38 protein-coding genes (1 of these 38 running past the window's edge) are annotated in these 57,671 nt (G+C 56.0%); 15 read left to right on the top strand and 23 right to left on the bottom strand.

Translation table 11 applies throughout. The features are described from left to right. The 6 genes from Pla100_RS22430 to Pla100_RS22405 all read right to left on the bottom strand — a co-directional run. On the bottom strand, nt 1-808 hold the 5' portion of the coding sequence (locus tag Pla100_RS22430) for a WD40 repeat domain-containing protein (RefSeq protein WP_146580342.1). Its footprint begins 161 nt before the window's first position; only the first 808 of its 969 coding nucleotides appear in the window; its start codon is at nt 806-808; its stop codon lies beyond the left edge, outside the window. Next, nucleotides 805-2,142, bottom strand: a complete 1,338-nt coding sequence (locus tag Pla100_RS22425; RefSeq protein WP_146580341.1) for a DUF1501 domain-containing protein — start codon at nt 2,140-2,142, stop codon at nt 805-807. Before Pla100_RS22425 ends, Pla100_RS22430 begins: the two co-directional genes overlap by 4 nt. Before the next feature lie 801 nt (nt 2,143-2,943). Continuing rightward, the gene (lpxK, locus tag Pla100_RS22420; protein WP_146580339.1) at nt 2,944-4,014 is read right to left on the bottom strand and encodes a tetraacyldisaccharide 4'-kinase; all 1,071 of its coding nucleotides are present in this window, start codon (nt 4,012-4,014) and stop codon (nt 2,944-2,946) included. 394 nt (nt 4,015-4,408) lie between these two features. Beyond that, nucleotides 4,409-5,911 carry a glutamate synthase subunit beta gene (locus Pla100_RS22415; RefSeq protein WP_146580337.1) on the bottom strand — a complete coding sequence of 501 codons (1,503 nt, stop codon included), beginning with the start codon at nt 5,909-5,911 and terminating at the stop codon, nt 4,409-4,411. Between the two features lie 175 nt (nt 5,912-6,086). Further along, nucleotides 6,087-10,664 (bottom strand): glutamate synthase large subunit, encoded by a 4,578-nt coding sequence (gene gltB, locus Pla100_RS22410; RefSeq protein WP_146580335.1) that lies wholly within the window; start codon nt 10,662-10,664, stop codon nt 6,087-6,089. Nucleotides 10,665-10,700: 36 nt separating this feature from the next. Further along, nucleotides 10,701-11,672 carry a LysR family transcriptional regulator gene (locus tag Pla100_RS22405; protein WP_146580333.1) on the bottom strand — a complete coding sequence of 324 codons (972 nt, stop codon included), beginning with the start codon at nt 11,670-11,672 and terminating at the stop codon, nt 10,701-10,703. A gap of 816 nt (nt 11,673-12,488) precedes the next feature. On the opposite strand from Pla100_RS22405, the gene Pla100_RS22400 reads away from it, so the two are divergent. The 4 genes from Pla100_RS22400 to Pla100_RS22385 all read left to right on the top strand — a co-directional run bounded on the left by Pla100_RS22400 (nt 12,489) and on the right by Pla100_RS22385 (nt 17,691). Further along, nucleotides 12,489-13,079, top strand: a complete 591-nt coding sequence (locus Pla100_RS22400) for a class I SAM-dependent methyltransferase (RefSeq protein ID WP_146580331.1) — start codon at nt 12,489-12,491, stop codon at nt 13,077-13,079. Continuing rightward, nucleotides 13,076-16,471, top strand: a complete 3,396-nt coding sequence (locus Pla100_RS22395; RefSeq protein ID WP_146580329.1) for a caspase family protein — start codon at nt 13,076-13,078, stop codon at nt 16,469-16,471. Before Pla100_RS22400 ends, Pla100_RS22395 begins: the two co-directional genes overlap by 4 nt. Beyond that, a complete protein-coding gene (locus Pla100_RS22390) occupies nt 16,471-17,106 on the top strand; it encodes a hypothetical protein (protein ID WP_146580327.1) in 636 nt (211 codons plus the stop codon). Before Pla100_RS22395 ends, Pla100_RS22390 begins: the two co-directional genes overlap by 1 nt. A gap of 354 nt (nt 17,107-17,460) precedes the next feature. Beyond that, nucleotides 17,461-17,691 (top strand): tripartite tricarboxylate transporter permease, encoded by a 231-nt coding sequence (locus Pla100_RS22385; protein WP_146580325.1) that lies wholly within the window; start codon nt 17,461-17,463, stop codon nt 17,689-17,691. A gap of 949 nt (nt 17,692-18,640) precedes the next feature. On the opposite strand, the gene Pla100_RS22375 is transcribed toward Pla100_RS22385, so the two are convergent. Both Pla100_RS22375 and Pla100_RS22370 read right to left on the bottom strand, forming a co-directional pair. Continuing rightward, nucleotides 18,641-20,344, bottom strand: coding sequence for a sulfatase family protein (locus Pla100_RS22375; protein WP_231603374.1), 1,704 nt, complete (start codon nt 20,342-20,344; stop codon nt 18,641-18,643). A 10-nt stretch (nt 20,345-20,354) separates the two neighbouring features. Beyond that, on the bottom strand, nt 20,355-21,254 hold the full coding sequence (locus tag Pla100_RS22370; RefSeq protein ID WP_231603372.1) for a helix-turn-helix transcriptional regulator: 900 nt from the start codon (nt 21,252-21,254) through the stop codon (nt 20,355-20,357). 129 nt (nt 21,255-21,383) lie between these two features. On the opposite strand from Pla100_RS22370, the gene Pla100_RS22365 reads away from it, so the two are divergent. From Pla100_RS22365 to moeB, 5 genes are all read left to right on the top strand, one after another. After that, the gene (locus Pla100_RS22365; RefSeq protein WP_146580321.1) at nt 21,384-22,700 is read left to right on the top strand and encodes a tagaturonate epimerase family protein; all 1,317 of its coding nucleotides are present in this window, start codon (nt 21,384-21,386) and stop codon (nt 22,698-22,700) included. Then, a complete protein-coding gene (locus Pla100_RS22360) occupies nt 22,697-23,725 on the top strand; it encodes a zinc-binding alcohol dehydrogenase family protein (protein WP_146580319.1) in 1,029 nt (342 codons plus the stop codon). The genes Pla100_RS22365 and Pla100_RS22360 overlap by 4 nt, the downstream gene beginning before the upstream one ends. A 169-nt stretch (nt 23,726-23,894) precedes the next feature. Then, a complete protein-coding gene (locus Pla100_RS22355; RefSeq protein WP_146580317.1) occupies nt 23,895-24,683 on the top strand; it encodes a HesA/MoeB/ThiF family protein in 789 nt (262 codons plus the stop codon). Nucleotide 24,684: 1 nt separating this feature from the next. Continuing rightward, nucleotides 24,685-24,954 (top strand): MoaD/ThiS family protein, encoded by a 270-nt coding sequence (locus Pla100_RS22350; protein WP_146580315.1) that lies wholly within the window; start codon nt 24,685-24,687, stop codon nt 24,952-24,954. A gap of 4 nt (nt 24,955-24,958) precedes the next feature. After that, a complete protein-coding gene (gene moeB / locus Pla100_RS22345; protein WP_146580313.1) occupies nt 24,959-26,104 on the top strand; it encodes a molybdopterin-synthase adenylyltransferase MoeB in 1,146 nt (381 codons plus the stop codon). Here the strand turns inward: moeB and Pla100_RS22340 are convergent. The 11 genes from Pla100_RS22340 to nusA form a co-directional block, all read right to left on the bottom strand. Beyond that, the gene (locus Pla100_RS22340) at nt 26,098-26,757 is read right to left on the bottom strand and encodes an ABC transporter ATP-binding protein (RefSeq protein WP_146580311.1); all 660 of its coding nucleotides are present in this window, start codon (nt 26,755-26,757) and stop codon (nt 26,098-26,100) included. The genes moeB and Pla100_RS22340 overlap by 7 nt on opposite strands. Next, a complete protein-coding gene (locus tag Pla100_RS22335; protein WP_197168151.1) occupies nt 26,754-27,599 on the bottom strand; it encodes an ABC transporter permease in 846 nt (281 codons plus the stop codon). The genes Pla100_RS22340 and Pla100_RS22335 overlap by 4 nt, the downstream gene beginning before the upstream one ends. Beyond that, nucleotides 27,596-29,122, bottom strand: coding sequence for a molybdate ABC transporter substrate-binding protein (gene modA / locus Pla100_RS22330; RefSeq protein ID WP_146580309.1), 1,527 nt, complete (start codon nt 29,120-29,122; stop codon nt 27,596-27,598). The genes Pla100_RS22335 and modA overlap by 4 nt, the downstream gene beginning before the upstream one ends. A 12-nt stretch (nt 29,123-29,134) precedes the next feature. Further along, on the bottom strand, nt 29,135-30,103 hold the full coding sequence (locus Pla100_RS22325; RefSeq protein ID WP_146580307.1) for a hypothetical protein: 969 nt from the start codon (nt 30,101-30,103) through the stop codon (nt 29,135-29,137). A gap of 460 nt (nt 30,104-30,563) precedes the next feature. Then, on the bottom strand, nt 30,564-31,511 hold the full coding sequence (gene mdh / locus Pla100_RS22320) for a malate dehydrogenase (RefSeq protein ID WP_146580305.1): 948 nt from the start codon (nt 31,509-31,511) through the stop codon (nt 30,564-30,566). Nucleotides 31,512-31,598: 87 nt separating this feature from the next. Beyond that, on the bottom strand, nt 31,599-32,465 hold the full coding sequence (locus Pla100_RS22315) for a hypothetical protein (protein ID WP_146580304.1): 867 nt from the start codon (nt 32,463-32,465) through the stop codon (nt 31,599-31,601). Nucleotides 32,466-32,521: 56 nt separating this feature from the next. Beyond that, nucleotides 32,522-33,259: a YebC/PmpR family DNA-binding transcriptional regulator gene (locus Pla100_RS22310; RefSeq protein ID WP_146580302.1), complete on the bottom strand. Its 738-nt coding sequence runs from the start codon at nt 33,257-33,259 to the stop codon at nt 32,522-32,524. Nucleotides 33,260-33,276: 17 nt separating this feature from the next. Next, entirely contained in the window at nt 33,277-34,536 is a 1,260-nt protein-coding gene (locus Pla100_RS22305; protein ID WP_146580300.1) for a hypothetical protein, read from the bottom strand. Nucleotides 34,537-34,612: 76 nt separating this feature from the next. Beyond that, nucleotides 34,613-35,038, bottom strand: coding sequence for a 30S ribosome-binding factor RbfA (gene rbfA / locus Pla100_RS22300; RefSeq protein ID WP_146580298.1), 426 nt, complete (start codon nt 35,036-35,038; stop codon nt 34,613-34,615). Nucleotides 35,039-35,115: 77 nt separating this feature from the next. Then, on the bottom strand, nt 35,116-38,112 hold the full coding sequence (infB, locus tag Pla100_RS22295) for a translation initiation factor IF-2 (protein ID WP_146580296.1): 2,997 nt from the start codon (nt 38,110-38,112) through the stop codon (nt 35,116-35,118). A gap of 269 nt (nt 38,113-38,381) precedes the next feature. Then, on the bottom strand, nt 38,382-39,890 hold the full coding sequence (nusA, locus tag Pla100_RS22290; protein ID WP_146580294.1) for a transcription termination factor NusA: 1,509 nt from the start codon (nt 39,888-39,890) through the stop codon (nt 38,382-38,384). A gap of 295 nt (nt 39,891-40,185) precedes the next feature. Here nusA and Pla100_RS22285 point away from each other — a divergent pair, with 295 nt between their 5' ends. Together Pla100_RS22285 and Pla100_RS22280 are read left to right on the top strand one after the other, a co-directional pair. Further along, nucleotides 40,186-42,330, top strand: coding sequence for a cytochrome c3 family protein (locus tag Pla100_RS22285; RefSeq protein ID WP_231603369.1), 2,145 nt, complete (start codon nt 40,186-40,188; stop codon nt 42,328-42,330). After that, on the top strand, nt 42,327-42,737 hold the full coding sequence (locus Pla100_RS22280; protein ID WP_146580293.1) for a hypothetical protein: 411 nt from the start codon (nt 42,327-42,329) through the stop codon (nt 42,735-42,737). The genes Pla100_RS22285 and Pla100_RS22280 overlap by 4 nt, the downstream gene beginning before the upstream one ends. Before the next feature lie 119 nt (nt 42,738-42,856). Here the strand turns inward: Pla100_RS22280 and Pla100_RS22275 are convergent, their stop codons facing one another. Beyond that, on the bottom strand, nt 42,857-43,723 hold the full coding sequence (locus Pla100_RS22275) for a sirohydrochlorin chelatase (protein ID WP_146580291.1): 867 nt from the start codon (nt 43,721-43,723) through the stop codon (nt 42,857-42,859). 2 nt (nt 43,724-43,725) lie between these two features. Beyond that, a complete protein-coding gene (locus Pla100_RS22270) occupies nt 43,726-44,121 on the bottom strand; it encodes a heavy-metal-associated domain-containing protein (protein WP_146580289.1) in 396 nt (131 codons plus the stop codon). A 291-nt stretch (nt 44,122-44,412) separates the two neighbouring features. Between Pla100_RS22270 and Pla100_RS22265 the strand changes: the two genes are divergently transcribed. Beyond that, nucleotides 44,413-45,705 (top strand): beta-ketoacyl-[acyl-carrier-protein] synthase family protein, encoded by a 1,293-nt coding sequence (locus Pla100_RS22265; protein WP_261344816.1) that lies wholly within the window; start codon nt 44,413-44,415, stop codon nt 45,703-45,705. A 367-nt stretch (nt 45,706-46,072) separates the two neighbouring features. Here the strand turns inward: Pla100_RS22265 and Pla100_RS22260 are convergent, their stop codons facing one another. Next, nucleotides 46,073-49,654 carry a PVC-type heme-binding CxxCH protein gene (locus Pla100_RS22260; RefSeq protein WP_146580285.1) on the bottom strand — a complete coding sequence of 1,194 codons (3,582 nt, stop codon included), beginning with the start codon at nt 49,652-49,654 and terminating at the stop codon, nt 46,073-46,075. 266 nt (nt 49,655-49,920) lie between these two features. On the opposite strand from Pla100_RS22260, the gene Pla100_RS22255 reads away from it, so the two are divergent. Then, nucleotides 49,921-51,444, top strand: coding sequence for a glycoside hydrolase family 5 protein (locus Pla100_RS22255; protein ID WP_197168150.1), 1,524 nt, complete (start codon nt 49,921-49,923; stop codon nt 51,442-51,444). A gap of 240 nt (nt 51,445-51,684) precedes the next feature. Here the strand turns inward: Pla100_RS22255 and Pla100_RS22250 are convergent, their stop codons facing one another. After that, a complete protein-coding gene (locus Pla100_RS22250) occupies nt 51,685-54,681 on the bottom strand; it encodes a dockerin type I domain-containing protein (RefSeq protein ID WP_231603365.1) in 2,997 nt (998 codons plus the stop codon). Between the two features lie 427 nt (nt 54,682-55,108). Between Pla100_RS22250 and Pla100_RS22245 the strand changes: the two genes are divergently transcribed. After that, the gene (locus tag Pla100_RS22245; protein WP_146580281.1) at nt 55,109-56,563 is read left to right on the top strand and encodes a hypothetical protein; all 1,455 of its coding nucleotides are present in this window, start codon (nt 55,109-55,111) and stop codon (nt 56,561-56,563) included. Next, nucleotides 56,556-57,056 carry a hypothetical protein gene (locus Pla100_RS22240; protein ID WP_231603364.1) on the top strand — a complete coding sequence of 167 codons (501 nt, stop codon included), beginning with the start codon at nt 56,556-56,558 and terminating at the stop codon, nt 57,054-57,056. Before Pla100_RS22245 ends, Pla100_RS22240 begins: the two co-directional genes overlap by 8 nt. Nucleotides 57,057-57,671 lie beyond the last annotated feature (615 nt).

Genomic DNA, 57,671 nt, shown 5'->3' with positions numbered 1-57,671 from the left:
AAACGCCATCGCGACACACCGCCCAAACATGACTGCCATCGTGGCTCCACTGGATTCCTAACGGTTCGCTATCGAGCCGAATGAAGCGGACCATTCGGCCGATCGTTGGCTGCCAAAAACGGACCGTCTGATCTGCGGCGGCTGAAGCGATCATCGGAAGCGAGTCTTGCGTTCCAGGGCGCAATGCCAACGCGTTTACCTCAGCAGAATGATTGTGAAGGGTGCGGAGTGTGTTCCCTGATGTCGATTCCCAAACTCGCAGTGTCTCATCTCGCGAAGCACTGACGATCGTGCGGTCGTCCGGCAAGAATCGAACACTTCGTACGCCCTTGCTGTGCTTGGTATAACGAATCAAAGGTTTCGTTTGTGACGTCGCAAACACATTGCAAACTTCGTCGGCCGACGCGGTGACGAGCTGTTTTCCGTCACTCGAGAAGTCAACGCTGTCGACGATGTCATCATGTCCCTCGAATCGCCGTTTAAGTTCTCTGGTGGGCCAATCGACCAACTCAACGATGCCCGATTGACCTGGATTTCCACCCGCTACGGCCAGTGATTTCTTATCAGGATGGAAACACAAGTCATGGACGTTGTCCATCGCCGGTTTCCAACGGTCGAGCATTTCCAATGAGTTGGCATCATGAATGGTTACCCCCGCTTGCGAACCGGCGAGGATAATCGCACCGTCGGGGCAGGGCACCAGCGTCGTCAAGGCGGCATCAACCGAACTCGCGGCATCGCAGCGATCGACCATTGCCGCCGATCCGGCGAGCCATGCGAAAGCGACACGACGTGTGATTCGAGTCAAGAGATTAGCTCATGGATCAATCGGCCGTCGCGATTGATTTGCACCGGTCGTCCGTCGGAGGTTCGCAGTTCATGATCGCCGTCGATGCCGATCTGGTTGTAAATCGTCCGAACCAAATCCGCTGGCGTGACCGGGCGATCGGCAGGTTGTTCGCCGTGCGAATCGGATCGACCAATGACCTGGCCCCCTTGGATGCCTCCCCCAGCCAGTGCGACGCTGAACGCGCGCGGCCAGTGATCACGTCCACCACTTGGATTGAGTTTCGGCGTTCGCCCGAACTCGCCCATCAGGATCACGAGTGTCGTGTCGAGTAAACCACGTTCCGCTAAATCGGCAACGAGTGCCGAATACGCGGTATCGAGTTTGGGAATCTTACCGACACTTCCGCCCGTATAGCCTTCCTTGAGCCGCGTGAAAAGCTGTTCGTGCGTGTCCCAACCGCGATCAGTGACGGTCACAAACTTGGTACCTGCCTCGACTAATCGCCTTGCCATCAAGCAACTCTGCCCGAGCGTATAAGCACCGTAGCGGGCGCGGATCGTTGCCGGTTCTTGGTCCAGGTCGAAGGCTTGGCGGGCTTCTGCCGAAGCGATTAAGTCGTAAGCCTGATCGAACGCCGAAGCGTTTTGGTTCGAGGGACGAGCCTGGTCTTGCCCCCGAACGAAATCGTCCACGGCATCGCGGAGACGTCGGCGACGGGCTTGACGGTGCTGGGCAAGGTCCGCCGCGGGCGATAGGTCTTGCACGCGAAAGTCGCTCCTCGACGGATCGCCGCTGACCACAAACGGCGCACCGGAACTGCCTAAGTAACCGGAACCAGCCATTGCATTGGGGCGATCAAGGGCCACATTTGACGGCATCGCCGTCGAGCCATCATCCAAGTGAGATACCACCGCCGGCATGCCGGGATACACCAACGCGGGAGTCGGCTTGTATCCCGTGAGTAAGTAATGACTGGCGAAATTGTGCTCGCCGAGCGTGGAAGTCATCGAACGAATGATCGCGATTTTATCCATAACCTTGGCGGTTTCGGGCAAGTACTCGCTAATCAAGATCCCGGGCACATTGGTACGAATCGGTTGAAAGGGACCGCGCACTTCCGCCGGAGCGTCTGGTTTGAGATCGAACGTTTCGAGATGACTGGGGCCACCGTCAAGCCAAATTAGGATACAGGATCGTGCTCGAACCGGTTCGATCGAACCGGCACCTGTCGACCGGCACCCCAACCAATCTTGCAGGCCCATCCCCAGGGCAGTTAGACCGCCGACATGAAGAAGATCTCGACGTCGAACACCGTCACATCGTTGATGCCAGGTTCGTTTAAGTTTTATCATTCTTGCGGTGTCTCTTGAACGAACGGTATTTCCAAGCGTCGAACGGCCCAGGTTCGTTTCGCTGGACAACGGACCGTCCTAGGAGTCTTTTAAGCCTATCCGAAGAGGGGTCTGACCCTTTGGAGGCGAGTCAGTTTTCGTTGCTTTTCTGGTTTCGCTGGAGAGGGTCAGACCCCTTTTCGGATAGGCTCTTAATGATACCAGCCTCATCGGACTGAAGGGGACGTTCTCAAACGCACTTCGGATGAAGAATCGATCGGCACTCGTGCTTCGTCAGTACCAAAAACGAGGGTTTGTGACGTGAGCCGACGGCGCTAGCGGGCTGTTGATTTAGTCCTCATCAAAACCCGAAGCGTGAGCGAGGGATGCATACAAAGGACTTAATGGCGCTGAATCCCTCGCTCACGCTTCGGGTTACGATCAAATCAACACGGCGCTAGCGGGCTGTTGATTTAGTTTGCATCGTAACCCGAAGCGTGAGCGAGGGATGAGTCAATATCAATTATCCCTCGCTTACGCAGCTCTTTATACCCCACATCTTTTTTGACCCCCACGAGCTCGTCTCGTGGGTGAATAAGGTTCGCGAGCTAGACACCGACGCCCTCCCAGTCCACCGAGTTTCACTTGTGCTCGCCGCTTGAAGCGGCGAGCACAAGTGAAACTCGGTGGACTGGGAAAATTGCCGCTTGTGTCTAGCTTGCTAACCTCGGCTTCCTGCCAGACAAGCTGGCAGGGGAGCAATCCATGAGGACTTGTGGGGTATAAAGAGCTTACGCAGCGGGTTACGATAAAAGTGCGACTTCAAAACTGACGGCTTGTCGTCTCGGTAAGACGTCGACCCAAGAGTTCCGCACCTCCGTCGCTGACGATTTGCAAGTCAATCATCAAAAAACCGAGCTCGACTCCGGCGATCTGATCGGTGGCGAGCTTGACGTGATCCTTGTGCGTGCAAAGGATCGTCCGCAGTTCACCTTTACTCTTGAGTGCGTCCACCCACGCACGCAAATCTTTTCGAGTGTCACGATCGTAGCCGTCATGATCGGGCAAACGAAAATGATCCCGCACAATCCCACCACATGCACGGACGGTTCGCTCAAACGCATCCGGATTGCCGATCGCTGAGATCAATCCGATCGGACGATTTTTGAGCGTCTCGATGGATCGTTTGGCAGTATGCTCGAAACCGATCGAAACCGGCCGATGAACCGTCTCAATCATCTCGATCTCCGGTGCATGGCGATGCACTTGTGATCGGATGCTTTGGATTTGTTGGGCGGCTACCTGGTCGGTTCGCGTGAGAACCACGAGTCCTGCTCGAGACAAACTACTCGCCGGCTCGCGAAGATAGCCTCGCGGTAAAAGATGACCGAACCCGAACGGGCAGGTCGCGTCGATGACGACGATATCCAGATCCCGGTGCAAACGTCGATGTTGAAAACCGTCATCCATCACGATCACTTCGGCTTCGAGTTCGTCGACGGCAATCCGTGCCGCTTCGACTCGGTCGGGATGCTGGACGTGGGGCACGTCAGGTAACCTCGCGGCGATCTCCATGGCTTCGTCGTTGACGCCCGACTCGCCCGCACCGTAGCCACGACTGACGATGGAAACACGGAGCCCCATTTCGCGCAAACTCGAACAGATTTCGCAAACGATCGGTGTTTTGCCCGTGCCGCCGGTCGTGAGATTGCCGACGCTGATCACGGGCACATCGGCTCGGAGGATCGGCTTGCGACCTTGATCGTATTGGAAACGACGATATCGGGCTGCAGCTCCGTAGAGCCAACTCGCCACATGCAGGCCCGACCGTGTTGCCCATGCTCGGGGCCCTTTCGACTCACCGCTGAGTAGGGAACGATGATCGAAATTCATGGTGATGGACTTGTCGGTGATTGGCTCGTGTCGTGTGCGAACTCGATTGTATTCCCCGGACGAGTTCGGGGACTTGGGGTTCGGGAGGCGGAGCCTCAGTGGCAGTCCGTTCCCAGGCGGGAGCCCTCCTTATCCTACACATCTTTTTGACCCCCACGAGCTCGTCTCGTGGGTGAATAAGGTTTGCAAGCTAGACACCGACGCCCTCCCAACCTTCCGAGTTTCACTTGTGCTCGCCGCTTCAAGCGGCGAGCACAAGTGAAACTCGGAAGGTTGGGAAAACTGCGGCTCGTGTCTAGCTTGCCAACCTCGGCTTCCTGCCAGACGAGCTGGCAGGGGAGCGATACAAGCACGAGCCGTTCGGCCGTTATGCGTTACGCTCGATCATGAATCCCTAAACGCCGGCCAGAGCCGTTCCCATCGTAATCCCGGGAGCGGCCAGCGTGCTGGTGCCTTCGAGATAGATGTCGATCGATCGCGCGGCACCACGGCCTTCGTTGATCGCCCAGACGACGAGGCTTTGGCCACGGCGGCAATCGCCGGCGGCAAAGACGCCTTCGAGGTTGGTCGCGAACTTGCCGTGTTCGGCTTGGAAGTTACTGCGTGCATCGGTTTCCAGTCCGAGCTTCTCGGCGACGTACTGCTCGGGACCGAGGAAACCCATCGCGAGCAGAATCAACTGCGCCGGCCAGTCCTTCTCGCTGCCTTCGACTTCGGACATCTGCCATCCGCCTTCTGCGGTTTTGGTCCATTGAACTTGGACGGTCTTGATGCCTTTGAGTTTGCCATCCCCATCGACTAAGAACTCTTTGCTGAGGAGCTGATACTCACGCGGGTCTTTGCCGAACTTGGCTTCGGCTTCCTCGTGACCATAATCGACGCGGAAGATACGCGGCCATTCCGGCCATGGGTTATCCGACGCGCGACCTTCAGGCGGTTTGGGAAGAAGTTCAAAGTTAACGAGCGAACGGCAACCATGTCGGATACTCGTGCCGATGCAATCGGTCCCCGTGTCACCGCCACCGATGACGATCACGTCTTTGCCTTCGGCGCTGATGAAGCGGCCGTTGAGGTTGTCACCGTGAACGCGTTGTTGCGTGTTGGCGGTCAAGAACTCCATCGCGAAATAAACGCCCTTGGCATCTCGATTGGCGATCGGCAAATCGCGAGGTTTTGTCGCACCACACGCCAACAGAACGGCGTCGTATTGTTCACGCAACTCGTTGGGCGAGATGTCTTTGCCGACGTTCACGCTGGTTCGAAATTCGATGCCTTCGGCAGTCATCTTGTCGACGCGTCGCTGGACGGCGTCTTTGGACAGTTTCATGTTCGGGATGCCGTACTGCAACAAACCGCCGATTCGGTCTTCCCGTTCGAACACGGTGACCAAATGACCGGCCTTGTTGAGCTGGTCGGCGGCGGTGAGTCCGGCCGGACCGCTGCCGACGATCGCGACTTTCTTGCCGGTTCGTGACTGCGGTGGTTCTGGCTTAATCCAACCTTCCGCCCAAGCCCGATCGACGATCGCGTTTTCGATGTTCTTGATCGTCACGGGAGGGTTGGTGATGCCGAGCACACAGGCACCCTCACACGGAGCGGGGCATACCCGACCGGTGAATTCAGGGAAGTTGTTGGTCTTGTGCAATCGCTCGATCGCTTCTTTCCAGCGATTGTTATAGACCAAGTCATTCCACTCGGGAATCAAGTTGTCGATCGGGCAACCACTGGCCGACTGGCAAAACGGAACGCCGCAATCCATGCATCGAGCGCCTTGGGTCTTGAGCTGTTCGGTTTTGTGTTCGGTGTAGATTTCGTCGTAGTCATTGATGCGAACGACCGGCAAACGCCATGGCACTTTTTCGCGATCAAACTCTTTGAATCCGGTCGGCTTTCCCATCGTCAGGTCCCTTTCAGTCAGGTGAGGCCGGTTCGGACCGGCCGAGTGTGTCAGTTTTCGTTTAAGTATTCGTATTAAGCATCGCGTGAACAATCAGTGGTGGCGACTTTCAGTCGCCAAGCTTTCAAACGGCGACTGAAAGTCGCCGCCACACGCGGAATGCGTTACCTGTAGATCACGCGGTCACGGGAACCGGCTGGGCTTTCTTCTTGGCTTCGAGTTCCAACAGCACGCGTTTGTAGTCGGTCGGCATGACTTTGACGCACTGCTTCAAGAACGTCGGCCAATCGGCCAACGCTTTCGCGGCGATATTGCTGGAGGTGTACTCGTGATGTCGTGAAATCATCGACTTGACGAACTCTTCGTCTTCACCCGGTTGGATCGTTTCCAATTCCACGGTGGCCAAATTGCAATTCAAATTGAAATCGCCCTTGCGATCCCAAATGTAGGCGATCCCGCCGGACATACCGGCGGCGAAGTTGCGACCTGTTTCACCTAAGACGACGACGCGTCCGCCGGTCATGTACTCGCATCCGTGGTCGCCGACGCCTTCGACGACTGCGTGAGCCCCGCTGTTGCGAACGCAGAAACGCTCGGCAGCTCGGCCGCTGAAGAACGCTTCACCGCTGGTCGCACCGTACAAACAAACGTTGCCGACGATGATGTTGTCTTCGGGAACAAAGGTTCGTTCACGAGGCGGGTAGACCAATATGCGTCCGCCCGATAAACCCTTGCCGACGTAATCATTGGCGTCGCCTTCGAGTTCGATCGTCACGCCGTGAGCGAGAAACGCGCCAAGACTTTGTCCAGCCGATCCGGTTAATTCGATGTGAATCGTGTCATCTGGCAAACCCTTTTGACCATGAACCTTGGCGATTTCGTGCGACACGATTGTGCCCACGGTTCGGTTGATGTTGATGATCGGCGAAATGATCCGAATCGGCTCGCCGGTATCGATCGCGTTGCGTGCTTCGCCGAGCAGTTTGGTCATGTCGAGCGACTTTTCGAGTCCGTGATCTTGAGCCCGTGAGCAAATCACACCGACCTCATCGTGAGCACGATTGGCCGGTTGCAATACCGGCGTCAGATCGAGTCCGTCGCTCTTCCAGTGACGAATCGCGTCGTCGGTCATCAACACGTCGCTGCGGCCGACCATTTCATCGATCGTCCGGAATCCCAATTTCGCCATCAAGCGTCGGGCTTCTTCGGCAACCATGAACAGGTAATTCACCACGTGCTCGGGCTTGCCCGTGAACATCTTACGTAGTTCAGGATCCTGGGTCGCGATGCCGACCGGACATGTATTAAGGTGACACTTTCGCATCATGATGCAACCGAGCGTGATCAGCGGCGCGGTCGAGAAGCCGAACTCTTCGGCTCCCAGTAATGCGGCAATCACGACGTCGCGTCCCGTTTTCAAACCACCGTCGGTTTGCAACACCACGCGGCTGCGCAAGTCATTGAGAACGAGCACTTGATGCGTTTCGGCGATCCCGAGTTCCCACGGCAAGCCGGCGTGCTTGATGCTCGTCAACGGCGAGGCACCGGTACCACCGGTATCACCGGAGATCAGGATGTGATCGGCATGCGCCTTGGCGACACCCGATGCGATCACACCGACGCCGACCTCGCTGACCAACTTCACGCTGACTCGAGCAGCCGGGTTGCTGTTCTTGAGATCATGGATCAGTTGAGCCAAATCCTCGATCGAATAGATGTCGTGGTGCGGTGGCGGGCTGATCAACCCGACGCCCGGTGTGCTGTATCGAATTCCGGCGATGTAATTGTCGACCTTCTTGCCGGGCAATTCGCCACCTTCACCGGGTTTGGCACCTTGCGAAACCTTGATTTGCAACTCATCGGCGTTGGTCAAGTATTCGATCGTGACGCCGAAACGTCCCGAAGCGACTTGCTTGATCGACGAGCGTTTGGAGTCACCGTTCGAAAGAGGTTGGAAACGAACGGGATCTTCCCCGCCCTCACCGGTGTTACTTTTGCCGCCTAATCGGTTCATCGCGATCGCGAGCGTCTCGTGCGACTCGGCGCTGATGCTGCCCAAGCTCATCGCGCCGGTGCAGAATCGCTTGACGATGTCTTGGGCACTTTGAACTTCGTCGAGCGGGATCGACGGGCCGGCAACGCCTTCCTTGAAACCGAGCAATCCACGCAGCGTGCAACGATTGCGATTGTCGGCATTGACCGTTTGAGCGAACTGCCAATACGCGTCTTCGTTGTTATTCCGAGCCGCCAACTGCAAACTCGTAATCGACTGAGGGCTCCAGGCGTGTTTCTCGCCTTCGGCTCGCCAGTGATACTCACCCAAGTTTGGCAGCGACGGCAATCCATCGTCCTTGCGATCTGGGAAGCCCAGTCGATGTCGACGCATTGTCTCTTCGGCGATGATGTCGAATGACACGCCTTGAATGCGACTCGCCGTGCCGACGAAGCATCGATTGATGATCTCGTCTTTCAGACCGAGTGCTTCGAAGATCTGTGCGCCTTTATAACTTTGCAACGTGCTGATGCCCATCTTGGCCATCACCTTGAGCATTCCCTTGGCGACACCCTTTCGGTAGGCATAAACGATCTTGTCGTCATCAAGTGACGGGCTCATCAGGCCATCACGGTGGGCTTGCCACAATGCTTCGAACGCGAGATAAGGGTTGATCGCATCAGCACCGTAACCGATCAGCAAACAATGGTGATGGACTTCGCGAGCTTCGCCGGTTTCGACGATCAAACCGACGCGGGTTCGTTTCGCCTGCGCAACCAGGTGGTGGTGAACCGCGCCGGTCGCCAACAACATGCTGACCGGGACGCGGTCATGCGAGACTTCGCGATCCGACAAGACAACCAATTCGATCCCCGCATCGCAGGCCGCTTCGGCCTCGGCACAGATTCGGTCGAGCGTCTTTTGAATTCCGTCTTTGCCCTCCGCTCGATCGAAAGTGATGTCGATCACGCAGCTGTCCCATCCCTGGTGATGGATGTGTTTTAGCGCGGCGATTTCTTCGTTCGTCAGAATCGGATGATCAACGAGCAAACGATGGCAATGCTGCTCGGTCGCCGCGAGCAGGTTTTGCTCCGGACCGATGTAGCATTCCAACGACATGATCACCTCTTCGCGAATCGAATCGATCGCCGGGTTGGTAACCTGAGCGAAGAGTTGTTTGAAATAGTCATAGATCATCCGAGGCTTGTCCGACAAACAAGCCAGTGCCGAGTCGTTACCCATCGAACCGACCGGGTCGCGAAGTTGCTCGACGAGCGGGCGCAACATAAAATTCATCGTTTCGGCGGTGTAGCCGAACGCTTGCATGCGGTTGAGCAGCGTCTCACCGTCGAACCCGTGGCCTTCCATTTCCGGATGCAGGTCGGCGAGTCGGATGCGTTGTTTCTTCAGCCAATCGCCGTAAGGTTTGCGGCGGGCGAACTCGCTCTTGAGTTCTTCGTCGGGGATCAAGCGACCTTGTTCGAAGTCGATCAGGAACATTTTGCCTGGTTGCAGTCGACCTTTCTCGCGAACGATCGACGGATCGACCGGCAACACGCCAACTTCGCTCGCCATGATCACCCGATCATCGTGGGTGATGTAATAACGACTCGGACGTAAACCGTTTCGGTCGAGGGTCGCGCCGATGTAATGCCCGTCGGTGAAAACGATGGACGCCGGGCCGTCCCAAGGCTCCATCAAGCAACTGAAGTACTCGTAGAATGCACGTTTTTCCTCGGGCATCGTTTGGTGTTTTTGCCACGCTTCGGGCACCATCATCATGATGGCTTCCTGCAACGTTCGGCCGTTCATCAGTAGAAACTCGAGCACGTTGTCGAACGTTCCCGAATCGCTCAAATGCGGTTCGATGACCGGGAACAACTTTTGCAATTCTTCGCCGTAAATTTCCGACTCGGCCATGCCTTCGCGAGCCCGCATCCAGTTACGGTTACCGCGGAGTGTGTTGATCTCACCGTTGTGACTCATGAAACGCAGCGGCTGAGCCCGGTCCCAGCTCGGGAACGTGTTCGTCGAGAAACGACTGTGAACCATCGCCAAGTGCGTTTCGAAATCTTCGTCGCGCAAATCAGGGAAGTACGGCATCACCTGTGCCGGCGTTAACATGCCTTTGTAAATGATGACCTTCGTCGACAGCGAGCAAACGTAAAACACGAGTGCTTGTTCGAGCGTATCGCTGCCGCGGAGCTGGTGGCTGGCTTGCTTGCGAATCAAGTAAAGCTGTCGCTCGAACTCCTCTTCGGTTAAACCATCCGCTGCACCGACGAACAGCTGTTCGATCACCGGCTCACTGTTACGAGCGGTCGGTCCGACGTCGGCGGCATCGGTTTCCTGCGGCACGTCACGCCAACCGATCAAGGTTTGGCCGGTTTCGGCGATCAAACGTTCCATCGTGTCCTTGCAGATCTTCCGCTCCGCATCATCAGGCGGCAAAAAGATCAAACCGGCGGCAAACTTACCCGCTTCGGGCAAATCCACGCCCAAGTCGGCCTTGGCCACCTTGCGAAGGAACTTATGCGGCAGACCGCACATGATGCCCGATCCGTCGCCCGTGTTGGGTTCGCAACCACAGGCGCCACGGTGGTCCATGTTCTGCAGAATCGTATCGGCGTCGATGACGATCTGGTGGCTCGGGGCACCTTTGATGTGAGCGACGAATCCGACACCGCAAGCGTCTTTCTCCATCGTCGGATCGTACAGACCTTGAGCCGGCGGTAGGTGGTAAAGGGGTTTCTTTGTCATCGTTTTGGGACGCTTGAGTGAAGAGTTATGAGTCGTTCAAATGACAACCGAGACCGCTCGGCTGTTCGATTCGCTGCGTTGGCGGTCCGCCCTGGCCGCCTCGGATTTGGTTCGGAGTTCAACCTCCATTTCTCGACCCAACAGCAGTGAGCCGAACTCGACCGCCGCGCGGCTGAGTTTTCCACGCTTCCGAAAGATGATGCCCAAGGGCCGCACCATCTGTATGTCTCGACACGAGACGACTTTCAGCGTTCCGGTCGCTGTTTCGCGACGAACCGCCGATTCGGGAACCATCCCGATTCCACGATGGGCTTGGATCGCGCGGACCATCGAGTCCGCGTTGTCAAACTCCATCGAAGTCACAACCGAAATTCCGGCTGCCTTTAAACACTGGTCGATCGCTTGTCGCAAAACCAACCCGCGTTCGAACCCGACCATTTCGATGCCTTGCAACCGAGACGCTGGGATTTCTGTCTCGCCGGCAAGCGGATGGTCCGACGAACAAACCAATCGCATCGGTTCGGTTAACCAAGGAATCGCTCCGAGCGACTTCGTCGCCCGGGGAAAGCTTACCAGACCGAAGTCGACCGCGTTGTCGAGAACCAACTCGACGACACGCTGACTCGATCCGAACTCCGTCCGGACGCGGACTTCCGGATGGCTTTTTTCAAATGCCGCCGTCGCCTCAGGCATGTAACTCAGCCCGACCGAGTAGACCGCTCCGATCGTGACGGTTCCCGAGAGCTGTTGCCCATGATGGTGAACTTGTTCTTCTAGTTCCCGGTATTGTCGGACGATCTCTCGGGCACCGCGAAGGTAGATCTGCCCGGCTTTGGTCAACGCGAGCGGCCGCTTGGAGCGGTCAATCAGGATGGTTTCGAGAGTTTCTTCCAGATGCCCGATCGATTGACTGACCGCACTTTGAGTCACGCCCGCAGCCGCGGCGGCTTTGGAAAAGCTCCGCTGGTCGGCGACATGACAGAAAAATTCGAGGGTGCGGAACTGCAAACAAACACCTGGAGAACGCAGTATTACAGAAATTGATAATCTGATTAGCCATCCTTAGCGTCTCTAATGGCGGAAAGGTTAGCTGGTGGACCAGCGTGGGTCAAGGCAGACCGGGGTAAAAGCATCAACGGACACCGGAGGGATTCCACCGGCACCGAGTTGGCTGATCTAGGGCGACCAATCTTCCTTATCGTCGAGTGAGCACTAACGGGCTGTTGATTTAGTTTGCTTCGTAACCCGAAGTGTGGCGGCGTGTTAATTGAGTGCACGTTTGGGCGATTTCGTTTAACGGCAAGCCGCAGGCGGCTGCGTTTTCAAACTCTGTCGCCTACGGCTTGCCGTTAAACGATTCAATCAACAGACCGGCTAGCCCGGGGCTCCGAAATGGTGGCTTATCTGCTGATAAGCCCGCGGTGAGCGCCGTCGGCTCACTCAATCAACAGCCCCCTATTGGTCTGGGGCAACTAAAAGTTAGGGGTATGGATCTTGTTAAAGATCCTGTAGCGGTAGGATCTTTAACTACAGCCAACCCTAATCATTAGCTGTTACACATCACTGGTCTTGTGGACGCGAAACTCGCCGAGTGTCTCGGCCCGGACCACCAAATGCCGAAGGTTTTGGCGACTTTCGCTACGGCCCAGCCCAGAGATGGAACCTTGACGGCGCGTGAAAGGCCCGCCGCGATGATTATGGTCTGGATCAGCGAGCCGAGTTTCATCCCCCGTGACGCCGGGTTAGAATTTTGGAATCGAACGGGTGAGTCGCCCGCCACCCCCGCTTCTTGAACCTCTCTGACATGGTCGTCGGCCCGAACGTATGAAAGTCCGTGACAGTGGGATGCCTGAGGAAGCGTACTGGGAAACGTTGTTTGACCCCGTCCAAGCGATCTCGGGATTTCCTTTCATTGCGAATTCCACGGCCTCCGATCGCCTGCTTGAATTGGGGTGCGGCTATGGGACCTTCACCGTTGAGCTCGCCAAACGGTTTCGAGGCCGTCTCGATACCTTTGACATTGATCCAAGTATGGTCCAACGAACGACGGATCGATTGTCCGATGCGGGGCTGAAAAACGCATTCGTCTATCAGGGAAACTTTGTCGCCGCCGATTTGCCCGACCACTGCCGCGATTATGGCGTCGTTGTCCTCTTTCACATCATGCATCTGGAAAACCCCGAAGACTTGCTCCGGCGAGTCCTATCTCGTGTTCGCCCCGGAGGCATGCTGGCGTTCTTGCATTGGCGACCCGATCAAATCACGCCGCGTGGACCTGATATGGAAATACGCCCAACCCTTGCGGACTACCAAAGGTGGAGCGAGCAGTTTCACCTGACACCACCGATCGAAGCGGAGTTGCTCGATTGCCCTCATCATTTTGCCGTGTACTGCCAAACGTCGGAGCCGACATGAACCTTCCCGTTCGACCGCTTGTTTCGAGTCTCTCATTGACTGCTGCGTTGACGCTTCTGACGTGTTTGGCGGATGCGAACGTTTCAGCGGAAGAATTTATTGACGCGAACTACTCTTCGCCACCAAACCAACGGCCTCACCTGGTGCTGGACGCGAAGGGGTTTTCCGGTGTGATCGACCGCGTCGCTCTGAGTGACGACGGTCAGTGGCTCGCCGGAGTCGCCGATAAAACGGTTCGCATATGGAATCTCGAAACCGGCCAGATGCACGCCGCCCTACGTGGTTACCAAGAACCCGACGGTTTCCACATCGGGTACATCGACTCACTCACGTTCGCCCCCGATAACCAACACCTGATCGTGGGCGTCTCAGACAACAGCCAATTCGGATCGACGCGTGTTTATGACCTCAAACAACCGGACAAGATCAAGCAACTGATCGCCGGGCATACCGGTTGCACCCGTGGCGTCACGTTTTCGAAATCAGGGCAATGGTTGGCCACGTGGGGATGCGACGGGAACATCGTGTTCTACCGGCGAAGAGGCAGCAACGGCGACTGGCAGATCGAATTCAAAGTCGGTTGGGGCCGAACATTTCGGGGTAAAGAACTGCGAGTTCCAAAAGACCTATTTGCGTTCACGCCCGATGAACAGCATCTCGTGTTCAACTTCGTGGACAGTTCACTGGACGTTGTCTCGATCAGCCAGCGCCGAGCCATTCCGACGCTAAGCCAGATCCCCCAGTCGATTCGATCGCTAGATAATCGTCACAAAGACAATCGCGGACCGTTCGGGGATTGGTCCTCGTATCGGCACGTCCTCACGCTCGATCCACCGGCGAGCGAACTGGATCCGCATCTGGTATTGATCGGCAGCGGCGTCAAGAAAAAATTCTTTGCCGCTTCGTTCGATCGCAACGGTGATGACATCGCGATTCATGAGCACCCCTATGATACGACCGCGATCGCTTGGAATCAAAAATGCAACAAGGTCGCCAGTGCCGACTCGCTCGGCGAGATCCACGTTTGGGACCCCAAGACCGGACGTCTATTGCATCCGATCGTCCGCCCGGTGACGCAGTCGTTGTGGAACGTTCGCTGGTCGTCCGATGGTCAAAAGCTGCTCTTCAGTGACAACAACTATCCCGAGGGACGTTGGAACTTCAATCGATACGCGGGTGTCGAGCAACAGTTGGACTTGACCAATTTTCAAGTCACCAAGTTATCCGATCGTGAGATGGCGGCGGTGGAAGACCATCCGATTCGCCCGACCGGTCAACACGATCGTTTGGGCGAGATCGAGCTGATGATTTTGAAGATGCCTGAGAAATTCGAGTCGCAAACGTCCAACGAGTGGTTGCTCTACGCCCGCGAGTTGGCTGATGAGTCCCGGTTTTATATTCTCGATCCTTGGCTAGACCCTCAGGTTTCGTCTCAGTTCCGAAACTTGCGGGTACGAGTTCCGAAACGGAAGTTTGGCAATCCGACCTGCATGAGGTTTTTCGATCCGGCCGGTGAAGTCGGTGGTAACGTGTGTTTGCTTGGTACCGATACGGGCAAGCTCATCGAAGCGACGATCGAGATCCTTCCGAATCGTCGTGTTGCGCTGCGTATCACGAAAGAGTTCATGGGGCATACGGCAAAGATCACCAGTTTGGATATTTCACCGGATCGCCAAAAATTGGTCAGCAGTTCGCTCGATGGCACACTGCGGATTTGGCCATTGCGACAAGCTCGCGTTCTGGGGGACATTGATTTCGCCACCGACGGGACGCGCGTCAGCGAGGTTCCTCCGGCTAGTCTGGGGTACGCGTCGGGTATCCGGCAAGATGACACACTCTTGCGGTTCGACGATGGATCGTTTTACGAACGCATCCGCAAAATCCAGTCGGGTCAGTACAAGCCGGGGCAATCCGTACGTGTCGAGTTGCTGCGAGGTGCCGACTTGCTTCCTTCGCAACGCTCGAGGTTTACCGTCAACGTCCGATTGGCCGAAGCGCCCGACATGGTTCTGCCCCTGGCCAGTTCTTTGTTAACGCGAGACGGTGAGCGTGTCTTCTGGACGCCTGACGGGTATTACGAATCTTCGAGTCAAGGCGGACAATTCGTCGGCTGGCACATCAACAACGCCCGGCACGAAACGGCGCAGTTCTACCCCATCGAACAATTCCAAGAACAGTACTACCAACCCAAGGCGGTGCGATATGCGATTCGAAACAGTGACACGGCATCGGGTCTCGAGCAAGTTGCCGATGAAGTCGTTGGTTTCGAGGCTCCTGATCCTTTAGCCGAAGCCACCCGAAGCGAATTGACTCAGCGTTTACCGCCCAAGATCGACATTCTGTCTCCGGTGCCGAATTTCGTCAGCGACGACCCTAAGCTGACCGTTGTTTCACGCGTGCGTGGGTCGGCCGAATCGACGTTCAGCCAAGTGCGATACCGAGTCGACGGGCATGCGGTTCCCGGTCGCCCACGTCAAACATCTCGCCGTGTGACTACCGAAGGTGTTGAGGTTTGGTACGAACAATCGATCGACTTGCCCGCAGGTGATCATCAGATCGAGTTGTCATTGAACAGTTCCAACCAAACCCGCGGAAGCCAAACGGTTCGCTGCACGATTCGTGGAGGGGCCCCGACGGAAGTTCAGCGAGGTCGCTTGTTCTTGCTCGCGATCGGTATATCGGAATACGCGAACCAGGACTTCCGACTCGGTTTCGCGCAATCGGATGCCGAAGCGTTCGCGGACGGATGGAAGAACCTCAATGGGTCGGTCTATTCTGAAACGATTCAAAAGGTCTTGACCAATGAGACCGCGACCAGTCAGGCGATCCGAGAAGAAGGCTTTGCTTGGCTGCTTTCGCAATCGATTCAACCGAGTGATACGGTGATCGTGTATTTGGCAGGACATGGTTTGTTTGACGATTACGATGAATGGTATTTTGCCGGTCACGAACTCGATCTGGATCGCTTGATCTCGACGGCCATTTCCGACGCCGAGCTGGATTCGTTCTTAAGCAAGATCCCGACCAACACGATTCTGTTCACCGACACGTGTCATGCCGGCGGTTTTGTCAGTGACACGCGGGTTCGGTCGCATCCACAAAGCGGCACGGACATTTGGCGCGGTCGGGGACATGTGGTGTTCGCATCGTGTTTAGCCGAGGAAAGCAGTTTTGAATCTCCGAGTTGGAACCACGGTGCGTTCACGATGGCGATTCTTGAGTTTCTCACGTCGCCGCAAGCCGACTACAACGACGACGGCGAATTGACGTTCAACGAGATGGTTCTTTTCGTGCAAACGCATGTACGTAAGATTACGGGGAAAGCCCAAAACCCGACCATCGAAATGCCTTCGAGCGTCAGCAACATCCGTTTCACCGGATCGGCTCCCTGATGTCTGACTCGCCCACTTCCGACACGCCTTCAATCAGATCGCCTGAAGCCTCCGTCAATCCGTATCAAGTCGGCGAGTCATCCACGTCCGTTGATTTGAACACGGGAACACTTGACGACGCCGCCAGCCGCGTCAGTTTTCGCTTGTCCAAGGGCGTCCTCCGCCACGCGATCGATCATCTGTTGTTGCACCAACATCCGCTGCGGCTGTCGATCGGGTCTTTGCTAATGATCTTCGCCAGCGGAGCGGCGATCTTTTGGGCGGCCTCCCAGAACGTGGTGGTGTTCGTCGTCACGCTTGTCTTCACGATGGTGCTATCGTCACTGATCTATACCTCGCTGATTTATCGATCCAAATCCATCATGAGGAATCGTGTGCGAGAGCTCGGTTTGGTTCAAGACTCGGTCTGCGTCGTCGAGATCGAAGACGAACGATTCGTCATGACGACGTCCAACGGGCAGCATCGCTGGAATGCCGCCGACGTGAAGGTCTACCGAACACCATTCGGGATCGTCCTTTGTCCTGAACCGATGACGCCCATTTATGTGCCCCGCCGGAACAACTCACCGGCCCAAGCGATGAAGACCCTACGCCGAAAGTTTTCCGAAGCTCAAACCGACCGCGATTCGATTTGATATCGAAAGTTTGCCAAAACATCTGAAACTGCCCGAGTGCTTCGTCAAAATATAAAATTAAGGTTACTAAAGTGAGCCGACGGCGCTACCGGCGTGTTGATTTAATCGTAACCCGAAGCGTGAGCGAGGGATTCATCACCATTAAGTCCTTTGTATGTATCCCTCGCTCACGCTTCGGGTTTCGATGAGGACTAAATCAACAGCCCGCTAGCCGCGGGCATTGCTCGACGCCCGACGCCAGCGCGTTCGGCTCACACTAAAATTAAATTTTGACGAAGCACTTGCTTCTGAATTCAATCTCGGAGTATCAACAGGCAATTCGGCAGCCTATCGATGATCCGCAGGAGGCAATTCATGTCCAAGGCTTACGAAGGATCGGACGAAGTCGACGAATTCAAACCGAACAGGAGAGGGATCAAACGCCCGCCCGTTGCCATGGTTGCGGGCGCCGTGTTTGCGATCCTCAGCGTCGCGATCTTGACTTCAGGAGCGATCCTTGAAGGAACCGGCGTGCTCATTGTCGGTATCGGGTGCGCGTGCATCGGAATCGATCCGACACGACGTGAACGTCGCTCAGGGCGATGATCAATTCCCCCCAGCATTGTCTAGTGTTCCGTGAAAATTTAGCATCGCGTGTCAAGCAATACCTGCGGCTTGCGGGCTGTTGATTTAGTCGTATACCGAATGACAGGAATTAGCCGATGGGTGTTTGCCTGGGCCGCTAAAAGGTTGGTATTGACACGAACTTTCCAAGATTTGTTTTTGTTCCGCATGCCAGCTTGGCTCCGACCTCAAACGAATGTCGGGGCAGTCTTTCACGGCCAAAGGCCCGGCAGTTTACCTAGCCCAGCCCGCAGGGCTGGGTTGAATGTGCGAGCGATCCATGTAGGGCCGAAGGTCCGGTCGTTTGCTAGTGACGTGAACAAACGGCCGGACCGTTGGTCCTACCCAGTAACGTGCCATCGATCACCCAGCCCTTCGGACTGGGCTAGGCAAACGGATGGGCCGTTGGCCCGAAAACCGCAATGACTTCCGCTCGATTCGCCGAACGGCGTGGTACCAAACTTGCGCAACCCGAAGTCGCCGCAACTCCAACTTTTTAGCAGGCCAGCGTTAGCCTGGGGCTGTTCAAAATTCGGTGTTGACTCGTTGTCTTTCCTTTTTCTCCCAGCAGTTTCTTGTCCACCTGTCACCTCTCCCGAACGCAGTTTGGGGGAGGTCGAGCGACGACGTTCAGGAGTCCGCGAGGGAGGGGGCACCAGCGTTGTTTGGTTGGATCGGCTTGGTTTGCCCTGGGGATGCCCCCTCCCGGATCTTGCTTCGCTCGATCCGACCTCCCCCAGCTTCGCTGGGAGAGGTGACAGGAAGTTGCGGAGAACGAAAATATCGCAATACCAAATTTTGAACAGGCCAGCGTTAGCCCCGGTTAACGGCCGCGGAAACCGCCGCTAACGCGGTACGGCTAATTAAATCAACAGCCCGCTTGCGCTGTCGGCTCACTTCACTAACGCTGGTTTTTTATTTTGACAAAACACTAAGGTCCACGTACCGTGCGGATGTTGACCTTGCCGGCTTCGAGTTCCTGCAGCCTGCGTTGTCGATACTTATGCGAGATTTTGATCGCCTCAGCTCGGTCGCTTTCATCGTAATTCCAAAACGCTTGGATCACCTCTTCGCATTTTTGGAAATGCGAACCGTCGTCGCCGACTCGCTCACGGGCTTTGATCAAACGCTCTTTGAGTTCAGCGACCAAGACTTGAGATGCCGGATCATCGTAGAGGTTGATGGTCTCGGACGGGTCGTTGATCAAGTCGTAAAGTTCCCAACCTGGTGGAGTTCGATAGCCACCGTCGTAGTTGCATCCGTAGTAATAGATCAGTTTGTGTGTCTTGGTACGGATTCCTAAGTGCGCGGGATTGTCGTGATGGGCCATGTGCATCCAATATCGGTAATAGGCCTCCTGCTTCCAGTCTTTCGGTTCGACTCCGGTTTCGAGAAGGGTTTGGAAAGAGCGACCTTGGACCGACGCTGGGATTTTCGCTCCGGCGAATGTCAACATCGTCGGACCGTAGTCGACGTTCTCGACGATCGTGTTGAAACGTTGTCCCGCGGGTACCGACGGCGGATAACGAACCAACAGCGGCATCCGCTGAGATTCCTCGTACATCCAACGTTTGTCTTGGTAATCGTGCTCGCCGAGCATGAAACCTTGGTCGCCGGTGTAAACGATCACGGTGTTATCGAGTTGACCGGTTGTTTCGAGGTGATCGAACAAACGCCCGAGATTGTCGTCGATGCCTTTGACGCAGCGTAAGAACTTCTTGAGGTAAGCATTGTAGGCCAACCTTGTGTTTTGTTCGTCTGTGAAGTCGGCGGGATCAAAGTTCGGCGGAAATTCTTTGGGATAAAGTTTCGGCAACTCAGCTAAATAAGAACGTCTTGGGTTCCGGGACCCGATCGATGTACCGATATGGGGTAGCAATTCGTCGTCGGCCCCACGGGTGGCGATCGAACCGAAACGTGGGTCGCGTTTCCACAGTGTCTCGGGCTCGGGAATCGAAACGTCCGCGAGATAGCTTTCATAACGCGCCGCATTATCAAAGTAATCGTGGGGCGCTTTGTAGTGGTGCATCAGGAAGAATGGCTGGTCTTGATTCCAACCCGTCTTGAGCCAATCGAGCGTGATGTCTGTAATCGCGTCGGTCGAATGCTTGCCGGGAAACTGAATCGTGTTCTTGCCCCACGGCTGATCACCACGGACCAAAAACTCCGGGTCATGGTACTGGCCTTGGCCGGGCAAAACGCAGTAATAGTCGAAATCGGCAGGCTCGGCTTTAAGGTGCCATTTCCCGACCATGGCGGTGTGATAGCCGGCCTTCTTCATCTCGATCGCCAACATTTGGTCGCCCGGTTGGACCGCACCATTCAAATCGAACGAACCGTTGACGTGATTGTATTGGCCGGTCAGCACACAAGCCCGTGACGGCGAGCATATCGAATTCGTGCAAAACGCATTGGCGAACAACGCGCCTTCGTTGGCAAGCCGATCGATGTTCGGCGTCGGGGCGATCGATGCCAAACGTCCCCCGTAGGCGGAGATCGCGTGGGCCGCATGATCGTCGGACATGATAAAGAGAATGTTCGGACGATCGGCACCGCTTAAAACGCCAGCGGGCACACTCGCCAACATGCCGAAAAAACACTGGAATAGAATCAGATGAAATGGAAGACGATTCATAGACAGGTTCTCATTGATTTGGCAAAACCGGCACACGTTGGCTCGCGACGAGATGTTTTGGTGGTATTCCAAAAATCCGTTTAAAAGCTCGCGAGAACTGAAACGCATCCGAGAAACCGAGTTGAAGGGCCACTTGTTTTACCAACATCTGGTCTTCGACGAGCAGTTCAGCGGCACGATTCATCTTTTTGCGAAGCAGGTACTGGTAGGCTCCCGTTCCAGCGAACCGGCGAAACAATCGGGACAGATGGATCGGAGTCAAGTCGCACTGTTGGGCAAGTTCTTCGATCGTGTTGATCGCTAAATAGTTCGATTCGATATGATCGCGAACTCGCTCGTAGGTCGCAAACGCGCGTGGAACCGTCGGGCTCTCTTCCAGGCATCCCACACGGACCTTCACCAAAATAAGTCGAACGATCTGTTCGCAGATTTCACCGGCGGTGTCACCATTACCATGGGCCTCGCGGTCGAGCATTTCAAATAGCTCCGATAGTTCGTGATAATGCGGAACTCGTAACGGGTGTGAGTTCAGCAGGCCGGCTTCGCCGAGCATCTTTTCGGCATCGAAACCAGCAATGTCGACGTAGTACTTCCGCATCCGCTGCGATGGTTTGTTGACGATTCGGTGGGGTGTCTTGGGGCCGTAAGCGAACAACATCCCAGGCGAGAGTTGGAAAGAATGGTCGTCGAGTGTCAATTCACCGTGGCCCTCGACAACTAACTCAAGGCCGAAAAAGGCGAACCGGTCACGCTCGACCACGTAATCCGGCCGCATCCGTTCCACCCCGCCACAAACAACGCAAAGCGGATCCGATGGCGATGGATTCAGGTTCAGGTAGTACCGACGGGCCTCGGTTACTTGCCTGGAAACGAACTCTGGTTCTTGGTCGGCGATGAGCTGGCTCGTCACTGGAATTCACTCCCTTTGCAAAATAACGGAATCCCGTTAGGTTAATAATCGACATGACAGCGTAGCGTCATTTCTTACTTCCCCAAAGGCGTAAACTCCTTTTCGGATAGGCTCTTACTGAAAAAAGACATGCTCAATATCGAAAAATTCACCTTCGGTGTCGGTGATCGTTTCGCCCATCAGGCGGGCGCCCAGTTGACCGCTTTCGAACAACTCGCCGCCGACGGTGTGGACGTGACGCCGGTTTGGAACAAATCCAACCGAGAACATACATTTGTCGGTTCGAGTCCGCCTAGCGTTCATGCCGCCGCGAAAGCCGCCGTCGATCAGCGTGGTTGGCATAAGCCATGGCACGTTGATGCTGATCATATCCAGCTCAGGACGGTCGATCCGTTTTTGCCTTGCAGCGATTTTTTTACAATCGACGTGGCTGATTCGATCGGCAAACCGGCCAGTCCTGAGGAAGTGACCGCGTTCGTTGATCGCCACCCCGAACTCATCGGGACATTGCATCTCGATGGTCTTTCCGCTCCCTTGGCGGTATCTCGTGATGAGGTCATTGCGGTCGCCAATCAATACCTATTAGCGGTTAAGGAGGCCGGCGAGATCTATCGTTACATCGCCGGCGTCAAAGGCGCTGACAATGTGATTGCGGAAATCTCAATGGATGAGACCGACGCGCCGCAAACGCCGCCGGAATTGCTCATTATCTTGGCCGCGATCGCGGACGAGCAAGTGCCGGTACAAACCATTGCACCGAAGTTTACCGGACGATTCAACAAGGGCGTCGATTATGTCGGCGACTTGAAACAATTCGAACGTGAGTTTTCCGACGATGTGGCGGTGATCGCGCATGCGATCAAGGCTTACGGTTTGCCCGAAACGTTGAAGCTCAGCGTCCATAGCGGCAGCGACAAGTTCAGTTTGTATCCGATTATCTATGAATGCTTGAATCGAACCGGTGCCGGATTGCATTTGAAGACGGCTGGAACGACCTGGCTCGAAGAAATCATTGGTTTGTCCGAAGCCGGCGGCGATGGATTGGCGCTTGCCAAGGAAATTTACGCCTACGCTTTGGAACATGTCGACGAATTTTGTGCTCCCTACGCCAGCGTGATCGACATCGACCGTTCGCGATTACCGGATGCCTCGACCGTTGAGTCGATGTCGGGGCCGGAACTCGCCGCTGTGGTTCGTCACGACCAAAACGATGAGCACTTCAATCCACACGTGCGGCAATTATTGCACGTGTCGTTCAAAGTCGCTGCCAAGCATGGTGAACGCTATACGGATCTGCTCAAAGCGAACGCGGAGATTGTCGGACGCGAAGTCACCAAGAATCTTTATGAGCGGCACTTGAGGCCCTTGTTCCTTGGCCAGTCCAACCCGGCACTATCGTCGGCGCGTGCTTGTTCGGCGGAATCAACGGGAGGGCAATCGCAATGAAAGCCCTTCAAATCGACGAACCGAAATCTTGGAAACAAATCGAGATTCCCGAACCATCTCCGCCGCGTGAAGGCGAGGCTCTCGTGCGGATTCACCGCGTGGGTGTCTGCGGGACTGACCTGGGCGGCTACCTCGGCAAGTTCCCGTTCTTTTCCTACCCCCGAATCCCGGGGCACGAACTCGGGGTGGAAGTCTTGGCCGTTGGGCCGGACGTGACAAACGTCGTGGTCGGCGACAAGTGCAGCGTCGAACCCTACATCAATTGTCAAAAGTGTTACTCGTGCCAGCGAGGATTGACGAATTGCTGCGAACATCACCAAACGCTCGGCGTCATGTGCGACGGAGGCCTGACCGAACGAATGATCTTGCCGGCTCGCAAACTTCACCCGGCCAACGAACTCACTTATGAGCAATCGGCACTTGTCGAAACCTTGGCGATCGGATGCCATGCGGTCGACCGCGCAAAAGTGCATGCCAGCGATACGGTGCTCATCCTTGGGGCGGGACCGATCGGGTTGTCGGTGCTGGAGTTTGTTCGCATTGCGGGTGCTCGCACGATTGTGGCCGACCTGAGCGAAAAACGACTGTCGTTTGTTACCGATGAAATGGGCGTCCGCGACACGCTGACGATTACGGGTGGACCCGACGATATCGAGCGTCTCGAAGGCTTGACCGACGGGCGGCGGGCAGACGTGGTGATCGATGCTACGGGAAACCACTTGAGCATGGCGAGGTCGATGCAGATGGCTGCTTTCGGCGGACGCGTCGTTTTCGTCGGAATCACGCAGTCAAATCTGGACTTCCCCCACGCGCCCTTCATGCACCGACGGGAACTAACCTTATTGGCCAGTCGCAATGCCCTTTCGAGTGACTTCACACGCATCATTCGCCTAATCGAGTCGGGAGCGATCGATACCGGTCCTTGGATCACCCATCACGCCAACTTCGACGAAGTACCGACCGTGTTTCCCACTTGGATCGACCCAAATAGTGGCGTAATCAAGGCGATCATTCATGTTGTCTAAAGATCGCTCTTGTGCAAGTTGATCGACCGGAGTCGTTCACTTCGTCATATTCGACTTGTCGCGGAGACCTTAGATGCCATTCGTCCAGGCTTTTCCCATGTAAAGACAAGGGTTACGATGAAGCCTTTGCCCTGCGTTTATTCCGCTGGAACGGTCCCCGCCCTGACGAATGCTTGAACCAAAAACGCTGACCGAAGAAGAACGCGAGATCTATCAATGGCAGATGTGGGTGCCCGACTTCGGAGCAACCGGACAAGAGAGATTGAAAGCGTCTTCGGTCATGGTCTCGAGGGTCGGGGGCGTCGGCAGCGTCGTTGCGTATGAGCTCGCTGCCGCAGGTGTCGGCAAACTCATCTTGGCGCACGCTGGCAATGTCAAACCAAGCGATCTGAATCGACAACTCTTGATCACTCACGATTGGATCGGGAAGCCTCGGATCGAGTCGATTCGGCGGCGTCTTTTGGAACTGAATCCGCGACTGGAGATCGTTGCCGTCGGGCAAAACGTGAATGAAACCAATGCCGCCGACCTGGTTGCCCAGTGTGATGTCGTGGTCGATTGCGCTCCGTTGTTTGCCGAGCGTTTCGCAATGAACGAGCAGGCCGTCCGCCAAAACAAACCTATGGTCGAATGTGCGATGCACGAACTTGAAGCTCATTTGACAACAATTGTTCCCGGTCGAACGGCGTGCTTGCGATGTTTGACGCCGGAACAACCACCGTCCTGGACGCGTGAGTTTCCTGTGTTCGGTGCGGTTTCGGGAACGGTGGCCTGCATGGCTGCCATGGAAACCATCAAAACCATCGCCGGCATCGGAAACCCATTGCACAACCGGATGCTTCGCATGGACCTTCGCGACATGAGTTTTCATTCCTTGAAGATTAAACGCCGCCCGGATTGTCCGTGTTGTGGTCATCTTCCCCTTTCTGCTTCTGCCGCTCGCCCAATAACTTTTTGACATGTATGTAATCATTCCTACCGTGATGCGGTCACATACCGGCGGCTTAAGCCGGGTTTGCGTTCAAGGCGAATCGGTCGATGACGTTTTGAAGCAACTTGTGAAACAACACCCCGACTTGCAGCATCATTTGTTCGATAGCGAAGGCCGGTTGGTGTCGTTTGTGAACGTGTTCGTCAACGATGAAAACATTCGCGACTTGGATCAAGGGAATACCAAACTAAGCGATACCGATGACGTGTTGTTGGTGCCCGCCATCGCGGGAGGCTGAATTGATGGCCGAATCAGGACGTCTGAGTTCGGAAGAGTCACTCCGCTACGCACGGCATTTGACATTGCCCCAGGTTGGCATCGACGGTCAAGCCAGACTGAAGGCGTCATCGGCTCTGATTATCGGGACTGGCGGACTCGGGTCTCCGGTGGCTTTGTACCTCGCCGCCGCCGGAGTCGGCCGAATAGGTGTTGTTGATTTCGACCGCGTGGAAGCATCCAACTTGCAGCGTCAAATCATTCACGGCACCAGCGACATCGGACGCACCAAAGTGGCCTCGGCGGCTGAGTCGATTGCCGAAGTGAATCCCTTCGTCGAAGTGGAGTGTTTCGATGAAGCACTGGATAGCCAGAATGCCATGTCGATCGCGTCGCGGTTCGATGTGATCGTCGATGGCACCGATAATTTTGCCACGCGTTATTTAGTCAATGATGTTTGCGTGCTATTGAAGAAACCAAACTGCTATGGTTCGATCTACCAGTTTGAAGGCCAAGCATCGGTATTCGCGTTCGACGGCGGCCCTTGTTATCGCTGCCTCTATCCTCAGCCACCCGCGCCGGGGGCGGTCCCCAACTGTGCCGAAGGAGGCGTGATGGGGGTTCTGCCTGGAATGATCGGGACGGTCCAGGCAACCGAAGCAATCAAGATCCTGCTCGGCCTTGGCGTGAACCTTTCCGGACGTTTGTTGTTGATCGATGCGCTCGAGATGAAGTTTCGCGAGCTGAAAGTGAAACGAAACCCAAACTGCCCCGTCTGCGGCGATCATCCGACGATTACGGCCCCGATCGATTATGCTCAGTTTTGCGGGATGCCACCGAGTGGTGTTGTTTCATGCGATAGGAACGTGACGCCGGAAGAGTTACAGCGACGGCGATCGCAGGGCGATTCGTTCACGCTATTGGACGTTCGTGAACCGCACGAATATGCGATTTGTCATTTAGGCGGCACGTTGATTCCACTTGCGGAGTTGCCAGCTCGCTTGGATGAATTGGATCGATCCCGACCGGTGATCGTGCACTGCAAATCAGGTGGACGCAGCCTCAAGGCCGTCGACATCCTTCGTCAGGCCGGGTTTGAGGATGTATTCAATCTACAAGGTGGAATCTTGGCCTGGGCGAAAGATGTCGACCCGTCCATGCCGACCTATTGATCGTCCGCAACGGTCGTCCTGGATTGGACTTGTCCCTGATCCAGAACCAGCCGAACGTCCGCTAGCGTTTCGGCCTCTTCGGTGTTGTGAGTGACGTGCAGCGTTGTCACTCCGGTGGATTGCTTAACCCGCTTGAGCAGATCCTGCATGTCCGCGCGCGTCGAATCGTCCAGTGCACTGAGTGGTTCGTCCAGTAACAATACCGAGGGCCGAAACGACAATGCCCTTCCCAGCGAAACACGTTGGGACTCGCCACCGCTAAGCGAGTCGACCTGTCGCGGCAGCAACGCCGTGATCCCCAAGACCTCGGCCAGTTCGACCACACGTGAATGAATCAGGACGCGACTTGTCTTTCGAAGTCGCAACGCAAACGCCAAATGCTCGGCCACCGTCAATGTCGGGAAGAGCACCAGATCCTGAGGCACGTAGCCGATCTGTCGATCACCCGGTGGCCATCGTGTCACGTCACGACCGGCAATCAGAACGCTGCCGGAGGTGATCGTTCGCAATCCACAAATGGCTTCTAAAATCGTCGTCTTGCCTCGGCCGGTACTTCCCATCAAGACGGCATAACGCCCTGAGGGAACTTCCAACGAGATGTTGTTCAAGGTGAATTCACCGGCACGAATCGTTACGTCGCGAAGCTCGATCATGCGTTGAGCCCCGTGCCGAGCATTCGCAACAACAGCAACACAACGACCGCCATCGCAACCATCAACAACGACACCGCGACGGCCGCATCAAGCTGACCGACACTCAGTTCTAGGAACACTGTCGTCGACAAGACTTCGGTCTTCATCCGCGTCGCGCCGGCGAAGACCAAAATGGGGCCAAACTCACCGAGCGCCCGAGCCCACGCGATGGTGGCTGCCGCAATCATTCCTCGCCAAGATTGAGGCAACGCGACTAGCGTAAATGCTTGAGCACGGGAGCACCCGAGCGTCCGAGCGACGTCTTCGGCGCGTGGATCGATTTGATCAAACGTCACCCGCATCGTGCGTACGGCAAACGCGCACGCAACCGAAAACTGAGCCAACACGATCGCTGGCCACTGGTACGTGACTGGGAAGCCGACCCGATCACGCAGCCATGTTTCCAATTCAAAGCCGCCGATGGAAAGGTGAAACAGGATCAGCAAGCTCAACCCCAACACCAGGGGAGGCAAGACGATCGGAATATCAACCAGAGTATCGATCAACCAGCGCCCAGGAAATCGGTAACGCGAAAGCAGATATGCGAGCGGAGTGGCTACCCAAACCGACAAAATCGCGGCCGCAGTGCAAGTCAGCATGGTCAACCGAATGGCGGCCAAGATTTCAGGTTTGCTGATTGCTTCACGGAAATCGGACACCGACGTGAACATCACATCCGCGATCAGCAGTAACACGATCAAAACGACGAACAACCCGGATAGCCCGCTCATCACGAGAAAGAACGGTACGTCGCTGCGTGTCCGGACCGTTCTTACGACCGGATCCAAATCGTGGACGCTCATTCCGCTTGATCGACCTGCCAGCGAAAGCCTTCGGCGGCAAATGCCTCTTGCGACGGCATTGATCGAATTCGCTCAAACAAACGTCCGGCTAGATTCGGATACCGAGAGTCTTTGGAGACCGCCCAAGGCTGTGTCGCGACGCTGCATTCGATCCCACGGATCTGCACCGCATCAAGGAACTCGGACGCGCCTGCGGCGTTGCTCAGGTAAGCGACGGCGGCGTCGAGCGAACCGGTTTGCAATTGATTGACGAGCATGTCTCCGGTGGGAGTTTGCACGGTGACGTTCGGCATGATCTCGGTCTGCACGCCGCCTTCGCGAAACGTGTTCTGAGTGATCCATCCCATCGCGCATTGTTTCTCGTGGCCGATCCCGACTCTTAATCCTTCACGTGCCAAGTCCTTCAGCGATGCGATGTTTTTCGGATTGCCCTTGGGAACCAAGATCACCAGTTCGTTCTGCGAAACCGGAATCGGATGGGGAAACAGATCGTGGACCTGATTCATGAACTCATTGTCGCAAGCAAAGTATGCGTCGGGATGTTGTCCGGCTTTCATTTGCGCGACCAAGATACCACAACCGTTGTAGACTCGATTAACGATCACGCCCTCACGCTGTTCGAACTCGGTGATCGTTTCATCGATCGCCGGACGCAGCATGGATCCGGCAAAAATTGACAACTCCGGGCGATCACTCCAAGCATCGCCACCGGACGTTCGAAAGCCATGCTTTTCGTATTGCTTAAGACCGCGATCAGGTGACGAAACATAACGTGCAAAATGCAGCGCGGCGGTTGGTTGTTTGGTCGACGCGATCACTCCGATCGCCACTCGAGACGAAGCGGCGAGTAGCTCGGGAAGTTCGATGTAGTTCAAATCCGGATACGTGTGTAACACGGCGTCGTAAACAATTCCCGCATCGGCGGCCCCGACGGCCAAGTCGCTGGCAACCTCCGTTACGGTAGCCCGATACGCGATGGCGGCTTGTTCCAATGGGCTCCAGCGATCCTCGGCGTCCAACACTTGACGAACGACCTTACCGACCGCCGCTGTTTCTGGGTTGGCCAAGACAAGCCGCACGTCGTCTCTCAACAAATCGTCGAATGATTCGATCGATTTCGGATTGCCTTTGCGAATCGCGACGACCGCTTGCATAAGCGAGATCGGTACTGTTTCCGCGATGAGCGACTTTTCGCGACCGATGGCGAGAAAACTGTCATCAGCAGGCAAGAACAGGTCGCCAACCCCAGTCACTTCGATCGACGAAATCAAAGTCTGAGACGGTCCATATTGAATCTCGATGGGCGTTTCGTACTCACGTTCGTATTGCTCACGGATCGCTTCCATGACCGCCCGGTTGCTGGCCGCACAGTACACCATCAGAGGTTGGCGGTTCAAGGAGGCACCTCCCGACGATGAAAATTCCGCTGGATTGCGACCGGATCCACCGCCACCGATCAGCGCGGCAAAGGTAACTGCGAGTAGAATCAACGACCCAATCATGAGGAGCACGGTGCGATTCATAACAGCGTTCCTTTAGCGGCCCGGTGGAATGGTCAGCAAAACCGGTTCACGATTTTTGCCTTCTTCCGACGTGCGATCGGGAGGACGATTCTCTTCGTCACCAAACAACGCGGTATCCCAGTCGGCACTGATCAATAAATCAAAGCCAGGGTTTTGTTCCTTCACTTGGCAGGAACAGGCACCGCTGAGAAACAAAGTCAAATCCTCCATCAATGCTGCCGAAAAATCGCCCGCCGGGATCACTTCGAGGGCGCGTCCGCGACCGAATACAGGTACCAGCAGTGGCTCACCGTCTAGAAAAGCTTGCCGTCGAATTCCGGTCAACAAACTCGTCAAGAACGATTCGGCCGGATCGTCGTGGGCGATTTCAAGCAAACTGAATCGCACGACCAGAGGGATGTCAGCGTAGAGTTCCGAACCGGGCAATCCGATGCCTTCGGGCAACCGAATCGTTTGCTCTAAATGCGTGAAAGAGTTTTCTAGCAATTTTTTTGCGGCCTGTGTTCGCTCTGCATCAGGCGAAGTGACCATTACCCATACCACACTGTGCCCGGCCATCAATCGCTTGGCTAACTCAGCGCGGGCGGGAGATTCAAGCAGATCCCTGCTCGAGGATTCGGACAGCGTCTGATGCCAGTGATTCACAATCTGTGATCGACCGATCGTGGTCCGAGCCAACAGGTAGGGAAGCGTCGGCTGTTTGTTCCCATTGAGATCTTTCCATAAGTCGCGGTGTTCAGCCGACATCGCGCCCGAGGTATCCACGTGTACCAAACTGGCATTCGCACCCGAGCGGTCTAGATCGTTTTGAAGTCGTCGCATCCTCGCCGCATCGGATGTCGATACCTCTTCGTCGTGGAAAACAATGATCTCGCACGCGTCCGGTTGCCAACGTTCCAACGCGTATCGAAATACGGGAATGTTGCAAGCCGTGGCAACCGTCCCGATCATCGCGACCACTAATGTCAGAGGAATTCTCATCAAGCCGAGGTTTTCAAGTTGAGATATTGGTGAAATACGACGCGCGGATAGAGTCACCGCATGATCCTGCAGACTCTACGTTTGGCTTGATTGTAATGGATGGAATCTTAGAACGTGTTTTAAAAAGGGGTCTGACCCTCTCCGGCGAGGCCAAAAACCCAATGAAATCGACTCGCCTCCAAAGGGTCAGACCCCTTTTTAAAACACGTTCTTAGTTTAGGACCTAAATCCGATTCACCCTGCGGTGTCAGACTTCGAATTGAACGCCGACTACCGCGAAACCAATTTGCGAGAATATACCCCTGGAAACACCTCAAGCGATTGGCAATCGCTCAACTGGGCCAGGCAAACAGATGGGCCGTTGGCCCGAAAACCGTACCGACTCGCTTCGCCAAAAAACGTGGTAATAAACTTGCGCAACATGGAAAATGCTGCGATACCAACTTTTTAGCAGTCCAAACTAGGCCGACAGCAAGCCGTCCATCGTGGCGACGAGCGACTTGACCGCGTCGACGCTGTTTTGGAAGGCGGCTGTTTCCTGTTCGGTCAAGCTAAGTTCGATGATCTTCTCGACACCGCCGCTACCCATCACGACGGGGACTCCGACGTAATAGCCGCCTACACCGTATTCGGTATCACAATATGCGGCGACCGGAATGACACGTTTTTTATCCTTGACGACCGCTTCGACCATTTGGGCACAAGCCGCTGCGGGTGCGTAGTAGGCGCTGCCGGTCTTGAGCAACGAAACGATCTCGGCACCACCGGTGCGAGTTCGGTCAACGATCTCGTCGAGGCGAGCCGAGTCGATCAGTTGTGTCACGGGGATGCCGCCCACGCTCGTGCAGCTCGGGATCGGCACCATCGTGTCGCCGTGACCGCCCATCAAGAGTGCGCTGATGTCCTCAACGCTGACGCCGAGTTCCATGGCTAAGAACGTTCGATATCGAGCCGTGTCCAAAACGCCCGCTTGGCCGCAAACTTTTGCCGGATCGAACCCCGTGACTTTGAACATTTGTTGAACCATCGCGTCGAGCGGATTGCTGACGACGATCACGACCGCGTCCGGCGAGGTTGCTTTGATGTTTTCGGCAACGCTCGTGATGATCTTGGCGTTGGTTCCGAGTAAATCGTCGCGGCTCATTCCCGGTTTGCGGGGGATTCCAGCGGTGACGACGATCACGTCGCTGTCGGCCGCGTCGGCATAGTCATTCGTGCCGACGATGTTCGAGTCATATCCCATAATGGGCGACGCTTGCATCAAATCCAGAGCTTTGCCACGCGGCATGTCTTCGGTTTGTGGGATATCCAATAAAACGATGTCGCCCAGTTCGGCGGCAGCACACCAATGAGCGCAAGTGGCGCCGACATTTCCGGCTCCGATGATCGAGATTTTTGCACGAGACATTTTAGCACTACGCATGAGTTTTTGGTTTCAGTGAAGAAGTGGGTATCGGGGAAATCAGCCCGTATGGTCGCAGCCCCCACGCCGTCGTCAAGAGGACAACCCGTCGGGCCAAGGCCCCTCTTCGAGTATTAACTGACGTCCGGCTGGAGTGGACCGGAGCGCAGCCCAATCCAACTCGAATGGTTCGCAAATAGGATGTTCAGTTTCAATTAAACCTAACGACAAAGGAACGATTCGGCGGTGTGCGGATTGGTCATCGACCAACGGCATCGCCGTGGACTTGGCGGGGTGGCTGTGCATCCGGCATTGATCGGCGTACAGCCTCGCGACGCGGTGCAGGGCGACGACCCGGAACCAATGCCAGGGCCGTTCGACAGACACTTGGTCACAGCACCAATTCCAATCATGAAATCGCTCGAGGTCCTCTGGGCGAATCAAGAAGCAACGAACACATCGTTTGCGTACCACTTGGCGATCCTCGGCTGTCATGCAAAACAACCAAACCCGGCGTTGGTTCGACGATGTCGCCATCACACCGCTCATCCAACTCGCCGCGTCATTGAGCACTTCAAATCCGATCGTACCTTGAGTCGGTAAGATCGGTTGGTTCAAACTCGTTTGATCACCAAGGGTCTTGACCAATTCCGCCGCCGCCGGGTTGTCGTAAATCTGCGGGACGATCTTCTTCTCGGCGACGTTTCGAAACAACAATTGGTAGCGAGTCGCCGGTCCGTGTTCCGTCGTTTCGGTCGAGACGGGAACCAAATAGTGAGCTTGAAAAAGAACGTCGTCCGAGTCGCCACTTTTGAGCCGATTCATCGATTGCAGTCGTCGGCGAATCAACAAAAACCAGCTGGCCATGATCCCGATGATCACACCGGTGGCCTTACCCAAGGTTTCCGGCCAAAACGTATTCCAATCCCAATCGGCCGTAAGGTTTTGAAGCCAATCCATCGCGTTTTGTTTGCCAAAGCGAGGTTGAAAAGGGATAACCGGATGGTCGGCGAGATTTACGCCAGGCTTTCCGATGGAAAGTTGACGTTGGTGCTTACCGTTTGAATATCGTCGTGATCATCGAGCGCTTCTAACAGCGACAGAACTTTTTTGGCCGTCGGACCATCGACCTCCACATTGGTCGACGCGATCTGTGAAATCTCGTTGACATCGGCTTGCAGTTCGGCAGCGGCAAATGCTTCGGATAAGGCGTCGTAGATATCGGGGGCACAGGTAACTTGGATTTGGCCCTCGTCGTCTTTTTCAACGTCATCGCCGCCGTTTTCCAAGGCGACTTCGGTGACTCGTTCCTCGTCCGTTGCGGCTGGGAAAATGAATAAGCCTTTGCGTTCAAACAAGTAGGAAACGCAACCAGTCTTGCCCAGTTCGCCGCCGTGTTTACCGAACATCGTTCGTAGTTCGGGAGCCGTTCGATTGCGATTGTCCGTCAACGCCAGACACATCACGGCGACGCCTCCGGGGCCGTAACCTTCGTAAAGAACTTCTTCGACCGCATCGCCATCAAGTTCCCCGGTGCCCCGTTTGACCGCCCGCTCGATGTTGTCCTTGGGCATTGATACCGCTTTGGCATCGTCGATCGCTTTCCGTAAGCGGATGTTCGCCGCCGGATCACCGCCACCCGTTTTGGCGGCTACGATGATCGCTTTGCTGAGTTTGCTCCACATCTTCCCACGGGCGGCGTCGACGCGGCCTTTGCGATGCTGGATATTGGCCCATTTGGAATGCCCGGCCATGTCAAGGTTCCCTTGGGTTAGCGTGGTTTTCGCTTGGTCAATTTTCGATTGGTAGATTTTTTGCTGGCAGCTGACGACGTTGATTTGGCAGCCGGCTTCGCGACTTCGGAAGTCGGTTTCGTGGTGGCAGACTTCTTGGCGGATTTCTTCGCGGATTTTTTCGGCGAAGCTGTTTTTTCAGCTACGGTTTTGACCGCTTTCTTTTCCGCCGTTTTCTTCGCGGTAGTTTTCTTGTCCGTCGTTTTCTTATCAGCCGTCTCGACAGAATCTACCGCCTCGACAGTCTCGACCGCTTCGACGGGTTTCTTGGCTGATTTCGGCTTCGTCGTTTTTGATTCGTTGACGACTTCGGCATCGGTCGTCTTGGAGGCTGGTTTCGGCGAAGCGATAGGTTCAGCCGCCTTCGCTGGCTTTTTGGACTTCGGCTTGTTCGTGGTCGAGGTAGCCTTTGCCGCCGAGCGGATTGGTTTCTTCTTGCCAGCCGGTACGGCGACAACCGGGGCAGCCTCTTCGATTGCGGCGGCTTCTTGCTTGGCGACTTCGCGTTCTTCGGCTTTCCGTTGGGCGACGCGTTTCTTGGCGGCTTCCTTGCTATCGAGCCACTCATCAAGGCCCGAAGAGCTGCCCTTGACGACCGAGTCGATCAAAGCGCGAGCGGTCTTGTCATTGGCGTCGATCGTGAGAGCAACGGCGGGCTGGTGCAACAAGTTTGCAAACTCGACACCCTTGCTTTTTGGTATCGCCCGTTCGAGACCGGGAACTCGGCCGTCGGACGCTTCGCCTTGGCTCGCGATGCCGGTAACGAGCATGATCACCATCGCCGAGTAATCGATCGGAATCGAATGTCCGCCCAGTCCGTGCTGGATGATGTAGCTGAGCACGAACGGACTGATTCCGGGCAGTTTCTCGAATTTAGCAACCGCCTTGCCGAGGTTCTCTTTCTTGAGATGGTCTAAATCAAACGAGTAGAACTCTTCGAAAATACTTTGCAACGTCGATTTCAATCGCGTTGCGGCTTTGTTCGCGTCCGGCAAACTGGACAAAACACCGGACAGTTCGGTGATCGTCGTCACACGGACTTCATTCCAATCGAAGTAGTCCTGTTCCAGCTTCGCTAAACCCTCGTCGGCCAATTCACTGGGACAATCCTCCAATAAGCACGCATACAAAACGTGTTCAAGCAGCGGCCTCGACGGGCTCGCCGGGGGAACTTTGTAATGTTTCTTCAACGCCACGTGCAATTTGGCGATGAGTTTTGAACGGTTCGTTGCAGACATGAACGGTCAACAAAGGAAGATTGAATTGGGTAATGGTGGATGGATCGATCGAGTCTTCTCGCCGAATCGCAGCCGATCAGTTGTTCGAGGATTCAGAATCGTTCGAATGCGCGTTCTCGGGCGGTGATTCCTCCGGCTCCGGTGGTTCGGGCTCGCCGTCTTTTTCCCGTTGGATGCGCGCCAGAATTTCCCCCACCGCCATCGCGTTCTCTTGACCGCGATCGATTTCGAATCGCAATCGCGGTGTGTATCGCGTGTCGAGTCGGTTGGCAATCTTACTCTGCAAAAAACCCGCTGCATTCTGCAGACCGCGAATTGACAGGTTTTTTTGAGTCTCGTCCCCCATTACGCTGACGAACACTTTGGCTTCGCGCATGTCCGGCGTCACCTCCACGCTGATAACGGTTACGTTTTCAACCCGCGGATCACGGAGGTCGGTCAGGATGGAAGCAGCGACCACTTCACGGATCGCTTCGGCAGCTTTAAGGAGTCGGCGGGACAAATTGCGAGTGAGGAGTAGAGAGTGAGGAGTAGAGAGTGAGGAGTAAAGAGTGAGGAGTAAAGAGTCTGAAGTCTGAATCAATCGAGCGTTCGGGCGACTTCTTCGATCTTGTAGGCTTCGAGAACATCGTCTTGTTTGATGTCGTTGAAACCGGACAAACGAATACCGCACTCCATCCCACGGGGGACTTCTTTCACATCTTCTTTGATGCGACGGAGAGTGTCGAGTTGGTAATCGCCGATCACACGTCCGTCGCGACTGACCCGGATCCGGCAGTTGCGAACGATCGATCCTTGCGCGACATAACAACCCGCGATCGTGCCCACGCGGCTGATCGAGAAGACTTGTTTGACAAGCGCGCGGCCCAATTCGACCACGCGTTCTTCGGGTTTCAAGCGTCCTTCGATCATCATTCGGATATCGTCGGTCAACTTATAAATCACGTCATAGCGACGGATCTCGACATTGCGTTGATCCGCCATCACGCGTGCTTGCTCATCAGGGATCACGTTGAAACCGAGGATGACGGCGTTGGAGGCGCTGGCCAACGTCGTATCGGCCAGCGAGATGCCGCCGACGCTACGCTGCAGCACTCGGATCTCAACTTCGGGGTGATCGAACTTGCTCATTTCTTTATCGATCGCTTCGAGCGAACCACGCGCATCGGCTCGGATGATCAAGTTCAACTTCACGCGTTCTTCGCCTGGAGCCAAGTTGCCGCCTTGAAGCATCTCTTGGAAGCTATCGAAGGACACCTTGGTCGTGATTCCCGACAGCGACTGTCGGCTGTATTCGTCATCCCGGCTGGACGCGATTTGTCGGGCTTGCGTGATATCCTTGAGCACATGGAACCGGTCGCCTGCGCCGGGGGCCTTGTCCAATCCGGTCAAACTCACCGGGGTACTCGGTCCGGCTTCGCGAACCGGCTTTCCGGTCAGTGTGTCCTTCATCGCACGGACGCGACCGTGGGCAGGACCACAAACCAAGATGTCGCCGACACGCAAGGTGCCGTTCTGGACGACCATTTTCGCGATCACACCCTTATCGCCGTGTTGTTCGGATTCCAAACAAACGCCCAATGCCGATCGATTCGGATTGGCCGTGTATTCATGCAACTCGGCCACGGTCAGCAAGGTTTCGAGAAGCTCTTCCATGCCCTCGCCCGTCGTGGCACTGGTCCGAACGACTTCAACGTCACCGCCCCATTCACTCGGCGTGAGCTGATACTCGGTCAGTTGGGTCATGACACGGTTCGCGTCGACGCCTTCTAAGTCGATCTTATTGAGCGCCACGACGATCGGAACTTCGGCCGCTTTGGCGTGACTGATCGCTTCGATCGTTTGGGGCATGATGCCGTCGTCGGCGGCTACGACAATGACCGCGATGTCCGTCACATTCGCACCACGGGCACGCATCTCGGTGAACGCTTCGTGACCCGGCGTATCGACGAACGTCACCGTCCGTCCGCCTTTCTTGACTTCATAAGCGCGAATGTGTTGAGTAATCCCACCGGCTTCGCCTTTGACGACATTGATACCGATCAAGGAATCCAACAGGCTAGTTTTGCCGTGGTCGACGTGTCCGAGGAACGTCACGATCGGAGCCCGCGGCACGAGAGTGTCGGCGTCGTCTTGCTGTTCTTCGATCTGAGTGATGAGTTCGTCTTCGAGCGTCTCGGACGCTTTGAGCTCGATATCGACACCCATTTCGGTGGCGATCATTTCTGCCGTCTCAAGGTTCATTTCGGCGTTGATGTTTAACATCATACCCATGCCCATCAACGTCTTCATCACGTCGGACATGGCGATCCCCGACGCTTCGCAGAACGAGCGAACGGTACAAGGAAGTTCGAGCTGAACACGTTCCTTCCGAGGGGCAGCCGTGTTGGTGCCTTTGCGACGAATTCGCGGACGGTTGCGGCGAGAAATCGAACGTTCTTGTTCGGTGGCGCCGATCACACGACGACCGCCACCGCCACGTGAGCGTTCCGCCCGGGCACTGGCCATACCGGCCAAGCCCTTCTTGCGCGGCTTTTCATCTTCTTCGATGGCTTTCTTGCGACCGGCAAATTCACCGATGACGGCACCCGCCTTCTTGGACCGCTTCTTTTCGGCGTCGTCCTTTTCGAGTCGTTCCAGCGGTGCCTTCATGCCCTGCTTGTGACCTTCGATCACGTCGCGGGTCAATTTGATATCAGGTTTTTGGGCAGGACCACCTGGCGCGATCGGGGCCGTCGGCGCGGGCGCGTTGGGCAACTGCGCCAAATTCACTTTGATCCGCGGTTCCCGTTTCTTGGCTTTGGCATCGTTCGGCTTGTCGCCGCTGCGGGAGGTCGCTCGGTCGAGCGAACGCATCTTTCCGCCACCGGAACCGAGTCCTTCACGACGGACCGGTTCGAGCGGTGCGCCCGGTCGATTAGGAACCACGCGGCCGCCGGAATTATTGGCCATCCGGTCAGCAATCCGGCTGGCCATCCCTCCGGCGGGAGGTGACTTCGGCTCGATCGGAGCCTGGGATTCGGCCTTGGGTTCCGAAGCAGGAGCGGATTTCTGAGTCGCAGGTTTGTTCAGGTTTCCGCTGGTACGCCCCGGCAAGACGTCCTTCAAACGGATTTCTGGCTTGGGTGAATTCGTTTCGGCGGGAGCTTGGGCGGGTTCAACGGGAGCGGCGGGTGCCAACTTAGGAGCTCGTAAAACGGGAGCGGGACGTTTGTTTTCGGGTGAACCGGCTTTATCGGCCGTCCCGATGCTTTCGCCGTCTTTGGACCTCGTGCGACCGAGGTCGATCGGTGAGGTTCGACGTGGCGCGCCACGATCGAGATCGCGTACCGGAGCGACTTCGCGGACGGGTGCGATTGGTGCAGGAGGGGCGGGTTTGACGGCCGTAGCGGAGGACGATTTTGGTTCTGGTTTGGAGCTGCCGGCGATGTTCTCGCGGACCTGCTTCGCTTCGTCATCGGTGAGGCTGGCAAGGGCAGAGCCTTTCCCGGTGATTCCGGCTTTTTTCACCAGATCAACGAGATCCTTGCTGTCGAGATTGAGTTCTTTGGCGAGCGCGTAAATGCGTACTGGCACGGGGTGGGAATCCTGTCAAATTCGATAGATGAAGTCCGTCGGACCCGCTCGGGGCCGCACGGCTTCATGGTTTTTCGTTCAAAATCGCATAAAAAGACCTCCATCGACATCAATTTCAATCAAGTCCGGATGACTTCGATTGATTCGCGTCGGGGAATTTCATAGCGGTTAAAAAAATGGGTTGGATCACGAAGCCTAACGTGTTGGCTTCGTCGATGCACTAGGATAACGCAAAGCGTCGAAAATTGAAAACGGCCTGCACGTTCGCTTTAACCGTTTCCTTCGGAATCTTTCGCCGCCACGGTCTCATCGGAGACCTCAGCGGCGTCTTCTTCCATACTCACCGCCTCTGCGGACGGTTCAGTTTCCGCCGAGGGAGGAGTCGTTTCGTCAGCGGTTTGCTCTTGGGCGTCTGCGGTTTCGCTGTGGGTTTCGCCGTCGGCTTCGCTGTCGGCTTCTTCGTCGCTGGTCATTGCCACTGAATCTTCTTCGACGGTAGTCTCGTCGGCAAGACTTTCCTCCGACAAATCTTCTTCAGCGGCGGGTTCGGTCAAAGGTTCCATTTCGGCCCGGTCGCGATCCAGCTTTTCCTGGTCACGTCGGACGCGACGCTCTTCGGCAGCGGCTTTTTCGGCTTCCTCAGCACGTTGCTCGGCGATCTCAACGATTTGGTCGACTTGCTCTTCGGTCAATCCGCTCATTTCCATGAATTGATCCGGCTCAATGACCGACAAGTCATCGTAAGACAGATAGCCCTGCTCGACCAACGACTGAGCGATTTCTTCGGTGATGCCTGGGATTTGACTGAATCCACCCACGGCCCGCTCGATTTGCTCTTCGAGTTCGGCGTTGGTCATGATTTCGATATCCCATCCGCACAACTTGCTCGCCAATCGCACGTTCTGACCGCGGCGACCGATCGCAAGTGATAACTGATCTTCTTGCACCAAAACGATCGCCCGTCCGATCATATCGCAAAGTAGCACTTGATCGACTTCGGCCGGTTGCAAAGCGTTGGGAATCAGAACCTCGGGGTCACTGTCGTAACGGACGACGTCGATGTGTTCGCCAGCGAGTTCTTCGCGAACAGCCTTGATTCGACTGCCCCGGTATCCGACGCAAACGCTGATCGGATCGATCTGTTGGTCTTCACTGCTGACGGCAACTTTGCTGCGGTAACCCGGTTCGCGCGAGATCGACTTGATTTCGATCACCCCGTCGTTGAGTTCAGGGATCTCTTGTTCAAAAAGTTGCTGCACAAATTGCGGCCGAGTTCGGCTCAGAACCACCCGCACACGGTTGCCACCGGATGGGCGGACTTCGTAAACGATCGCTCGGACGCGCTCGTTCGCATGCAGACTCTCTCCAGGGATCTGTTCGCTACGAGGCAAGATCGCTTCGACGTTACCTAAATTAACCGTCGCCACACCGCCATCGGCGCGGCCGATCATGCCGCTGACGATCTCGCCGATCTGATCGCGGTACTCGATCATCAAGGCATCACGCTCGGCCTCGCGGACTTTTTGAATGATCACTTGTTTGGCGGTCTGCGCCCCGATCCGTCCGATTTGGTCGTCGCCGAGCGGTTCGCCTTCAAGCGTCGCCGAGATCTGCCCGTTGCTGCGATTGATCGAAACGATCACGTCGGAATCTTCGCCGTACTGCTTCTTCGCCGCACTTTGCAAAGCCGATTCGATGGCTTGAAAAAGCAATTCCGAGTCGATGTTCTTTTCGCGGTGCAGCGAATCGACGTAACGCAAAATGTCTTGCGGGTTCATAGCAACCAAGCTTGGGCAAAGAGGAGAGAAGTCAGGGGTTACGATAAAAAAACAGCCCGGACCGATGGGGCCCGGGCGAACAGTGAGTCTGCCGTGAGTCTTCAGGCCGCCAACCTATCGAACCAAGGGGGTTGTGTCAATGCGTTGCGTTAGCTCCCGCGAGCGAAGTGCTTCACCGTCGCCGGACGATCGATACAAACCCGACGTCCATACGATCGATGCGGCGGTTGACCGGCTCGACGATCTGCGGGAAAACGTTCGCTGGCAAGTTTTTTCCTAATTCAGAATGGAATTCATGGGCTACTCATTACCAACGCTTCGATCGGTCGCGATCGTGGTCGCATTCTTGGTTTTGACCGCTTCGCGCGGCCATGCTGCCGACGGATCACGACAATTCGCGAGGTCCGACAGCGACAAGAGGTATCTGCATCACATCGACTTGTACGACAACGACAATCGCAAGATCACCTCCGAGTCGACACGCCCCTACTCGCCCGAAAACACTTGCGGACGATGCCACGATTACGAAACGATCTCGCACGGTTGGCACTTCAACGCGTTTCGCAATCACACCCTTCGCACCGCCTCTTCAAACGATGGCAACGGACCAGCGATCGACGACGGCCGGCCGGGCGAGCCTTGGATCTGGACCGATGAGCGTACCGGGACCCAATTGCCGCTGAGCTACCGCGACTGGCCGGGCGTGTTCAACCCTGCCGATGTGGGCATCGATGACTGGGCGATGACCCGCTACTTCGGCGGTCGTATCCCAGGCGGCCAAACGAAGCCTGACCAAATCAACGATCCAAACCCTCGCTGGCAACTGTCCGGTGAACTGGAGGTCGATTGCATGGCGTGTCACGCCGTTTCAGGGGCGTACGATTTCGAACAACGGCGCGATGCGATCGAAAGCGAAAACTTTGCGTGGGCACCCACGGCGGCGTTGCGTTTGGGTGAGATCAACGGAACCGTCGGCCGGATCAAAGAAGGTAGCGATCCGAGTGACGAGGCGGTCCAGGCGAAACTGCCGACGGTGGCATACGACCCGCGAAAGTTCAATCCAGACGGCACTATGTTTATCGACCTAGTCCGACACGTCGAGAACAATGCGTGCTATCAATGTCATAGTCAGCGGACGGTGTCGCTTGGCGATTCAGGCCACGACGCGGATAGCCAAGCAGCGGAACTCGGCCATTCCGGTGCAACCGCTGGTATCAACGAACGATGGATCCACGACCAAGACGTTCACCTTCGCGCGGGCATGAAATGCACCGATTGCCACCGCAACGGGATTGATCATCATATCTCGCGGGGCTTTGAAGGCGAACGGCATCCCGCCGGAGAGTCGGTCGTCACGCTCAGTTGCGTGGGTTGTCACCTGGGAACGGATTTCTATCTGGACGAAGACGCCGCCGAAGCCTCCGTCGCGTTGAAGAACATTGCCAATCGACCGGGCAGGCTTGGCTCACCGCTGCCGCTTCATGAAGGTTTGCCGCCGATCCATTTTGAAAAGATGGCTTGCACCACGTGTCACAGTGGCCCGATCCCGACCGACGTGGCAGGCGGCATTATGACGTCACTGTCTCACGGACTCGGTTCCAAAACGCATCGTACCGGAGAAGAATTGCCTCTGATCCGCGGTCCCGTGTTTGCCCCATCGGCGGACCACTTGTCGGCCAAACAAGTATCGGCCGATTCCGAATCGTCGGGGCCGTCGTCAACTCTGTCAACTCCGTCGCCCCGTGTCCGCGCTACCCGCGTCGTTTGGCCGGCGTTTTGGGGCTTCATCGAGGAAGGCAACGTTCGGCCTCTTCCGCCCGATGAGGTTTACGCGGCGACGCGGAAAGCGCTTCGGGTTCGTCGCGGTTTCGTCGAGGAAATCAGTTTGCCGACGTTGCAGGACGAAAACAAATCGAGCCTGTTTAATGAAAAGGTCTACGCGGCGCTCGCGGCGATCGAAGACGAACTGAAGGTCTCCGACGCGGTCTATGTTTCGACAGGGAACGTGTTCGCGAAATCGGATAAGGAAAACGAGCTGAAAACCACTTCGGTTGATAACCAAGACATGGTCGGCATGGTGCAGTGGCCGATCGCTCACAACGTCCGCCCGGCGGGTTGGTCGCTTGGCGCGACCGGATGCATCGAATGTCATGCCGACGATGGCAAGATCTTTGCCTCCACCGTGGCCGCCGTCGGACCAGCTCCGATTCGACCCACTGCCGTTACGATGGCAAGTCTGCAAAGACTCAGCGATGACGAACGCCAAGTCTGGAATCAAATGTTTCTTGGTCGGACTCAGTTCAAAGTCTTGACGATGATTTCGCTAGCCGCCTTGGCAATCCTAATGCTCGCCGGCGCAGGGGCGAAGATTTTCGCCATAATGGTTCGGCCTGCGATGCCCCCGGAAGCAAAGACCGCAGATCAAGGAGACCGATCATGAAACGATTCATTCAACGGGCCACCTTTGGGGTGTTGCTGATCGCGGTGATCGTGTCCGTGTTAACATCGCTGCCGACTTGGTTCGACGGACATTTGGGAGGATACCGACTGCTAGGGCACATGATGGCTAGCGGCGTGATCGTCGTCGCGCTGCCGCTCTATGCGATCTTGCGGTGGACCGATCGGTTGACTGCCCCGGCGCAGAGACTGGTTAAGCTCCGGCGAGCGGAACCGATTGTATTTTGGGGCATGGTGTTGTTTGGGTTCCTCACGATCGGCACGATGTTCGTTTGCATGATGCCCCTCGCATCGACGTTAACGATGCGAGCCCTCGTCGACCTGCACGGTTGGTTGGGGGCGGTGTTGGCACTCGCGGTGGCCGCGAACTTAGCATCGCGTGAACAATAAGTGATGGATTCTTAACGTGGCGTCGACTTTCAGTCGACGTTTCAGGGTTTGGCGACTGAAAGTCGCCACCACTTAATGTTCACGCGATGCTTATTCATCGCCAAGACAGCATAGCGTAACTACACCGACATCACCGGCGGGCTGCAAGCTTCAACGATTCTCGCCGCCACGGCTCGGGCGACCAGGTCGGTCGGTCCCAGATAAGCCGACGTCCCGAATTGCACGTGAGGATGATTTTTTGCGGCGTCTTGAACCTGTTTTTCGATCGCCTCATAAAGCCGTCCTGAAAACAGCAAATGGGGATGGACGACAATCCGATCAAAACGTCCCGAAGCGGCGACTCGATCGAGGGTGTCGGGCAATCGGGGTTCGGCCATCGCATAGAACGTGGTGTGCAATCCATCACGAGCAATTCCGTATTGATCGGCCAACGACGGTTGTTCGTCAGGCCTGCCCATGACTGCGATTTCACTGAGCACTCGCATGTCAGCGCTCGCACAAACGTCGCGGCTCCCTCGGCCCACCATCACGATCGCTGTCCGCTGGTTGCCTTCCATTGCTAACCCAACGCGATCATTCGGAAGCGTCTCTAGGGCCTCGATGAGTCTCTGGCGAACGGCGTCGATCATCAACGCTTGTCGTGAAATGGGCGGACAAAAGCTGACATCCACCGATTCGGAACCCGGAGTCGCTTGTTTGGCCGCAGCCACTTCATCAGGGATGTCGGACTTGGCGTGCCCGGCCGCAAACAACAACAACGGGGCGACCACGACCCGGGAACATTGGTGGGACACCAACGTCGCCCAAGCTTGCGTAATCGTGGGCTCTTGAAACTCGAGCAAGCACGGGGCAACGACGGCCTGACCGCTCAGTACGGTGGACAAACGCTGCCCGAGTAAGAAAAACTCCTCCGTTCCACTACGATCGCGAGTCCCGTGACCGACGAGCAAGACCCCGAGGGGCGAATGGGAAGGAAGGTTTGGCAAGATCAATCCAATGTTATTTGCTGCGCGTCGTCGAAACCCTTTTGTTTCAGGCTCGCGATCGCCTTGCCGGGGTCAAAACCGGTGTCGTACTTGACGATGACTTTTTTGACCGTCAAAGCGTTCGGATCGGGCTGTTCCGCCAAAACGACCTCAGTGACCCCTTCGCTTCCTTCGAGCGTTTCTTTGACTTTCGGGAAACAGGCGAACTGGCAGTGCATGCTTGGAACTTCCAGTGTCATCGAACCGGGCTCGGTCATCGGTTCAGTCGTGGTCGACACCAGCGAGGCGGCAGCCGGTGCCGTTTCCGAGAGCGTGCCTTGGGAAGTTGGGGAAACGATTAAAGCGACCATGATGCCCAAAGCAGCCAATCCGGCGACAACGTAAGCGACAGTTTTCATGTTTTTTCGTTCTTGAGTGGAAAATCGAAGCGACGGGCTTAATGGCCGGCCATAACAAGGGGGCAGGTTAAGTTGCCCGCCGCTTATGATCTTAGCGTGATGGGTAGCGGTATGTCGAGACATTCAACGAGCGACGTTCCGCCGGTGGACGAGATTTGCTATCTTCCCGACGTTGTGGTTTTCGCCTCTTTTTTGTCGTGATTCATGTCAGATTCCCATTCAGACACCTCTAACCGATCTTCCCGACCGGGAAGCCCGCCCACTTCGCCGCGCCGCCCCACCTCGAGCGTGGTGATCACAGGAATGGGCGTCGTCAGCCCATTAGGGAATTCGCCGGAGGCTCTCGTTGCGGCATTGCGAGCCGGTGATTCGGGCATCCGACCGCTGACGCTTGTTCCCACCGAAGCCTACTGCGTCAGTCACGGGGCCGAGGCGATTGACTTCACCGGACACATCGACAATTACGGCGACCTTGAAAAGGATTTGAAGAAGACCATCCGAAAAGCCGGCAAGGTGATGTGCCGCGAAATCGAGATGGGCGTCGCGGTCGCTCAACTTGCACTGCAAAACGCTCGGTTCGATGCGGAGTCTTTCGATCGTGATCGCACGGGGGTGGTGTTCGGATGCGACTACATCATGTCAGCGCCCGAGGAATACACCGACGGCATCGCCGCGTGCATCGAAGACGGCCGATTCCGATTCGACAAATGGGGTCAAACCGGGCTCCCCAAAGTCGCTCCTTTGTGGCTGTTAAAGTATTTGCCCAACATGCCCGCCTCGCATATCGCGATCTACAACGATCTGCGTGGCCCGAACAATTCAATCACTTTGCGAGAATCTTCCGCAGGTGCGGCGATCGCCGAAGCGGTCTCGACGATTTTGCGGGGACACGCCGATGCCTTGGTCGTCGGTTCGACCGGATCGCGAATCCATTTGCTCCGAACGTTGCACGCGTCAATGCAAGAAACCTTGGCCGCCGATCGCGAAGACCCCGCCACGATGTCACGACCGTTCGACGCGACCCGCGACGGCAGTGTGATCGGCGAAGGCGCTGCGGCGATCATCTGTGAATCCCGTGAACACGCCCAAGCCCGCGGGGCGGAAATTTTCGGTGAAGTGATCGGTTACGGAACAAGTTGCGTGGGTCCCCAAGGAGGACCACGTCCGATCCGCGTCGCAATCGCAAACGCGATCCGCGCGGCCATCCGGTGCGCCAATGCCGCCGGCCATGGCGACACTCCGATCGGACACATTCATGCCAACGGCCTCGGTCATGTGGAAATCGATCGCGACGAAGCCCGAGGGATTCAAGACGTGTTCGGCGACGTCACCCAGCAACCACCCGTCACGACCGCCAAAGGCCACTTCGGCAACCTGGGTGCCGGAGGCGGCATGGTGGAGGTTGTCGGCAGCCTGAAAAGTCTCGGTGGTGAATTGTTCGCGATCCGAAACTTGAACGACCTCGACAGCGAATGCGAGATCAACGCGGTGAGAGACAACCAAACCCCCGCCGGTGAAAGTTTCATCAGCGTTAATGCCACCCCCCAAGGCCAATCCTCCGCCGTCTGGATCCGCCGCCCCTAAAGTAGGCTGGGTAGCAGCGATAGCGAAGACCCGGCAAGGGGTAGCTATTGGTTATTGGTTATTGGTTATTGGCTAGGCCTTCGCGATATTAAACTTAAGCTTAAACTTAAACTTAAACCAACTCCAACCGCAACCAACACCATCGGCTGCGAAACGGGATGTCATGTTCCGACAACCGCCGCCGATGACCGAAAATCAAATTCCCATCAGAGTTTTCCGGTGGTGTTCGCTTCGCTCGACCACCGGCTAATCGCTGACAACGCCTCCGGCGTAAAGACATGTGATTGTCGACGCCACTGGACTACGTCCGTGACCATCCCGTAGGGATTTCAGAACACCTAGTCTGTTTCGGTTATCAAAACAGTCGCTAGTCGCTAATGGGCTGCGAAATTCTCAGGTAGGCGAAGAAGTCGCGGACTTGTTGATCATTCAAATCATCGAGCAAGCCGTCAGGCATGAGGCTGCGTCCGACCGGTTCGATCGATTCAATGTCGTCGGACTCGATTCGAATGTCTTCGCCTGACTTGCCGCGTAGCGTTGTGACTTGGCTATCGCGGTCGGTGAGAAATCCTGTCACAACCCGACCATCCACGGTGAGCAACATCACCTGTTCGTAACCTTCGCGGATTTCGGCACTTGGTTGTATCACGCTGTTTAACAACGTTCCCAAATCGCCTCGTTGATAAGGCGTCAAATCCGGTCCCACGTTGCCTCCCTTGTGAAACAGGCGATGGCAATTGGCGCATCGTTGCAGGTAGATGGCTTCGCCGAGATAAGGATTGCCCGTTCCGTCGACGATCACATTTCGAATGCGTTCGATTCTCTCTTTTGACTCGCCCAGCACAGGCGTGCGAAGCGGGCCGAATACATCGACCGCCATTTCGGATACCTGATCACTCGTCGAACGTCGCAATTGATCCGCGACATCCAGTGACACGTTTGCGACCGGAATCCGCTTGCTCGCAAGGGCTTCGACGAATTCAATCGCCCAGGGTTCGCGACTGAGCATCGCGTCGAAGAAAGCCGGCCGAACATCATCGGTGAATTGGTCAAAAGCGGCGATCAACCTTGGTCCGATGCTCGGATGGTCGAAACCAGAAATCGCGATCAAGGCAGCCCGTTGCAGTTGGCTATTCTGGATGCTTGTTGCGACGTCGAGCAACGGTTCCAAGCTTTCAGGTTGTTTGACTTCACCGAGAGTTCTCGCCATCGCGGTTCGCTCGTCCACGTCGGCTTGTTCGTCGACCAACAATTCGTTTGCTTCCTTCGTGGCCTCGGTATCTCCCAAGCGAACCTTCAAGGCAAGCGAAGACCGACCGCTTTGAATCAACGCACGGCCAAGTTCGTCCGGAAGTCCGGTCATGGTTCGTCCCTCGTAGGCGGCTTCGAACCCGGCCAACAGTGCATTGATCGGTGCCGATTGATCGGCAAGTTCCAACAACCGGGCGCAGCGGCGCAGGTCTGTTTGGCCGCCTTTGAGGGCCAATGCCCGCATCGTCCGCGACAAGATGTGCTCGACCACCATCGGTTGTCTGCGGAACTCGGGATCGTCAAACAAATCGACCACCGCATCGCGGTCACGATCTAAACTGGTTTCGAGTACCCACCAACACAACAGCGGCACGTAGGCGTCATCGATGTCTTCGTCATGTTGCAAAAGTAAAGCGACGAGTTTCAATGCTTGATCGACGGGCAAGCGTCTCGCCGATGCGGCGATTTGAGAACGCACCTCGGCGTCGGTTTCATTCAGTGCGATGGTTACCAGAACGTCGAACAATCCATCCGCCACGCGATCCGGGCCGTTTTCGAAGGCGCCCAAGATGGATTCCAGCCCCGCGACTTGACGTCGATTGGCAAAGCCGATGTCGTCGCAAATCAAGCGAACCGCCCAGTAGCGAACCATCGGCGTCCTGTGCTGCAAAGCGATCGTCGCTGTATTCGCGTCCAAACCGAAGGCCTGGTACAACGCCCAAATTGCCGCCAACGCTTCGAGTTCATTACCACGCCGAACAAGTCCTTGCAGTTTTTCTCGTGTGTCTGGATCACGTCGTTCGCCGAGCAATCGCACGGCAGTGTGCCGATGCCAGCGGTTGGGATGCGCGAGCAAGGCGATCAACTCGTCCGATGATTTGGAATGCAAGTTCAAATCCGAAATTAGACTTTCTCGCACACCGCGAATGCGGTAAATCCGTCCGGTCGTCGGATCGATTTGGCTTTGGTAGTGCTGGCCGTGAGCAATGTAATGCTCATAAAAATCCGCCACCAACACGGAACCATCCGGTGCACCGCCGATGTACACAGGGCGGAACGCGAAATCATCCGACGTAAGAACCTTGACCGTGTCACTGGTCCGAAACGTCGCGCCCGCGACGTGGCGTCGGCTCGCGATCACAAAGTTGTGAAGCGGTTCGACACTCAGGAATGTGTTTTGATACGGGGCCGGCATCGCCGTCGATTCGACCAGTGTCGCGAAGTGCGTGAAGCGGGGAATGGGTTGTTCGGTTGCCATGAAGGGTAATTGACCGAATGCGAACTGGTTTCGCACCGGACCGAACTTGTTCGGCGTCGTTCCCTGCATCAAATGCAGTCCGCCCTGAATGTAATGAAACCCTCGCGTTTGTCCGCCATTGTTCCCGGTAAACAAACGACCGCCCGAATCCACCTCCAGGCCAAAGTTGTTTCCACCGCCCTCGGAGAAAATCTCAAAACGACGACTTTCGGGATGGTAGCGCCAAACCATGCACCCTTGGAAATAGATGCCGGGTTCATCATCGGCATCGATTCCTGGGCGAGTGATGTGACACGTCGTCGTGCTGCCTTGGGCACCGTAAAGCCATCCGTCCATTCCCCAAACGAGCCCGTTGGCGACTGAGTGCGAATCTTCCATGCCGAAACCCTTCAGGTGGACGACCGGTGGTCCGTCGGGAACGTCGTCAAAATCGGCGTCGGGATAGAACAGTAGATAAGGCGTATTGATGACCCACACTCCGCTCCGACCTCGAACGGCCGCATTGGCCATGTTCAATTCATCTTGGAAGATCGAATGTTTGTCGTAACGTCCGTCACCGTCGGTGTCTTCGTGAATGGAAATGCGGTCTCGACCGCGATCATGGTTGGGTGGTGGTGGTGGCACACGATCGTAATGCGAACGATAGTATCGATCCCGACTGATCATCTTCAAACCGGCCGGAAAAGGATATTGGCGGTATTGGGAAACCCATAATCGGCCCCGGGAGTCAAAACTGAAGTGGGTCGGTTGGGCCACCAGCGGTTCGCTCAACATCAACTCAACCTGCAAATCATCGGGCGTCTTCATTTGTGCCAAAGACTGCGATGGCGACATCTTCTCGCCATGGACAAACGAATCTGCGGCCGCGAGTACCTGGGAGGATTCGTTGAAACGTTCGAATGCCGAACGAGAAGGCTTTTCTTTCAATGCTTCGCCGAACGATGGCGGTTGATCCAAAACTTGGGATTCCCATTGTCCTTCCAAGACGCATTCCCAAAAATAATTCATCACGAACGGGGCATGATCCTGGAACACGACACCTTGGTCGTCGGGATCGATGCGAATCGTGATCTCGTTCCAGTGATCGGCAACGAAGGTTCCCGGCGGAATTTTGTACTGCCGATGGCCAGTCGGCTTTTCGCCGGAGGTTGTTGACGATACTCCGAGGCGACCGATCGAAGTTCCATTGATCCAAACTTCGTGAGCACCGTTAACACCACGAAGCTGGAAGATGACGGACTCGCCGAACAGGTCTCGTTCATGCCGACTGAAGAAACTCGCGTGCGGCTTCAACCAGGTCCGAAACCAAACGGTCGAGGCAATCGGGTGTTCCCCAGGAACGGACACCACTTGCCAATCCGATCCGATCGACGGTGAGATATGTCCAAACCAAGTCGCCGAAAACAGGCCGAGAACTAGGACCAAGCGTGGTTGAAACATACTGTAACCTTTCGAGGGAATTCGCCGGGAATTTGATGTCCGGCAATTACTTCGTGAACGAAACTCTTTTCGAGTTCGGTCTGCAGTCTACTAAATCTGAGCTAGACTATCGGCGGCGACGCAATCATTGCAGCGCGCGTTCGAATCGATCTCGTGCAGCCGACACCAAACAACTTATCCGAAAAACGAAGGAAATTGCGGGCAGTGCTTCGTCGACCTTTCAACCGAGGGTAGTCGCGGAAGCATTTTTCGCGAGCAACCACCTTATGTGCACGTCGACTCGACACGTAACTCGAATCTTTTTCTTGGTCGCCTTGGTGGTTGGAACGGGAGCTTCCCCGACCTGCCTGGCATCACCCGGCCGCATCAACCTGCTCGACCCAGGAAGCATTTCCCCTGACGATGTCGAGGCGATCCGGTCTGATATCCGCCTGACCGGACTGGATGAACCGGAGTTATTGGTCAAGACCCGCGCCGACGAAGACTACCCTGGAATCGCCATCTCGGCGCCTGCGGGCGGGTGGAACCTGACTGATACTCCGATCGTTGAGATGACCGTTCGTAACTTGTCTGATCACTCAATCGATGTGTTGCTGACACTCGCGAATCCGGGCAGTGACGGAAGGAACGGGAACAGTGCCGAGAAGTTGCACGTGCCCGAAGGTGAGTCCGCAACGTTGCGGCTAATCGTCGGCGTTTGGTACGGCAGCGAAAGTCGCACGTTCGACCCCAGCCAAGTCGCACGTTTGAGCGTCATCGTTGACCGTTCGTCTCGATCGCATTCGTTTTCGATTCTCAACATTCACGCGACGAGTCCCGACGAAGAAATCAAGCCGATCCTTCAAAGCGACTATTTTGCCCAGCTCAAGCCTTTTTTCGGCAAAGGCTTGAACATCGGCAACACGTTGGATGCCCCAAACGAAGGTGAGTGGGGCGGAACGATTCACGACGAACAGTTGAAGCTGATTCGTCAGACCGGTTTCGATTCGATTCGACTGCCGGTGAATTGGTCGGCACATGCATCCAACCGGCCGCCCTATCGGATCGACGCGAGTTTCAAAAAACGAGTCAAGCATGTCGTCAATGAGGCTATGAAACAGGGCCTTCGCGTCGTGCTGAACGTTCATCATTACGACGAAATTTTCGAGAAACCGCGAACTCAACGAGAACGGTTCCTCGAACTATGGCGGCAAATCGCGTCCGACTATGCCGACTATCCGCCAGAACTCGCCTTTGAAATTTTGAACGAACCGCACGCGAAACTTGATTCGGACTTTTGGAATGAGTTGTTGCTTGATTCCGTCGAACTGATTCGACAAACCAATCCGGATCGATGGATCGTTATCGGGCCGGTCGATTGGAATTCGGTGCGTGGTTTGCCAGCGCTCAAGCTGCCGCAAAACGATGCCCGCATCGCGTTGACCGTCCATTACTATTCGCCGATGGAAGTCACCCACCAAGGCGCACCATGGCTCGATGCGAGTGCCAAGAAATGGATCGGTACCACGTGGACGAATACGTTGGTCGAGCGGACCCGCGTGCAGATGGATTTCAATGAAGCGCTCACCTACGGTTATGAGCACAAGGTGCCAATTTATCTAGGTGAGTTCGGTACCTATCAAGACGCACCTTTCGACAGCCGGGTCAACTGGACGCGTGCGGTCGTCGAAGAAGCGAGGCGACGGAAAATGGGGTACGCGTATTGGGAGTTTTATTCCAACTTCGGGCTCTATGATCCGGAGAAGAAAGCTTGGCGTGAACCGCTCAAAAAAGCCGTTTTGAGCCCTTAGTAAGTAAGCTGCCCTTCGGCCCGGAGCTAGCGGTCTGTTGATTTAATCGTAACCCGCTGCGTAAGCGAGGGATAATTGATATTGACTCATCCCTCGCTTACGCGTCGGGTTACGATAAACCAATGCCACAGGCAAAAGCGCAACTTCAAAACTCACGCTTCGGGTTACGATTAAGTCAGCACGCCGCCATCGCGTTCCGGCTGATAGAGCGAACCCTAAACTCGAATTAGAAAATAGCAACTAGCTCTTGATCGAAAGGTCCAAGCCTTGTTGCAACACCCAATCAGTGGACTCTGTTTCGGTGTCGTCGGCGGATGATTCATCGATCTGAACGAGGTCATTCGCGATCGCCTCGACGATCGCCGACGAAACCAACTCGTCCGATTGCGTTTCCAATGAATCGAACGAGTTATCCTGAATGACGCTCCGATTCGTCACGATCCGTTGAGGCGAAGGGGCGGGGGCGGGTGGAGCGTCCGGCTGATCTTCGGCGATCGGTTCGCCGCCTGGTTCATTGTTGACCACTCCGGTGCCGCCGCCGTTGGCATTGAGTTCATTGATTACCAACAATGCGTCGAGCGCCGTGACTTGACCGTCGCCGTTGACGTCATAGCCCATTGCAGGATCGCCAGGGCCGACCGGTCCGGGATTAAACTCGTTAAGGAAGTTGATGATGATGAGCGCATCCAAAGCCGATGCGTCTCCATCACCGTTGACGTCTTCGGGATAATCCGGGTTGTGGAACGGCAATTGATTTTCGATCACCGTAATCACGAATTGATCGGTCGCCGCTGAGCCACCGAGGGTCGGCGTAGCGGTGACTTCGATTTGGATTTCGGTGTCGACTCCTGGCGTGCGTTCGACCGAAACTCCGTCGGCAAGACGCAGCGTTGAGCCTACGAAAATGAAACGTGAATCGTTTGTCGTCAACACATGACCGTTGGCTGCAGGATTGCCTGCGATGGTCAGATCACCGATCACGGCGGCATCTTTTCGCTCCAATACGGTCGCGTTCGTTAAAGCAAACCCAACAGGCGTTTCGGGGACGTCCAGAACCGTCAGCGTGATCGCTTTGGTAAACGAATCATCGGCGTGCGTGACCGTCACGTTGACCACGATCGTTTCAGCGGCTTCACGATCAAGGGCGACACCATCGACCAACTTGAGTTCGCCGAAGCTCACTTCGAATCGATCATCGTCGACCGAAAATTCGTAGAACTGATCAAAGTCGTCATCGACCACGTTGAGCGACTTGATGATGTCGCCGGGGCGGTTTTCGAGCACGGTTGCATTGTCAGGTGTCAGGTCCGTAATCGGATCATCGGCGTCGGTGATCTCGATCGACATCGTGTACTCGTCACTCGTGCCGGCATCTGTATCGACGACGGTAAAGATTAACGGGATCAGCGGCAAGTTTTCAAAGTCTTCAAAGCTGATTGCGTCCGGTCCGATAAAAATCAGTTCTCCATTGATGACATCGAAACGCGGGTCGTCGACGTTAATGATATGGTTGTTGACCAAATCCAAGTCGATCACGTCAATGACGGCGATGACATCGTTGAGTGGAATGTTTTCAGGAACGGGCGCGAGGGGCGCTATCCCGGTCGGACCGTCTGGAACCCCGATGACTTCAATGGTCAAGATCGTTTCGATGGAATCGCGACCGTCGGTCACCAGAATCGAGATCTCCGACTGGCCTTCAAAGTCGACCGGGGGCGCGAACGTTACACCGCCATCGACGGAAACGTTGACTACGCCGACGGAGGCATCACCGAACGGAATAACGACAAATTGATCGTTTTCGGAGTCCCTCACATCGGCCAAAATCCCGGGGGCGGGACGCAATAGCGCCGTGTCTTCGAGAGTCGTCAACACGGGCGCGTTATTAAAACTCGGACCACTGTTGTCACCGATCAGTCGCATTCCGAACGAAACGACAGGCGTCGCCACGCCACCGCTGACGGACACTTTTTGTGCGGCCGGGCGTCGAAGATTAACCTGAGCCAACCCCGCCGATCCCGCAACGACGACCAATTCCAATTTGCCATCCAGCGCAATCGTGGCGAGATCGCCAACGGCAGATAAATCGATGGCTAAATCGGCGACCAGCGAGCCGGTTTCTTGATCGAGCAATCGCAACCCAGTGTCTTCCGGGGCGAACGAACGCGGCGACGTCGTGACGACTAAACCGCGCGTCGCGTCGATGTCGACCGCGCCACCGGTGTCCTCGATCGTGTACAGCGTCGCCAAGTGATTATCGAGATCGTGAACCGTAAGATCATTGGCTCCCCTCACGACGACCAATCCCGCTTCGTCACTGAAAGCAACCACTTCCAACCCGCCGCCGACGTGGATCGGATCCGCGTTGATCATCGACGCACTCGCGTTGCTCCAAACATGGATCGCCAAGCTATCGATCACGCCGCCCTGCCCGTCGTCGATCTGGGACGCGTAACTGATCAGCGACCGGGTCGGGCCGTCGGTGACGCGGGGGGTGGGATCGGCGGTCACGACGGAGTCCGATGGGACATTGACCGACGTCGCGGTCAGACCGTCATTGCTGACCGACCAAACTTCCGAGTCGCCGTTGGAGGCCCCGCCGATCGCGATACCCTTGCCTAAATCATCAACGCCGGCCGACGAAAAAGTCGGTCCTAAATCTGAATCAACCAATGGAGTGGCGGTATCGAGCGAATCGCTGACCTTCCAAGCCCGATCGCCCGATTCGGTGTCGCTGAAAACGAGCAAGTCGCCTCCGACAAGACGATTGACCGAAATGATGTTCGCGCCCAAATCCAACGGGCTACCCGGCGTGCCGTCGGCCGCAACGGTTTGCAGCATGCTGCCGGAAGCGAACACGGCCGGTGAGATGCGTTCGTTCGGTTGTCCGGCGTCGTGGACCGCGATCGGAATCGCGAAGGTGATCCCGGTTTTGGCGAGAACGTCGTGGTTGTGGGTTGCCGAGGTCGGCGACGTTTGCACTTGGCTTGCCGTGCCATTGAACACGCGAACCCAATAGTCGCCATCGACGAGTCCGTCGATCGAGAAATTTCCATTCGAGTCGGTCAGACCGTAGCGTTCGCCCGCATCGAGCGACGCATTGTCGTTTTGGTCGACGTAAACCAAACGGCTGACCAATCCCGTTTCATCGTCATCGCGGCGAATCGAATCGTTCGCGTCGTGATAAACCGCTCCCGTGATCGCAGCCAAAACTCGACGCTCGTCCAAAACCTGCACGCGAAGAGTTCGCCGGGTTCGCGTACGCCGAGTTTCAAAATAACCTCGCCGAGTAGAGCGGGAGGATGGAGCCATAGTGGGGAATCCCGTCGGAAGATAATTCGGTTGAGTTGCCGGTTAGACGACCCGGTGGGGCGAAAAGTTCCCACTCTGCAGACGGAATCTGGTCGTCGACCGAGAGCTTATCGCTTAGTATAGACGCGGAATTGGTTTCAAGGACGCGCATTCTTTAATTGATTCCGCTTACAGGTCGCCATCCCAACCACTGCTGGGGGTTGACCACCCGCGAATCGACGGCCAACGACTGATTTTTTCCACTGGACACCTGATTCCCGCCATGCCTCACTCTCACGTAATATCCACTCCAGGCCGTTTGCGACGCCGTACTCTTTCTTCGCTATCGGGTCATCGACGAAGTCTTCAGTGGATGTTCGGGCTCATTTTGATCGTGCATGCGAACCTTGCCGGGATCGCTCAAGCTCAGACCGACGAAGAAATGGCCATGGAAATGGCGATGAGCGGTTCCGAATCAGGCAGCCCGGACGGAACTGCGACGTCCTCAGCGATCCCGCTGACAAAAACGGAAGCCTCCCCGGTCGTCTTGTGGCAGATGGTCCGACCCGATTTTTCGCGGGTTGCTGAAGAGCTGAAACGTTTGCAAGAACCTTCGTCGATGCCGAATGCGCCGATCGCGACCGGCCCGAAGCTGCGCAACGAAGCCCACGTGGCTTTTCGGTATGGAAATTTGCCGCTCGCTCGTGAATTGTTCTTTGGACACTTAGCGTTGGGTGAGGAATCCGCGACGGCCGATCTGCAGTCGATTCAGTTCAGCGAGTATTTTCGACGCCCCGCTTGGCAAATACGGTGGGGGTTGGCCATTGGCATCACCGGCGACGCGGAAGGTACCAATTTTGACCCCATCGTCGCTGGCACCGGATCGGGCTTGAATGCTGGACAAAATTTCGAAGGGATGGAACCTTCGGAAATGCAAGACTCGGAATTTCAGCAGCCGGGCTCCGACGACCCGTCGATGATGAGCGGCGAAGAAGGCATGAACGGCTTCGATGACGGCAGCGGCCGGAGGGCAGCTCCCGCCGTTTCAATCCCCGAGGCATCGATCGTTGACGAAGCGATCGCCGAACGTATGACGGAATTGACCGGATTGGTCGGTGAGACGTTGGCCTCGGGCATGTCGACGCGAATTGCCAGCGGTGCATTCGGCGCGGCGTTGACCAACGTCGCCGAAGAAGACCCGACCCAAGGGTACACCGTCGGTGGCGACTCCGTCTCTTCGTCGGAGAAGCGGATGTGGGTGCCGGGGGTCTTGTTCATCGGCGAAGGCGCGTCTCGTGAGATGACCGAATTGGCGGCAAAGGAGGACATCGAGCTGCTGCTCTACGTCGTCGTCAGCCTGAAGGTGGCCAGGACGGAAGAAGTTCAAAACATCACCCGAGCGAAAATCGTTGACTGCAAGACCGGCAAGACCTTGGTGGCTTCCGGCGCGATGGACAACCGCGAAGTCAAACGTTTGGTCATGACAGAACGAGGGACTCCCGAAAGTCATGTCACCGAACAACTCGATACGTTTTGGAAAATCATCGACTCGAAGCTGAAACTCGCTCCGTTGCCGAATTTAACTCCGGAGGTCGCTCGCCGCCGCGTCAGTCAATTGATTGCCGACCCGAATTATTCGAATCTCCGCAAAATGGCCGAGGTTCGCTTGTTTCAACATAAGGGCTGGCTAACTCAAGAAGAGGTGGATTTGGCGTTCGAAATCATCGCGGGTGCCGATGGGACCAAAATTTTGTACGGCCCCAAGAGCGAGTCGATTCCGATCATCCGACAGATGGTCAATTATTCTTTGGTCAAAAAGGATGAGTGATCCGGCACAATTCGATGCCGCAGGACTGCCGGCACGAGCGGACCGCTGCCCCGGTCGAAAGTCAAGCTTGCAATGCTCGCCGATGCTGATGCTTATGTTGGCGGCTTTGGCGATCGTCGGTTGCAGGCCGTCGAGCGAGCGTACCTACCCGGTCTCGGGCTTGGTTCGATTTCCCGACGGACAAGTGCTGCGTGAAGGTAGCGTCGAATTTGAAATCATCGGACGGAATCCACCGATCACCGCGACGGGGGTGATCGCTCCGGACGGCACGTTCACGTTGGGCACCTACGAGCTCGACGACGGCGCTTTCGCTGGCAAACACCGCGTCGCCATCATCGCGGACCCCATGATCGGAACCGGTGCCGAACGCCCCGGACTGATCCCGGAATCCCCGTTACCCCCGAAATACGCGACTTTTGACAACTCGGGCATCATTTTGGAAGTCTTGCCCGAGGACAACCAGATCATCATCGACGTGGAAGCCAAACCGTAAGACGCGGCGTGTTGATCGAGTCTGCATCGTAACCCGATGCGTCAGCGAGGGATCCATACTGAGGATTGAATGGCGTTTGATCTCTCGCTAACAGGCGTGTTGATTTAATCTTAACCCGAAGCGTTAGCGAGGGATTCATCGCCATAAAGTCCTTTGTATTTATCCCTCGCTCACGCTTCGGGTTTCGATGAGGACTAAATCAACAGCCCGCTAGCGGCGTGTTGATTTAATCGTAACCCGAAGCGTTAGCGAGGGATGCATCGCCATAAAGTCCTTTGTATTTATCCCTCGCTCACGCTTCGGGTTTCGATGAGGACTAAATCAACAGCCCGCTAGCGGCGTGTTGATTTAATCGTAACCCGAAGCGTTAGCGAGGGATTCATCACCATTAAGCCCTTTGTATTTATCCCTCGCTCACGCTTCGGGTTTCGATGAGGACAAAACCGACAGCCCGCTTGCCGGGGCCGCCATGAACGGGTGCAGGCACACTAATCGGTGACTAGGTCATCGCAGGCAGCCTATCTTTCTTGGATTGTCGCGTGTAGTGGGTTCCTGGGCGAGCCGCAAAGTGGTCGGCAAGCTCGCTGCCGTCGCTGATTACGGCGGCTCGCAGAT

The sequence above is a fragment of the Neorhodopirellula pilleata genome, assembly GCF_007859915.1.
GTDB lineage: Bacteria > Planctomycetota > Planctomycetia > Pirellulales > Pirellulaceae > Rhodopirellula > Rhodopirellula pilleata.
This window is presented reverse-complemented; position numbering and strand designations above follow the sequence as displayed.

Excerpts from the sequence above, each read along its gene's own strand:
- Pla100_RS22425 (WP_146580341.1), bottom strand. The coding sequence starts at position 2,142 with ATGATAAAACTTAAACGAACCTGGCATCAACGATGTGACGGTGTTCGA.
- lpxK (WP_146580339.1), bottom strand. The coding sequence starts at position 4,014 with ATGAATTTCGATCATCGTTCCCTACTCAGCGGTGAGTCGAAAGGGCCC.
- Pla100_RS22415 (WP_146580337.1), bottom strand. The coding sequence starts at position 5,911 with ATGGGAAAGCCGACCGGATTCAAAGAGTTTGATCGCGAAAAAGTGCCA.
- gltB (WP_146580335.1), bottom strand. The coding sequence starts at position 10,664 with ATGACAAAGAAACCCCTTTACCACCTACCGCCGGCTCAAGGTCTGTAC.
- Pla100_RS22400 (WP_146580331.1), top strand. The coding sequence starts at position 12,489 with ATGAAAGTCCGTGACAGTGGGATGCCTGAGGAAGCGTACTGGGAAACG.
- Pla100_RS22395 (WP_146580329.1), top strand. The coding sequence starts at position 13,076 with ATGAACCTTCCCGTTCGACCGCTTGTTTCGAGTCTCTCATTGACTGCT.
- Pla100_RS22390 (WP_146580327.1), top strand. The coding sequence starts at position 16,471 with ATGTCTGACTCGCCCACTTCCGACACGCCTTCAATCAGATCGCCTGAA.
- Pla100_RS22385 (WP_146580325.1), top strand. The coding sequence starts at position 17,461 with ATGTCCAAGGCTTACGAAGGATCGGACGAAGTCGACGAATTCAAACCG.
- Pla100_RS22375 (WP_231603374.1), bottom strand. The coding sequence starts at position 20,344 with ATGAATCGTCTTCCATTTCATCTGATTCTATTCCAGTGTTTTTTCGGC.
- Pla100_RS22365 (WP_146580321.1), top strand. The coding sequence starts at position 21,384 with ATGCTCAATATCGAAAAATTCACCTTCGGTGTCGGTGATCGTTTCGCC.
- Pla100_RS22360 (WP_146580319.1), top strand. The coding sequence starts at position 22,697 with ATGAAAGCCCTTCAAATCGACGAACCGAAATCTTGGAAACAAATCGAG.
- Pla100_RS22355 (WP_146580317.1), top strand. The coding sequence starts at position 23,895 with ATGCTTGAACCAAAAACGCTGACCGAAGAAGAACGCGAGATCTATCAA.
- Pla100_RS22350 (WP_146580315.1), top strand. The coding sequence starts at position 24,685 with ATGTATGTAATCATTCCTACCGTGATGCGGTCACATACCGGCGGCTTA.
- moeB (WP_146580313.1), top strand. The coding sequence starts at position 24,959 with ATGGCCGAATCAGGACGTCTGAGTTCGGAAGAGTCACTCCGCTACGCA.
- Pla100_RS22340 (WP_146580311.1), bottom strand. The coding sequence starts at position 26,757 with ATGATCGAGCTTCGCGACGTAACGATTCGTGCCGGTGAATTCACCTTG.
- Pla100_RS22335 (WP_197168151.1), bottom strand. The coding sequence starts at position 27,599 with ATGAGCGTCCACGATTTGGATCCGGTCGTAAGAACGGTCCGGACACGC.
- modA (WP_146580309.1), bottom strand. The coding sequence starts at position 29,122 with ATGAATCGCACCGTGCTCCTCATGATTGGGTCGTTGATTCTACTCGCA.
- Pla100_RS22325 (WP_146580307.1), bottom strand. The coding sequence starts at position 30,103 with ATGAGAATTCCTCTGACATTAGTGGTCGCGATGATCGGGACGGTTGCC.
- mdh (WP_146580305.1), bottom strand. The coding sequence starts at position 31,511 with ATGTCTCGTGCAAAAATCTCGATCATCGGAGCCGGAAATGTCGGCGCC.
- Pla100_RS22315 (WP_146580304.1), bottom strand. The coding sequence starts at position 32,465 with ATGGATTGGCTTCAAAACCTTACGGCCGATTGGGATTGGAATACGTTT.
- Pla100_RS22310 (WP_146580302.1), bottom strand. The coding sequence starts at position 33,259 with ATGGCCGGGCATTCCAAATGGGCCAATATCCAGCATCGCAAAGGCCGC.
- Pla100_RS22305 (WP_146580300.1), bottom strand. The coding sequence starts at position 34,536 with ATGTCTGCAACGAACCGTTCAAAACTCATCGCCAAATTGCACGTGGCG.
- nusA (WP_146580294.1), bottom strand. The coding sequence starts at position 39,890 with ATGAACCCGCAAGACATTTTGCGTTACGTCGATTCGCTGCACCGCGAA.
- Pla100_RS22285 (WP_231603369.1), top strand. The coding sequence starts at position 40,186 with ATGGGCTACTCATTACCAACGCTTCGATCGGTCGCGATCGTGGTCGCA.
- Pla100_RS22280 (WP_146580293.1), top strand. The coding sequence starts at position 42,327 with ATGAAACGATTCATTCAACGGGCCACCTTTGGGGTGTTGCTGATCGCG.
- Pla100_RS22270 (WP_146580289.1), bottom strand. The coding sequence starts at position 44,121 with ATGAAAACTGTCGCTTACGTTGTCGCCGGATTGGCTGCTTTGGGCATC.
- Pla100_RS22260 (WP_146580285.1), bottom strand. The coding sequence starts at position 49,654 with ATGTTTCAACCACGCTTGGTCCTAGTTCTCGGCCTGTTTTCGGCGACT.
- Pla100_RS22255 (WP_197168150.1), top strand. The coding sequence starts at position 49,921 with ATGTGCACGTCGACTCGACACGTAACTCGAATCTTTTTCTTGGTCGCC.
- Pla100_RS22245 (WP_146580281.1), top strand. The coding sequence starts at position 55,109 with ATGTTCGGGCTCATTTTGATCGTGCATGCGAACCTTGCCGGGATCGCT.
- Pla100_RS22240 (WP_231603364.1), top strand. The coding sequence starts at position 56,556 with ATGAGTGATCCGGCACAATTCGATGCCGCAGGACTGCCGGCACGAGCG.